52 protein-coding genes and 1 riboswitch (2 of these 53 only partly in view) are annotated in these 57,671 nt (G+C 41.8%); of the genes, 6 read left to right on the top strand and 46 right to left on the bottom strand.

What is annotated here, in order from left to right; translation table 11 throughout:
• The 12 genes from alaS to AC3E8G_RS02135 form a co-directional block, all read right to left on the bottom strand.
• Positions 1-1,799 carry the 5' portion of an alanine--tRNA ligase gene (gene alaS, locus AC3E8G_RS02190; RefSeq protein WP_414286145.1) on the bottom strand. It extends 820 nt beyond the left edge of the window, so 1,799 of the gene's 2,619 nt are visible here — the first part of the coding sequence; it begins with the start codon at positions 1,797-1,799; its stop codon lies off the left edge, out of view.
• A gap of 36 nt (positions 1,800-1,835) precedes the next feature.
• A complete protein-coding gene (locus AC3E8G_RS02185) occupies positions 1,836-2,456 on the bottom strand; it encodes an LURP-one-related/scramblase family protein (protein WP_414286146.1) in 621 nt (206 codons plus the stop codon).
• Positions 2,457-2,609: 153 nt separating this feature from the next.
• Positions 2,610-3,551: a peptidylprolyl isomerase gene (locus AC3E8G_RS02180; protein WP_414286147.1), complete on the bottom strand. Its 942-nt coding sequence runs from the start codon at positions 3,549-3,551 to the stop codon at positions 2,610-2,612.
• 77 nt (positions 3,552-3,628) lie between these two features.
• The gene (locus AC3E8G_RS02175; RefSeq protein WP_414286148.1) at positions 3,629-4,342 is read right to left on the bottom strand and encodes an O-methyltransferase; all 714 of its coding nucleotides are present in this window, start codon (positions 4,340-4,342) and stop codon (positions 3,629-3,631) included.
• A gap of 1 nt (position 4,343) precedes the next feature.
• A complete protein-coding gene (pepF, locus tag AC3E8G_RS02170) occupies positions 4,344-6,146 on the bottom strand; it encodes an oligoendopeptidase F (protein WP_414286149.1) in 1,803 nt (600 codons plus the stop codon).
• 79 nt (positions 6,147-6,225) lie between these two features.
• The gene (locus tag AC3E8G_RS02165) at positions 6,226-7,167 is read right to left on the bottom strand and encodes a competence protein CoiA (RefSeq protein ID WP_490676914.1); all 942 of its coding nucleotides are present in this window, start codon (positions 7,165-7,167) and stop codon (positions 6,226-6,228) included.
• Between the two features lie 424 nt (positions 7,168-7,591).
• Positions 7,592-8,146, bottom strand: a complete 555-nt coding sequence (locus AC3E8G_RS02160) for a hypothetical protein (RefSeq protein ID WP_490676913.1) — start codon at positions 8,144-8,146, stop codon at positions 7,592-7,594.
• A 362-nt stretch (positions 8,147-8,508) separates the two neighbouring features.
• Positions 8,509-9,060, bottom strand: coding sequence for a hypothetical protein (locus tag AC3E8G_RS02155; RefSeq protein WP_490676912.1), 552 nt, complete (start codon positions 9,058-9,060; stop codon positions 8,509-8,511).
• 473 nt (positions 9,061-9,533) lie between these two features.
• Entirely contained in the window at positions 9,534-10,823 is a 1,290-nt protein-coding gene (locus AC3E8G_RS02150; RefSeq protein ID WP_490676911.1) for a DUF1958 domain-containing protein, read from the bottom strand.
• Between the two features lie 83 nt (positions 10,824-10,906).
• The gene (locus tag AC3E8G_RS02145; RefSeq protein ID WP_490676910.1) at positions 10,907-12,070 is read right to left on the bottom strand and encodes an MFS transporter; all 1,164 of its coding nucleotides are present in this window, start codon (positions 12,068-12,070) and stop codon (positions 10,907-10,909) included.
• 72 nt (positions 12,071-12,142) lie between these two features.
• The gene (locus tag AC3E8G_RS02140; RefSeq protein WP_490676909.1) at positions 12,143-13,477 is read right to left on the bottom strand and encodes a DUF1958 domain-containing protein; all 1,335 of its coding nucleotides are present in this window, start codon (positions 13,475-13,477) and stop codon (positions 12,143-12,145) included.
• A 107-nt stretch (positions 13,478-13,584) separates the two neighbouring features.
• Positions 13,585-14,286, bottom strand: coding sequence for a glucosamine-6-phosphate deaminase (locus AC3E8G_RS02135; protein WP_154858540.1), 702 nt, complete (start codon positions 14,284-14,286; stop codon positions 13,585-13,587).
• Between the two features lie 203 nt (positions 14,287-14,489).
• Between AC3E8G_RS02135 and queA the strand changes: the two genes are divergently transcribed.
• Positions 14,490-15,518, top strand: coding sequence for a tRNA preQ1(34) S-adenosylmethionine ribosyltransferase-isomerase QueA (gene queA, locus AC3E8G_RS02130; RefSeq protein ID WP_154858542.1), 1,029 nt, complete (start codon positions 14,490-14,492; stop codon positions 15,516-15,518).
• Positions 15,519-15,530: 12 nt separating this feature from the next.
• Positions 15,531-16,001, top strand: a complete 471-nt coding sequence (locus AC3E8G_RS02125; protein WP_048689219.1) for an arginine repressor — start codon at positions 15,531-15,533, stop codon at positions 15,999-16,001.
• A gap of 197 nt (positions 16,002-16,198) precedes the next feature.
• Here the strand turns inward: AC3E8G_RS02125 and AC3E8G_RS02120 are convergent, their stop codons facing one another.
• From AC3E8G_RS02120 to AC3E8G_RS02055, 14 genes are all read right to left on the bottom strand, one after another.
• Entirely contained in the window at positions 16,199-17,539 is a 1,341-nt protein-coding gene (locus AC3E8G_RS02120) for a dipeptidase (RefSeq protein WP_154858544.1), read from the bottom strand.
• Between the two features lie 19 nt (positions 17,540-17,558).
• Positions 17,559-19,073, bottom strand: coding sequence for a YfcC family protein (locus tag AC3E8G_RS02115; RefSeq protein ID WP_154858546.1), 1,515 nt, complete (start codon positions 19,071-19,073; stop codon positions 17,559-17,561).
• Between the two features lie 204 nt (positions 19,074-19,277).
• Positions 19,278-20,222, bottom strand: a complete 945-nt coding sequence (gene arcC, locus AC3E8G_RS02110; RefSeq protein WP_048789627.1) for a carbamate kinase — start codon at positions 20,220-20,222, stop codon at positions 19,278-19,280.
• 85 nt (positions 20,223-20,307) lie between these two features.
• Positions 20,308-21,324 carry an ornithine carbamoyltransferase gene (gene argF / locus AC3E8G_RS02105; protein ID WP_023022690.1) on the bottom strand — a complete coding sequence of 339 codons (1,017 nt, stop codon included), beginning with the start codon at positions 21,322-21,324 and terminating at the stop codon, positions 20,308-20,310.
• 95 nt (positions 21,325-21,419) lie between these two features.
• Complete coding sequence (gene arcA / locus AC3E8G_RS02100) at positions 21,420-22,649, bottom strand: arginine deiminase (protein ID WP_009732527.1); 1,230 nt, start codon at positions 22,647-22,649, stop codon at positions 21,420-21,422.
• Between the two features lie 540 nt (positions 22,650-23,189).
• Positions 23,190-23,876, bottom strand: a complete 687-nt coding sequence (locus tag AC3E8G_RS02095) for a Crp/Fnr family transcriptional regulator (RefSeq protein ID WP_061563760.1) — start codon at positions 23,874-23,876, stop codon at positions 23,190-23,192.
• Between the two features lie 144 nt (positions 23,877-24,020).
• Positions 24,021-25,073 (bottom strand): serine hydrolase, encoded by a 1,053-nt coding sequence (locus AC3E8G_RS02090; protein WP_154858548.1) that lies wholly within the window; start codon positions 25,071-25,073, stop codon positions 24,021-24,023.
• Positions 25,074-25,215: 142 nt separating this feature from the next.
• On the bottom strand, positions 25,216-26,688 hold the full coding sequence (locus tag AC3E8G_RS02085) for a helicase HerA-like domain-containing protein (RefSeq protein WP_154858551.1): 1,473 nt from the start codon (positions 26,686-26,688) through the stop codon (positions 25,216-25,218).
• A 253-nt stretch (positions 26,689-26,941) separates the two neighbouring features.
• Positions 26,942-27,547 (bottom strand): superoxide dismutase SodA, encoded by a 606-nt coding sequence (gene sodA / locus AC3E8G_RS02080; protein ID WP_490676906.1) that lies wholly within the window; start codon positions 27,545-27,547, stop codon positions 26,942-26,944.
• Between the two features lie 71 nt (positions 27,548-27,618).
• Entirely contained in the window at positions 27,619-28,656 is a 1,038-nt protein-coding gene (gene holA, locus AC3E8G_RS02075) for a DNA polymerase III subunit delta (RefSeq protein ID WP_154858554.1), read from the bottom strand.
• Entirely contained in the window at positions 28,634-29,299 is a 666-nt protein-coding gene (locus AC3E8G_RS02070; protein WP_154858556.1) for a DUF805 domain-containing protein, read from the bottom strand. Before AC3E8G_RS02070 ends, holA begins: the two co-directional genes overlap by 23 nt.
• Positions 29,300-29,361: 62 nt before the next feature.
• Complete coding sequence (locus tag AC3E8G_RS02065) at positions 29,362-31,602, bottom strand: DNA internalization-related competence protein ComEC/Rec2 (RefSeq protein ID WP_490676905.1); 2,241 nt, start codon at positions 31,600-31,602, stop codon at positions 29,362-29,364.
• Positions 31,586-32,263, bottom strand: coding sequence for a helix-hairpin-helix domain-containing protein (locus AC3E8G_RS02060; protein ID WP_490676904.1), 678 nt, complete (start codon positions 32,261-32,263; stop codon positions 31,586-31,588). Before AC3E8G_RS02060 ends, AC3E8G_RS02065 begins: the two co-directional genes overlap by 17 nt.
• A gap of 102 nt (positions 32,264-32,365) precedes the next feature.
• On the bottom strand, positions 32,366-33,109 hold the full coding sequence (locus tag AC3E8G_RS02055; RefSeq protein ID WP_154858562.1) for a lysophospholipid acyltransferase family protein: 744 nt from the start codon (positions 33,107-33,109) through the stop codon (positions 32,366-32,368).
• Positions 33,110-33,246: 137 nt separating this feature from the next.
• Between AC3E8G_RS02055 and AC3E8G_RS02050 the strand changes: the two genes are divergently transcribed.
• From AC3E8G_RS02050 to AC3E8G_RS02040, 3 genes are all read left to right on the top strand, one after another.
• Positions 33,247-35,586, top strand: a complete 2,340-nt coding sequence (locus AC3E8G_RS02050; RefSeq protein ID WP_154858564.1) for a cation-translocating P-type ATPase — start codon at positions 33,247-33,249, stop codon at positions 35,584-35,586.
• A gap of 251 nt (positions 35,587-35,837) precedes the next feature.
• Positions 35,838-36,584 (top strand): tRNA1(Val) (adenine(37)-N6)-methyltransferase, encoded by a 747-nt coding sequence (locus AC3E8G_RS02045; RefSeq protein WP_048689404.1) that lies wholly within the window; start codon positions 35,838-35,840, stop codon positions 36,582-36,584.
• Complete coding sequence (locus AC3E8G_RS02040) at positions 36,574-36,858, top strand: GIY-YIG nuclease family protein (protein WP_048717147.1); 285 nt, start codon at positions 36,574-36,576, stop codon at positions 36,856-36,858. The genes AC3E8G_RS02045 and AC3E8G_RS02040 overlap by 11 nt, the downstream gene beginning before the upstream one ends.
• 64 nt (positions 36,859-36,922) lie before the next feature.
• Here the strand turns inward: AC3E8G_RS02040 and AC3E8G_RS02035 are convergent, their stop codons facing one another.
• The 13 genes from AC3E8G_RS02035 to AC3E8G_RS01975 all read right to left on the bottom strand — a co-directional run bounded on the left by AC3E8G_RS02035 (position 36,923) and on the right by AC3E8G_RS01975 (position 49,070).
• Positions 36,923-37,561, bottom strand: coding sequence for a GNAT family N-acetyltransferase (locus AC3E8G_RS02035; protein WP_048717145.1), 639 nt, complete (start codon positions 37,559-37,561; stop codon positions 36,923-36,925).
• A 250-nt stretch (positions 37,562-37,811) separates the two neighbouring features.
• A complete protein-coding gene (lacD, locus tag AC3E8G_RS02030) occupies positions 37,812-38,792 on the bottom strand; it encodes a tagatose-bisphosphate aldolase (protein WP_048717143.1) in 981 nt (326 codons plus the stop codon).
• 1 nt (position 38,793) lies between these two features.
• Entirely contained in the window at positions 38,794-39,723 is a 930-nt protein-coding gene (locus tag AC3E8G_RS02025) for a tagatose-6-phosphate kinase (protein ID WP_490676903.1), read from the bottom strand.
• Positions 39,724-39,734: 11 nt separating this feature from the next.
• Positions 39,735-40,250 (bottom strand): galactose-6-phosphate isomerase subunit LacB, encoded by a 516-nt coding sequence (gene lacB / locus AC3E8G_RS02020; RefSeq protein WP_023026585.1) that lies wholly within the window; start codon positions 40,248-40,250, stop codon positions 39,735-39,737.
• A gap of 16 nt (positions 40,251-40,266) precedes the next feature.
• Complete coding sequence (gene lacA, locus AC3E8G_RS02015; protein WP_023026584.1) at positions 40,267-40,692, bottom strand: galactose-6-phosphate isomerase subunit LacA; 426 nt, start codon at positions 40,690-40,692, stop codon at positions 40,267-40,269.
• A gap of 69 nt (positions 40,693-40,761) precedes the next feature.
• Positions 40,762-41,646: an aldose 1-epimerase family protein gene (locus AC3E8G_RS02010; RefSeq protein WP_154858574.1), complete on the bottom strand. Its 885-nt coding sequence runs from the start codon at positions 41,644-41,646 to the stop codon at positions 40,762-40,764.
• A 103-nt stretch (positions 41,647-41,749) separates the two neighbouring features.
• Positions 41,750-43,225: a PTS galactitol transporter subunit IIC gene (locus tag AC3E8G_RS02005; protein WP_048715587.1), complete on the bottom strand. Its 1,476-nt coding sequence runs from the start codon at positions 43,223-43,225 to the stop codon at positions 41,750-41,752.
• Between the two features lie 96 nt (positions 43,226-43,321).
• Positions 43,322-43,627, bottom strand: coding sequence for a PTS sugar transporter subunit IIB (locus tag AC3E8G_RS02000; RefSeq protein ID WP_006148587.1), 306 nt, complete (start codon positions 43,625-43,627; stop codon positions 43,322-43,324).
• A 39-nt stretch (positions 43,628-43,666) separates the two neighbouring features.
• Positions 43,667-44,143 carry a PTS sugar transporter subunit IIA gene (locus AC3E8G_RS01995; protein WP_270288801.1) on the bottom strand — a complete coding sequence of 159 codons (477 nt, stop codon included), beginning with the start codon at positions 44,141-44,143 and terminating at the stop codon, positions 43,667-43,669.
• Positions 44,144-44,351: 208 nt separating this feature from the next.
• On the bottom strand, positions 44,352-45,098 hold the full coding sequence (locus tag AC3E8G_RS01990) for a DeoR/GlpR family DNA-binding transcription regulator (RefSeq protein ID WP_154858578.1): 747 nt from the start codon (positions 45,096-45,098) through the stop codon (positions 44,352-44,354).
• Between the two features lie 325 nt (positions 45,099-45,423).
• On the bottom strand, positions 45,424-46,998 hold the full coding sequence (gene cshA / locus AC3E8G_RS01985) for a degradosome RNA helicase CshA (RefSeq protein ID WP_490676900.1): 1,575 nt from the start codon (positions 46,996-46,998) through the stop codon (positions 45,424-45,426).
• Positions 46,999-47,699: 701 nt separating this feature from the next.
• Positions 47,700-48,608, bottom strand: a complete 909-nt coding sequence (locus tag AC3E8G_RS01980; RefSeq protein WP_048789690.1) for a magnesium transporter CorA family protein — start codon at positions 48,606-48,608, stop codon at positions 47,700-47,702.
• Positions 48,609-48,689: 81 nt separating this feature from the next.
• Positions 48,690-49,070, bottom strand: coding sequence for a PH domain-containing protein (locus AC3E8G_RS01975; RefSeq protein WP_490676898.1), 381 nt, complete (start codon positions 49,068-49,070; stop codon positions 48,690-48,692).
• A 101-nt stretch (positions 49,071-49,171) separates the two neighbouring features.
• A riboswitch (TPP riboswitch) is annotated at positions 49,172-49,297 on the top strand.
• Positions 49,298-49,378: 81 nt separating this feature from the next.
• Between AC3E8G_RS01975 and thiT the strand changes: the two genes are divergently transcribed.
• A complete protein-coding gene (gene thiT, locus AC3E8G_RS01970) occupies positions 49,379-49,954 on the top strand; it encodes an energy-coupled thiamine transporter ThiT (RefSeq protein WP_048789691.1) in 576 nt (191 codons plus the stop codon).
• Positions 49,955-50,421: 467 nt separating this feature from the next.
• Here the strand turns inward: thiT and AC3E8G_RS01965 are convergent, their stop codons facing one another.
• The 7 genes from AC3E8G_RS01965 to AC3E8G_RS01935 all read right to left on the bottom strand — a co-directional run.
• Entirely contained in the window at positions 50,422-51,966 is a 1,545-nt protein-coding gene (locus AC3E8G_RS01965; protein ID WP_490676897.1) for a peptide chain release factor 3, read from the bottom strand.
• 202 nt (positions 51,967-52,168) lie between these two features.
• Complete coding sequence (locus AC3E8G_RS01960) at positions 52,169-54,094, bottom strand: DUF2207 family protein (RefSeq protein ID WP_490676896.1); 1,926 nt, start codon at positions 54,092-54,094, stop codon at positions 52,169-52,171.
• A gap of 60 nt (positions 54,095-54,154) precedes the next feature.
• Positions 54,155-54,835, bottom strand: a complete 681-nt coding sequence (locus AC3E8G_RS01955; protein WP_414283844.1) for a YwaF family protein — start codon at positions 54,833-54,835, stop codon at positions 54,155-54,157.
• Between the two features lie 12 nt (positions 54,836-54,847).
• Positions 54,848-55,537, bottom strand: a complete 690-nt coding sequence (locus tag AC3E8G_RS01950) for a YwaF family protein (protein ID WP_414286172.1) — start codon at positions 55,535-55,537, stop codon at positions 54,848-54,850.
• 28 nt (positions 55,538-55,565) lie between these two features.
• Positions 55,566-56,267: a YwaF family protein gene (locus AC3E8G_RS01945; protein ID WP_223356176.1), complete on the bottom strand. Its 702-nt coding sequence runs from the start codon at positions 56,265-56,267 to the stop codon at positions 55,566-55,568.
• Between the two features lie 30 nt (positions 56,268-56,297).
• The gene (locus tag AC3E8G_RS01940) at positions 56,298-56,909 is read right to left on the bottom strand and encodes an NUDIX hydrolase (RefSeq protein WP_048715568.1); all 612 of its coding nucleotides are present in this window, start codon (positions 56,907-56,909) and stop codon (positions 56,298-56,300) included.
• On the bottom strand, positions 56,899-57,671 hold the 3' portion of the coding sequence (locus AC3E8G_RS01935; protein WP_414286173.1) for a UDP-N-acetylmuramoyl-tripeptide--D-alanyl-D-alanine ligase. The gene runs 598 nt beyond the window's last position; 773 of the gene's 1,371 nt are visible here — the last part of the coding sequence; its start codon lies off the right edge, out of view — the gene reads right to left on this strand; it ends in the stop codon at positions 56,899-56,901. Before AC3E8G_RS01935 ends, AC3E8G_RS01940 begins: the two co-directional genes overlap by 11 nt.

The raw sequence follows: 57,671 nt of genomic DNA, 5'->3' as shown, positions 1-57,671 counted from the left end.
TCAAAGCGGAGGAATTCGACTTCGTTGAGTGAGCCTGCTTGAGTAGCATGGTGGCCAAGGATATTGTGAAGGGCCGCATGGAGCAAGTGAGTGGCTGTGTGGTTCTTCATGACACGGTGACGACGATTGCTATCGATGACCAAAGTGTATTCTTGGTTCAAAGCAAGCGGTGCAAGGACTTCAACAGTATGAAGTGGTTGTCCGTTTGGTGCTTTCTGTACATCTGTTACTGTCGCTACGACGTTTCCTTGAGCATCCAAGATTTGACCGTGGTCAGCCACCTGTCCACCCATTTCAGCGTAGAATGGAGTTTCTGCAAAAATCAGTGATGCAGTTCCTTCTGAAACAGCTTCTACTTCAGCATTGTCCGCTACGATAGCCACTAATTTTGAAGGTAATTGGCTGGCATTGTAGTTGAAGACACTCTCAACAGTAATGTTTTGAAGGGTTTCGTTTTGCATACCCATGGATCCGCCTTTGACGGCTGACGCACGCGCACGTTCTTGTTGTTCCTTCATAGCCGCTTCAAAGCCTTCACGATCGACCGTCATGCCAGCTTCTTCAGCGATTTCTTCTGTCAACTCTACTGGGAATCCGTATGTATCATAAAGTTTGAAGACGTCTTGACCAGCAATAACCGTTTGGCCTTTTTCTTTCAAGTCTGCTACGATACCTTGGGCAAAGTGTTGACCTGAGTGAAGGGTACGAGCAAATGACTCTTCTTCGCTCTTGACGATCTTTTCAATAAAGCCACGTTTTTCAAGCACTTCTGGGTAGTAGCTTTCCATGATTTTTCCAACAGTTGGAACCAGTTTGTAAAGGAAAGGCTCGTTGATGCCCAATTTTTGACCATGCATAGAGGCACGACGGAGGAGACGACGAAGGACATAACCACGACCTTCATTTCCAGGAAGGGCACCATCACCGATAGCAAATGACAATGAACGGATGTGGTCCGCGATGACCTTAAAGCTCATGTTGTCGCCATCTTGGTCGTAGACCTTACCAGATAACTTCTCAACTTCGCGAATGATTGGCATGAAGAGGTCTGTTTCAAAGTTGGTCTTAGCACCTTGGATAACAGCTACCAAACGCTCCAAACCAGCGCCCGTATCAATATTCTTGTGTGGCAATTCCTTGTATTCGCTACGAGGTACAGCTGGGTCTGCGTTAAATTGTGACAAGACGATGTTCCAGATTTCGATGTAACGGTCGTTTTCGATATCTTCTGCGAGAAGGCGAATACCGATATTTTCTGGGTCAAAAGCTTCCCCACGGTCAAAGAAGATTTCTGTATCTGGTCCAGAAGGTCCCGCACCGATTTCCCAGAAGTTGTCCTCGATTGGAATCAAGTGACTTGGATCCACGCCCACTTCAATCCAGCGGTTGTATGAATCTGTGTCATCTGGATAGTAGGTCATGTAAAGTTTGTCTTTAGGAAAGTCAAACCATTCAGGACTTGTCAAGAGTTCATAAGCCCAGGTAATGGCTTCATCACGGAAGTAATCCCCGATGGAGAAGTTCCCCAACATTTCAAACATGGTATGGTGACGCGCCGTCTTCCCTACGTTTTCAATATCGTTGGTACGAATGGCTTTTTGCGCATTGGTAATCCGTGGGTTTTCAGGAATGATGGTTCCATCAAAGTATTTTTTAAGAGTAGCAACCCCTGAGTTGATCCACAAAAGGGTTGGGTCATTTACTGGAACTAAGCTAACAGATGGTTCTACTGAGTGACCTTTGGTCGCCCAGAAATCAAGCCACATTTGGCGGACTTGTGCACTAGATAATTGTTTCATGTTTTCTCCTCTATTTATTGTTTTCTATTGATCGGCTTAGGAGCCATTCTCCATCATTTCTACATAGTCAATGGCAAGACACAAGGAAATCACAAGATTAGCATATTCCTCTTCATAGACGGACACTTGATAAGTCGACGTCAAGGTAAAGACTTGTTTGCTAATCTCTGCAACCAGCTGGTCGCGATCATCCAATAACTTGAAATCCAAATCCCAGATATTGCCTTCGATACGTAGTCCTAAATTAGAAATATCGTACTTATCACGGAGTAAAGTTAGTTTTTTACGGATGAAAAAACTGGAGCCATCCGCTAATTCTACAGTGAATTGGGGTAAGAGGCTAAAAGGCTTCTTCGTGATATGGCTGACCTTCTGGCCTTCCACATCAAATACAGTAAAGGTTTTAGGAATCTTCAAAAATGAACCTTCTACCTGGTATTCTACCATACCTAGATCATTTTTGATGTCAAAGCGTTCCCCTCCAAGTCGAAACTTTTGTTTGACCAGATACGTTTTCATCAGTTTCCTCCTGCAAATCCATAGGAAGACCTTTCTCTTTTTAGAAAGGATCTCCGGTAGAAGATGCTGAAAAAAAGACAAGCTCACTAACGAAGGGCGAAAAACCGCGGTACCACCTTCATTCAATGAACTTGTCATTCTTCATTCGATTATGTAATTGTTCCATTGAGTAGCAAAATCATTCCTCTTCCATGGCTCGCACCCCCGCCACTTCTCTGAATCTGATTCTAAATGATTTATTCTCAACTATCTCATTATACAGATAAATACAATGCTCGTCAACTAATATCCTTATTTAGAAGATGAGCTATCTTCTGTTGTTGCACCAATATTTTGCATGTATTGGTTGAAGGTTGCCTTGAAGGCATCATCTTTCACCTTGATATTGGCATTAGACATTGCTTTGGCAATGATGCTACGGATAAAGTTGGCATCATTTTTACGTTCTGCCGTCAGAATTTCTTTCAAGCGTTTTTCGTATTTCTTCCAATCTGATCCTTTTTCTTCCTTCTTAGTTACTTTAACGATATAGTAGGCACCAGCGTTGTTTTGACTAGCAGGAACAATGACAACATCAGAAATACCATTTACATCAAGCTTAGATGCTGCTTCCTTAACACGGGTTGGAACAGTTGTTGTTCCAGAGTCAAATTTGATTTCTCCACCCTTGTCTTTGGTGCTAGCATCTGTAGAATTTTCTTTGGCAATTTGTGCAAAGTCTGCACCTTCAGCTTTTACACTTGCAAGAACTTCATTCGCTTTTTCTTCTGAATCCAATTTAATCACATTTGCAGTGATTTCTGGTGTATAGGTTTCAAAGGCTTTTTTATAAGCTTCGTCTGTCAATTCTTTTGAAATAGCTTGGTCAACCGCATACTCTAACAAAAGATTGCTACGGATTTGTTGTTTGTTGGTTTCTTCTGTCAAACCTTGTTGAGTGAGGTAGCTATTGAAGGCTTCACCCAATTGTTTCTTCTGCTCATCAACTTTTTTCTCAACATCTTTGTCTGAGACTTTTGAGCCATATTCTTTTTCAAAGACTTTGTTAATTGTCATTTGGAAAAGGTATTGTTGTGCACCTTGGTTGTGTTTGATTTCATCATAGAAATCACCAACAGTGATGGTATCCCCCTTCATTGTGACGATATCCTTGTCACTGCCACTTTTTGCACAAGCTGCTAGCGCTACAACGGATAAAAGGGTCACCGCTCCAGCTACAAATTTTTTCTTCATGTTTATTTCTCCATTCTAAAATTCACTGCTACTATTTTACCACAAATTCAACAGGATAACTTAAATAAGTCTAAAAGCTACTCTTCTGTCGGCAAGGAAATCTCTTCCTGATTTTTACGAATCATGAGAATGCCATCACCGAGCGGAATCAGACTGGCCGTCAAGCCAGGATGGTCCAAAGTGGCATCAAAGAGACGTTGCAAACCTCGATAGATGGTGCGTTGTCCACGACGAACTTCCATAATATCACGCGCCACATCTCCTCCTTGGAAGATATCGTCCAAAATGACTACACCTCCAACTTCCAACCGTTTGAGAACTTCTGGGAGAAAGACGATGTACTTAGACTTAGCCGAATCCATAAAAATCAAGTCAAAGCGTTGCTCAATATGCTCCAGTAGGTCCACCGCATCACCCTCTAAAAGGGTGATTTGCTTGCGCTGGTCAAAACGAGCAAAGTTTTCCTTGGCAAAACCAATCATTTCCTCGTTGCGATCAATGGTCATAATCTTTGCATCCGGCACTTGCTCCGCCATCAAGAGGGCCGAAAAGCCGATTGCTGTCCCAATTTCTAAAATAGACTTGGGCTGCATGGTCTGCAAAAAGAGACGAAAGAAAGCGACCGTTTCATGAGGGATGATAGGAATATTTTCCCGCCGAGCAAATTCTTCGAGCTCCTTTAAAGCATCCGTTACCGGCGCTTGGCGCTCCCGCATAAAGGAGACAATTTCCTCCTTGACAACCGGTCTACGCATATTGTGGTTGGCATTTTTACTGTAAGACTCTACCATCTTAGGCCAATCCTAATTTTTCAACGAGAGCCTCAAATTCATTGAGACGACGTTCAAAGACTTCAAAGGCTGCATGGAGGTAGTCTTCTTTTTCCATATCAACACCCGCCTTGCGGATGACATTTAGTGGATAATCTGAATTTCCGGCTTTCAAATACTCTAGGTATTTGTCCTTATCTTCCTGTGTTCCATGAACGATTTTCTCAGCTAAGGCAGAGGCTGCTGCAAAACCAGTCGAATATTGGAAAACATAGTAGTTATAGTAGAAATGAGGAATACGAGCCCATTCGTATTGGATTTCTGGATTGTCTTCTTTTGAAAGACCATAGTATTTCTCGTTCAAGTCCGCATACAGCTCATTCAAGAATTCACTGGTCAAGACTTGTCCTTCTTGGTCGGCCTTGTGAATCGCATGTTCAAACTCAGCAAACTGGGTTTGACGGAAGACTGTACCACGGAAGCCATCCAAGAAGTGGTTGAGAATAGCAAAACGGGTTTCATCATCTTCGACTTCTGCTAACAGTTGCTCGGTCAAGATATTTTCATTGGTTGTGGAAGCTATCTCAGCAAGGAAGATAGAATAATCTCCATAGACATAAGGTTGGGTTTCACGGGTATAGCTGGAGTGCATACTGTGGCCTGTCTCATGCACCAAGGTGAAGAGATTGTCCAATGTATCTTGCCAGTTCAACAACATAAAGGCATTAGTATCGTACGATCCACCTGAATAAGCCCCTGAGCGTTTTCCTTGGTTGACATGGACATCGATCCAACGTTCAGTGAAGGCGCGCTTCACGCGGGATAGGTAGTCCTCACCAAGCACTGCCAAAGCTTGCTCAGACTTGGCAAGGGCTTCTTCATAGGTGAACTTGTAATCGGTAGAAGATAATGGTGTGTAGACATCATACATCTTCAAATCTTCAATTCCCAAGATTTTTGAGCGGAGTTTCACGTAGCGTTGCAAGAGTGGCAAGTGCTTGTTGACCGCTTCTACCAAGCTATCATAGACGCTCTCTGGGATAAAGTTAGCAGAAAGAGCTGCCTCACGCGCGCTTGAGAATTTGCGAACCTTGGCATTGTAATTATGGACCTTGACGTTGGTCTGAAGGGTCTTAGCATAGGTATGTTGATACTGTTCGTAGACACCATACAAGGCTTGGTAAGCTTCCTTACGGACTTGGCGGTCCTTCGACTCAACCAAAGAAATATAGTTTCCATGGGTCAACTGAACTTCTTGGCCTTGGTCATCCTTCACCATTGGGAAGACGATATCTGCATTGTCCAAGATCTCAAAAGTTTCACCCGCTGCAGCAAAGATTTCACCCGCTCCTGCTAACAATTCTTCTTCTTTTTGAGAAAGGACATGCTCTTTGGTTTTGAGCAATTTGTCAAAGTAATGAGCATAAGCTTCTAAAGCAGGGACTTCTTTCAAGAAGTTAGCATATTGCTCTTCGGTGATTTCCATAAATTCTGGTTCGTAGAAAGCAAAAGTCTCCCCTAAAAGGCTGTAAAGGGACATCGCTTTTGATTGGAATTCTTGGTATTTGGCTACGCGTGTGTCCTGGTCATTCTTCATATGGGCGTAGACATAGACCTTCTCCAAACGACGGCTCAAGTCCAAATAAACTTCTGTGGTTTCTAATAGGTTGGCCGGAGAAGAAAGTAAAGAGCCTGCAAAATGGGCAGCATCTTTAATCGCTGCAGCTAAAGCAGTTGCTTCTTCTTCCCATGCTTGGTCTGTCGCAAAAATGGTCGACAAATCCCATTGGTATTTTTCATCAATTTCATTTCGTTGTTTTACCATTACAAAAATCCTCCAATGTTTCTATTTTATCACATATATTAGCATTTGGGGGTATTTGATTCACGGAAATTTAAGCTTTCTAGTTCTGATAAAAACGTGGGGAATAGAGAGTCTGCGTCGCTTTCATTCCGGTTTGGAGATAATAGGTCATAAAGTTCTGGTAATAGCTTCGCCAGTCTCCCCTAATCTGGATAAAATTCCTAGACTTCAGTGGCCGACAAAGGGGATAAAAGGCTTCCAAGTCTAACTCCAGGAGATGCTTTCCTTTCAGATAGAGCTGTTCCTGAAGGGCCATCCACTTAGGATGCCGGTAATACAACTGTTGACGAAGATAGTCTTTAAACTGTCGGTCTAGAGGGACCGTCATTCGTTGCAAGGCTTGTTTGGCATAGGGGGTCCGCAAAACTTCTAACAGATTCCCTCCATAAAAAGGAAAATGTTGAGTCCGATAATGAAGACGCCCTCGCAAGTCTTGATGAAGCAGATAGTGGAGACGAACTTCCTGCTTCTCTAGGTCCAACTCCCAGAGATGAAAGCCTCTATTTTGGCTAAAATAGACAAAACATTCTTGCAGAGCCGACAGACTTTTCTTGAGCCATAAGTTTTTCCCTAACAACCAATAGACCTGATAACCATGCTTGCGATAGGCATCGCTCCGTTCTTTTAAACGCTCCATAGACAAGGAACTACATTGCACTTCTAAGGCAATCTTTTGATCCGGAAGGAGAACATCCGCAATCTGTTGGAAAGCCTGCAGAGGACTTTCCACTTCAGCATTAGAGTTTTGCTTGGCCCATTGATAAATCCCCAATTTCAACTCCAAATGTTCTGGACTCTCCGTCTCATGATGAAAGGGACAATCCTCTAGGGTAATGTGAGCAAAATGAGGACGCATCACGGGCCCTTTCTTTAAGCGGACTTCCTTTCCACACAGGAGACAGAAAAAAGGACCTTCCTTTTTCATCGGGATCTTCTCCAAACAATTCCAACGCTGTTGCTTTGCATCTGTCGCAATAAACATGTCATCACCTCCACTTATATAATTCGTAACCGAAGACGCTTATATATAGGAGAAAGAAAAAAAGGAGCCCAGCTCCTTGTTGAATGCAGACAAACTATTATTTTTTTTATAAAACAGCTGGATGATTTTCAAAACATGACTTTCATTTTTTAGTCATTAAGAAGATGAAAAACTTTCCGCCGTGAGAAAAGTGCCTGAAACAACTGTGTTTCAGGCACTCGAGAGTTTTGAGACCTTAGGCTCAAAACTAAGTCATGGAACTTCGTAGAAGTTCGCTGACGTCCGTACTCACCTAAGGAAAGTTTCTAAAATTACTTTATCTTCAATCTGAAAGGAGCCCAGCTCCTTGTTTAGATATAATCGTTCTTACATGTAAAGCAACTACTCATCCATCCTAGACGAGACGTTAAAAAACGTCCCTCGCTTATTGACCTGGCTCACTCGTTTTCTCGCCTGATGCCGGATTTGGAGTTTCCGATGATGGAGCAGTCCCATTTTCAGATGCTTCAGCTTGTTTTCGAGCCGTTTCGAATTTTTCAACAATAGTTGCACGAGTAGCTTCGGGGACTTCGGTGTCTTCGGCCCCTATCGTATCCATGGATTCATTGAAGCGGGCCTTGCTCGTTTCCATTTTCTCTTTCAAGTCTTTCAGATAGGTCTCATAGGTCTCTTTAGCTGAGCCCGTCAGTGATGCTCCTGCTTCCTCTGAATGAGCAACGGTTCGGTCCATCATCAAAGCATAGAGCGCTTTAAAGTCTCCAACAGTTCTAGCAGTTTCAAGTTCCTCATCTGTATACAAGACAAAAGGAGACTCTGAGGATCCTTTTAAGCTAGTCACTTTCTTGCCCTGAGAGGAGGTTGTAGACTTGCCTATCCCCTGAACTGACTTTTCACTGGACGAGGTCCCTTCTTGATTCGAGCAGGCTACTAGCCCCATCACTCCCAGTAAAGCAACTATCGATAACAATATTTTTTTCATTCAATCTCTCCTTTTTAACCTTCCACTACCATTTTAGCATCAAGCTAGGTTACCGTCAATTCATGTATTCTCCCTGAGACTTTCTAAAAAAAGACCAGAGATCAGTCTATCTCCGGTCTATCGATTAATTTGGACGAAGCGCACTTCTCCCTTATCTCCAGATACTTAAAGGTTCATCCACTGTCAGAATCCCAGAAAATATAGGCATCACGTGGACAAGTTCTCCTATCTCCACAACTTTTCCAACATGAGATATAAGAGAGGACACTCTATGGGAAGAGGGAGATTCTTGCAAGTAGAAAATCCCTCCACTCTTCGCCTTCTTTTGGCTTTTAACCAAAAAGTCCAATGTAACAATCTATTTATTCATCTGAATCAGAATCATCATCGTCTGAATCTTGGTCTACTGGTGACTCTGCTGAGTCTTTAGCAGAGTCGCGAGCATCTTTCAACTGTTCAATAAAGGTTTCACGAAACTCTTTTGGAACTTCCGTATTATCATCTCCATATTTCTCAACCGCTTTGTTAAATGCTTCCTTAGATTTTGCAAGAGTCTCCTTAAGGGCATCTGCCGTTTGAGCAAATGTCTCTTTGGCACTTTCAGGAAGAGATTCCATTGATTCAGTCATCAGGCGATTGGATTCTTCCACGATTTTTGCGTAACACTTTTTAAAATCACCAACTGTTTTTAAGTTTTCAAACTCTTCGTCTGATGGTAATTCATCATTGGTTGTTTGAGAGCTAGTATTAGAAGAAGTCTTTTCTGCCTTAGATGAGCTAGAAGATTTGCTTGTTACCTTTTCTGTCTTCTCAGTAGATGAAGAAGCTTCGGTTTTTGCTTCTTGCTTACCTGAACAAGCTGCAAGCGAAGCAGCTGCCAACAAGGCTGTAGTAGATAAAATCAATTTTTTCATTTGATTACTCCTTTAATATTGATTCGAAACCATTGTATCATCAAATAATTTGACAGTCAAATCAATCACTAACTGATGATAGATTGTGAAAAAACATCCGAAAATGTAGGAGAACAACTGCTCTAGCACTGCTTCTCTCCTCCCAGAAAGTAGCTGTTCCTTTGCTTCACTACAAAAAAAGATTTCCGTATTTGGAAATCTCAAATTAAAAAAATAGTATTCCTAGAAACTTTCCTTAGGTGAGTACGGACGTCAGCGAACTTCAAAGAAGTTCCATGACTTAGTTTTGGATCTAAGGCTCCAAAACTCCCGAGTGCTAGAAATATCCTGTTTCTAGCACTTTTCTCACAGCGGAAAGTTTTTGATCTTCTTAAATGACTAAAAAATATAAGTCATTCCTTGGTAATCATCCGACTATCTTAAGTAAAAAATAGTTTGTCTATATTCGAAGATTTCCAAATCTGGAAATCTTTTTATTTTCTCTTATATCTTATGTTAAAGAAAACTCTTAAGAAAATGAAGGGAAGGAAGCAAAAGAGCCACATTGGATTCCAGCCTTTTTGACGACCACTCGTGGACTTCTGATGGGTCGCTTCTACTGCGCTTACAGCCTGCGTTTGCTGAATGGACGGAGAAACAGTTTGCAAGCCATTGGCGATTTGTAGTTGGCCATTTTGAACACTAATCTCTGGATTGGTCCCTCTTTTCACTGTAGCATAGAAGGGTTTGTCTAAGTGATAGGTTTGGCCCTGAATCGTGTGATCCCCCGCAGGCAGCACCTCTTTGTATTCATAATCCTGATATAGTCTTTCAATCAGGGCATTCCCAATGACGTGGCGAAGACTTTCTGCAATCTCTACATCATAGTTACCGACTCCCATAATGACTTGAACAAATCGCTGATTTCCACGATTAACCGTCAAGGTGTAATTATAATCTGCTGTCGGACTGGAGCCGGTTTTTAGGCCATCTGCTCCCTTTAAAGAATATCTTCCACCTTCCAAGGAATAATTATAATTTTCATGGGTTTCTTCATAATCTGTACCTTGGAAGAGGGTTATCTTGGCATTTTTAGTATAGTTGAGAATTTCAGGGAACTCGTTAACTATGTGATAGGCCAAAATAGACATATCTCTTGCGGTTGTTTGGTTAATGGCATTTTGATCATAGCGGGTCGGATTATAGTAGCCATCTAAGACTGCAGTTGGGGCACCATTAGGATTGTTCCATTTGGTATTGGTCATTCCAATTTCCTGGGCCCGCTGGTTCATCAAATCCAAGAATTTATCTGGATCTCCTCCAGACACCTTATTGGCAATCATGATGGTAGCCGCACTGGATGAAGGAACGAAAATCATATTTAGGAGGGTCGATACCTTGTATTGAGCCCCCGCAACAATGGGACTATTGCTCAACTTCTGATTTTGCGAAATGATCACATCCGTATCTGTCGCAGTAATCATGGTATCATAATCCAGCTGCCCTTCTTTAATAGCTCTCAGAAGAACATAGACGGACATCAATTTGGCCATACTACCGGAGTCACGAGGAGCATCAATATTATCGCCATAAAGAATAGCTCCTGTATGAGCATCAACGACAATATCAGCCTTGGGACGGAAAAATTCATCCACCGAAGCCCCTGATTTTTCTGTGATTGACATGATATCTTCTTGTTGGTAAATATCATCCGCCTTTGCTTGCATTGGGAAACATAGGCAACTAAGGGAAAGTGTCGCAAATAAGGCACGTTTAAACTTCATTCTCTCTCATTTCTTTCATAAACATCATCGTTCTCCATTATAGCATAAGTCCTTCTATTCACAAACTCTATTTCCTAAACTTTTTACTCCTTCGTGTTCCCAAAGAGACCTGGAGATTTTCCTTTTGGCATCTTTAAAAAGAGACTTAGTAGAAGGACGAGGACCAGGACAGCCACCAAGAAGGAACTCATCATTGAAAATCCACCGTGATCCACAAAGAAAGCTGCTAGCGGTTGCAAGAGAATGGTACCAAGATAGCGGACTCCTTGCACAAGAGCCATGGCTAAGACTAGATCTTTTTTATCCACCTGTTGGGAGATAAAACGCAAGGAGACCATGATCAAGACCATCCCTGTCGTATGCTTAGCCAAGAGGGTGACCAGCACTTTTAAGAAGACAGGAGTCGGAAGAGCATAAATGAAATACTGGAGCAAGAGAATCCCCACAGGAAGCAAAATCAGGAGACGCAAGGGCCAATGGTCCATAAAACGGTCTGAAAAAAAGATGAGAGGCGCTTCTACAACGACAGATATGGCCACAACTGTAGAAGCTATCTGAACAGGGAGGCCACTATCCATTAAAAGAGCTGGAATATAGGTATGGCCGATATTGCCCACACCTGACACCAACCCCATCAATAGTAAGAAAAAGAGATAGGGTCCATTATGGAGCAAAGGACGGATCGAGACAGCTTCTTTCTGTACCCGATTGGTCTTGTCAATACGGATAGCCCCTAAAGTGAAGAAACTAAGAAGGATCGTGACCAATACACAATAGTATACAGACTGGGGGCTAAGATGAGCATAGAGCCAACCAGCTAGGTGGGCTCCAGCCGCATACCCTAGCGTCCCCCAAACGCGGATTTTTCCAAAAGCATAGGGACTCTGGGTAGCTAAAATCTCCATCATGGGCGCCGTCCCATTTAGACACAGTAATACCAAGCCATAAAAAATCGTCAACCAAAAGAAGTTAGGGGCCCAGATAAAGCCACCCACTCCTGCCATGAGGACTCCTAAGCTCAAGGTCGTGATTTTAACAATACCAAACCGTTCATTGATATAACCAAATAAGGGCTGGGTAAGCATGGATAGGAAAAAGGCAGTCGATACCAAATTAGAGACCTGACTGGCTGAATACTGCTGGCCTATCAGATAGACAGAGATCAAAGTCGTAAAGAGGGCAGTCGACATGAAGTAAAAACTATATAAAAATAAATAAGAAGGATAGGAATTTCGAAATGCTTTCATAAGTTTCCTTTCAATTTGAGAAATAAAAGGCAATGACAAAACCCAACTGGATTTCAGTTGAGTTTTGATCAGTTATTTTTTGTAGCGATCCTGAGCCTTGCGCGCACGTCCTTTGCGACGGGCTCTTTCTATATACAGAATCATCGCAAGAATGAAAATTGGAATCAGAATGACCAGGCTTTCAAGAGGAAAATGGAAGGATTTCTCTCTTGCTGGGGCCACAGTACTTTGGGAATCCGATTGATTCACTGCTCCTTCTTTGACTGGAAGTCCATCAGAAATCTTTTCTGATAGGGTCATCAAGCCTGAATCCGCCTCAACCTGTCCATCTTTGACAACGAGTTTTGGATCCTCTTCTCCCTTTTTGACCGTAGCAAAGAAAGGCTGATCTAGGGTGTAGGTCTTTCCATCGATCGTCTGAACACCCTTGTCCAACAACTTCTTATAATTATAATCTGCAAAAGCCTTTTCAATCAAGGCATTACCAAATGGATGTCGATAGTATTCACCATCCTGGTCGGACCAATCACCAACACCCATGACTACGGAGATAATTCGTTGTTCCCCCCGTTTAGCGGTTGCGATATAGTTAAAGGCACCACGTGGACTCGAACCTGTCTTCAGACCATCTACTCCTTCAAGAGCATATCTAGCTCCTGGCAAGGAATAGTTATAGGTATCAAAAGTCTCCTCATAAGGCGTTCCTTGTTTCACGGTCACCTTAGCCTGATTGGTATAACTAAGGATCTCTGGATATTCTTTCACGAAATGATAGACGAGAATCGCCAAATCTCTTGCAGTTGTCTGGTTGGCCGCATCATTTGGATAGTTATAACTGGTATACAAACCTCGGAAGGTTGAAATGGCCGCTCCACTAGGATTGTTCCAAATGGTATTGGTCATCCCCAACTCCTTGGACTTTTCGTTCATCCGCTGAATAAAAGCGTCAGAATCGTGGTTAGAAAGGAGATTGGCCAACATAATCGTAGCCACATTGGAGGATGGAACAGCCGTCATGGTAATCAATTCAGAGACTGTATAATCCACTCCTGCAACAATGTTATTGTTGGAAATCTCATAGATTTTTGACATGGATTGATCCGCAGCCGTTGCAGTGACAACCGTATCTTTGGTAATTTTTCCCTCTTTCATGGTTTCGAAAAGCAGATACAGGGTCATGAGCTTACTCATACTTGCTGGATCCCGCACTTCATCAATATTGTCTCTCCACAAAACATCCCCGGTATTCGCATCGATGACGAGAGAAGATCTTGGTCGGTTATAGGCCTGCACATGATCATTGGGATACATTTTTTGCGCCATATCCACTAGCTCATCCGCCGCGATCGATAGCGGGCGGAGTAGAGATAGAATGACGATTCCTAAAACGAGCAACTTCTTTTTCAAAATATATTTTCCTCAAATATAGAATTTTATCTTATTGTACCATACTTCAATCTATAAAAAAACCTATCTTTTAGGATATTTCAGATAGGTCTCTCTGTTTCAACTGGTTACAGTAGGCTCAAGGCTGCTTGGTCTGCAATAATCACGACATCTGGATGACCTTGAAGGGCACTCGCTGGTAAACTCTCTGTTTTTGGACCATTAACCGTTCCTGCGATTGCTTGCGCCTTTGATTCTCCATATGCAAAGAGAATGATGGATTTAGCAGCGAGAATGTTTGCAATCCCCATGGAGATGGCTTGAGTTGGCACATCTTCAATTTTTTCAAAGAAACGAGAGTTGGCTTCAATCGTTGATTGATCCAAATGGACCAAATGCGTTTGGCTGTCAAATGGTGTACCTGGTTCGTTAAAACCAATGTGGCCGTTGCGACCGATCCCTAGAATTTGCAGATCTACTGGATGTTGGGCCAAAATTTCATTGTAACGCGCTGTTTCTTCTTCTGCAGTATCTTCGTTTCCTTTTGGAAGATAGCTAACTTTAAACGACTTCTCATTGAATAAATTTTCCTGCATAAAGTAACGATAGGATTGAGGATCTTCTCCCGTCAAGCCGACATACTCATCCAAGTTGACACTGACCATGTCTGAGAAATCCAAATCACTCTCCCGAATCAATTTATAAAACTCAAGTGGACTGCTTCCAGTCGCAAGCCCCAGAGTTTTGGCACCCTGCTCTAACTTTTCTATTAGCAGGTCAAAAGCAACCTGTCCCCCTTCGATTTGATTGGCTACTTCAATAACTTTCATGATAAATCCTCCGTTTATTTCTTATATTCATTATATGGTATAGACCAATTTTTGTCAAGCGCTTTCTTGATGTTAGGAAAGGATTTTTTACCTTTATCCCTTTAAAATTCAGCTAGTGATTTCCTTTGTTTCACTCTTATTTCATGATATAATGGGGAAGGTTAAATGTAAGAAATAGAAGAATTTAGATACAAGGAGAGAACATGAACACGAATGACTTTGATTTCCACCTCCCCGAGGAGTTAATTGCGCAAACTCCACTAGAGAAGCGCGATGCCTCAAAACTACTAATCCTCAATCGACAAACAGGTCAGATGGAAGACCAGCATTTTGACGCCATTATCAATGAATTAGAACCAGGGGATGCTTTGGTCATGAACAATACCCGTGTCCTTCCGGCTCGTCTCCATGGGGTCAAACCGGATACAGGAGGGCATGTGGAGCTTCTTCTCTTAAAAAATATTGAGGGCGATCAATGGGAGGTTCTTGCTAAACCTGCCAAACGTCTCAAAGAGGGAGGGGGCGTCAGCTTTGGCGATGGACGTCTTCAAGCGACCCTAATCAAAAAGCTGGAACACGGAGGATGTATCGTAGAGTTTTCTTACCAAGGAATTTTCCTTGAAGTCTTGGAAAGTCTAGGAGAAATGCCCCTACCACCTTACATCCATGAAAAATTGGAAGATCAGGAACGTTACCAGACAGTCTATGCCAAAGAAAATGGATCTGCCGCAGCTCCTACTGCTGGCCTCCATTTCACACCTGAGCTCTTACAAAAGATCGAAGACAAAGGGGTTCACTTGGTTTATCTCACCCTTCATGTCGGACTAGGTACCTTCCGTCCTGTATCCGTCGATGATCTCGACCAACATGAAATGCATTCCGAATTTTATCAACTCTCAGAAGAAGCCGCCCAAACCCTTCGACAAGTCAAAGCAAGTGGACACCGCATCGTTGCCGTTGGAACTACTTCTATCCGAACATTAGAAACAATTGGCAACAAGTTTAATGGAGAGTTGCAAGCCGACTCTGGTTGGACCAATATCTTTATCAAACCAGGCTATCAGTGGCAGGTTGTCGACGCCTTTTCAACCAACTTCCACTTACCAAAATCAACCTTAGTCATGCTCGTTTCTGCCTTCGCAGGTCGAGAACTCACTCTGGATGCTTATCAGCACGCTATCGACCAAGGCTACCGTTTCTTTAGCTTTGGAGATGCTATGTTTATCAAATAAGGAGAGCCCCTTATGAATAAGATTGAAAGTCGCCACCGCCTGATCCGGTCTATTATTTCAGAAAAGAAAATTCGAACCCAACAAGAATTGCAGGACAGCCTGGAAGCGAACGGCATCATCGTGACCCAGTCAACCCTCTCAAGAGATGTCAAATCCTTGAATCTGGTAAAAATTAACGAAGGGGATAGCTCTTATTATGCCATCAATAGCATTGCCCCATCTCGCTGGGAAAACCGACTGCGTTTTTATATGGAGGATGCCCTCGTCATGCTTCGTCCCGTCCAAAACCAAGTAGTCGTCAAAACCCTACCTGGTCTAGCCCAGTCCTTCGGAGCCATCTTAGATGCCCTTGAATTGCCGCAAATTGTCGCAACTGTCTGTGGGGATGACGTCTGCCTCATCATTTGTGAAGACAATCAGGGAGCTTTGGACTGCTTTGAAAAATTAAAAGAATTCACTCCTCCCTTCTTCTTTAGCAAATAAAAGAAAGAGAGTGGGACAGAAATCGGTAATTCGTTAGAATTCGATTCCGTCGTCCCACCTCCGCACAGTTGAGTAGGGCTGTAAAAGCTGATGAAATCAGCGTAGTAGAGCCCGCTCAACCACTGCGTTTTGCTCGATAATCCAAAGACAATTGAGAGGCTAGGACTTTTGTCCCAGCCTCTTTTTTCTAATCTCTATTAAGCTTCCTTGGCTGCTAATCGTCGAATGGTCTCTGCATAGATTTCCATTGCACGATATAAATCATCCAGTTTAGCTCGTTCATTCGCCTGGTGCTCTGTTTGGAGAGCATCAGGAAAGAGGGCCCCATAAGCCACACAATTTTCCATGGTTCGCGCAAAGGTCGCTCCCCCTGAGGACATAGCTGGGGTCTGATCCCCTGTTTCCTCTTGGTAGACCGCCATCAGAGTACTCACCAATGGACTGTCTAATGGAACGTATAGTGGAGCTACATAATCAAACTCTTCATACTGAAGTTGATAGCTAGCTGCCACCTCACTTAAACGTTTTACCAAGGCCTCCTTATCCGCTAAGACAGGGATCCGAATATCAATCCCGATTTCAGATTGCTGTTCATCAATGGAGAGGGTTGCAATATTGAAGGAAAGAGTACCACTTGGTTCATCTTTAACTTCACCAAAGAGAGCTGCTCCTGTCGCATCTTCCCCAACGGCATCTGCGATAAAGAGAAGGGCTGGATGAGGCTGGATCAAGGAAAGACTTTCAGCTAAGCCTACAATGGCATTGACACCCTCAGCCGCATCCTTAGAGTGTTTAGACAGACCAAGAACGGTTACTGCTCCTGCTTCTTCTGTATACTTCACACCACTTTGCTCGATGACTGGTAAGAGTTCCTCTAAGCGGTCACCCTTATAAGTTGCCTTATCTGGCACCACATTAAGGGCACGACCAGCTTGTAAGGGATGATCCTCCCAGCCTGGTCCATGGAGCTTCACTTGAAGCAAGCCTTTTTCAGCATAGGTTAATGGGAAGGACGAATCTGGAGCAAAGCCAAGATCTGCTTTTTCTTCTATCTGATTGTATCGGTTCATACAGCGCCAGAGAGTTTCCTCGTCTGTACCAAATATAAAGCGAATCCGTTTGGTAAATTCAACTCCTTGGTCGAGTAGGCTCTTAACTGCGTAAAGCGCCGCAAGGGATGGCCCCTTGTCATCCTGTACTCCACGTCCAATCAACCATCCATCTTTCAGAGTCGCCTCAAAAGGTGGCGTCTGCCAATCTTCTAAATCACCGGCTGGAACAACATCCAAGTGACAAAGAACGGCCAGGAGTTCTTCCCCCTGACCGATCTCTGCATATCCATAGTATCCTTCAGGATCTAGATAGGTTTGAAAGCCCATTTCTTGAGCAATTTCTAACGTTTTCTCAAGGACATCTTGGATAGCTTGTCCAAACGGTGTTCCATTTTCGCCTTCGTTTAAAACCGAAGGATAAGAAATCAGAGTCTTTAATGAAGCTAGAAAGTCATCTTTGACTTGATTTGTAATCTCAATTTTCATGGAATCACCTCTTTACTTCTTATAGGAATGGAACGAAAGTTCCGAGAAGAAGGAGGGCAATGGTGATCACAATAACGGCAACAACAAGTTTTGCCATGAATTTCCACCAAGTCGCAATGTTGATACGTCCAAGAGCAAGAGCTCCCATTACGATACCAGAAGTTGGTGCAATCAAGTTCAAGACACCAGATGCAGATTGGTAGGCAGTGATAATCAAGCTAGGACGTACATTGACGAATTCTCCCAATGGAGCCATGATACCCATTGTCGCACTGGCAAGACCAGATGAAGATGGGATCAAGAATGACATTGGCAAGTAGAAGATATAAGTCAAGACGATGAAGACTTGAGAAGATAGACCACTGAGTCCTTGTTTACCCCAGTTAAGGATCGTATCTGTAATCATACCGTTGTTCATGATAACTTGGATACCACGTGCGATCGCTACGATCAAGGCTACGCTGAGCAAGTCAGCTGCACCAGTCATGAATGAAGAAATGATTTGTTCTTCTTTCAATCCGTAGACAATACCAATCAAGATACCCATAAAGGCGAAGAGCATTGCTCCTTCAGGGAAGTACCAAGTACCAAGAGCTGCAGTTGAGCCACCAACAATCTTACCAACTACTGGAAGACTAGTTAACCAAGTGTTAAAGTCTTTAAAGAAGGAAATACCTAAGTCACCCCATGGGATGAAACTCAAGACCATCAAAACAAAGGTCAATACAAAGAGTACAAAGACTTGTTTTTGTTTCTTTGAAAGAGTTGAATTAACATTTTCTTCATCTTCACCAACATTGAAGAATTTCATATCTTCTTCACGAGTTGCATAAGTGAGGGATTTAGTTGGATCTTTTTGAATCTTATCTGCATACTTGTATACAAACCAAGTGCTAAGACCAGTCAAGACAACCCAGAAGATCAAACGAAGGATGATCCCTTCACCAAGACCAACACCTGCAGTTGAAGATGCGATACCGGTTGCAAATGGGTTCAAGGTAGATGCCAAACATCCAATCTGTGAACCAAGCAAGATAATGGCTACCCCAGTCAAGCTATCAAATCCAACGGCCATCATAACTGGCACAAGGAGAGGATAGAAGGCCATGGTTTCTTCACCCATACCATAAGTTGTACCACCAAGGGCAAACAAAGGCATAAGCACCAAAATCAACATTTTTTCGCGACCCTTGTATTTCTTCACGATAGAAGCAATACCAGTGTCTAGCATACCAGTTTCATTGACTACACCAAGGAAACCACCAACCATCAAGATGAAGAAGGCTACGTCGATCGCTGCACTAGTTCCTTTAATCAAAGATCCTTCTTCAGGAGTCGTTCCTAGCATAGCACGAATCGGTGCCATCAATACATCCCAGATACCTTGAGGGTTTTGAGGTTGTGATTTATAAACACCATCGACAAAAGCCCCTGCTGGGATAATCCAAGTCATCACTGCCATAAACGCAATGATGATTAACAATACGGTATAAGATGAAGGCATCTTAAACCCTTTTTTCGCTTTTTCACTCATTTGTTTATCCTCCTAACGCAACAAAGTTTGAGTGAGTCTTTCAAAAGGTTTAACTTTTAGAAAGCGCTTACCTATATGTTTATTTTATCATATTTAAGATTAAAAAACTAGTTTTTCCTAATCTTTTTTAGAAAAAACAAGGGGAGATACTTTGTACAAACTCCTGTAAACATGGGGTTCACTCCCCTCACTCATGTATATGAATTAGTCTTTTACGATAATCGTTCCACTTTCAGACTCAATCAAAGCGCCAAGATTTTCAAGTGAAGTGATGACTGCTTTTCCTTCTGGACGACCATTTACAAAGGCGATGGCAGCTTCTACTTTAGGAAGCATGCTTCCTGGTGCAAATTGATCTTGTTTGATGTACTCTTCCAATTGAGCAACGTTGACATGTTCCAATTTTTCTTGGTCTGGTTTGTTGTAGTTTACAAAGACATAGTCCACACCTGTTAAAACGATGAAGAGGTCTGCTTCTACTAATTCAGCCAAACGTTGAGATGCAAAGTCTTTGTCGATAACGGCTTCAACACCAGTCAAGCTACCATTTGCTTCTTTCACAACTGGGATACCGCCACCACCAGCAGCAACCACGACTTGACCGTCGTTCAATAAGGTACGGATAGTATTGATTTCTTTGATATCCACTGGTTTTGGTGAAGCAACAACTTTACGCCAGCCACGACCAGCATCTTCTTTGAAGGTTGCTCCTGATTTTTCAGCTTCTGCTTTTGCTTCTTCTTCTGAGTAGAATGGACCGATTGGTTTGCTCAAGTTAACGAAAGCTGGGTCGTTCTTATCTACAACGACTTGTGTTACAACGGAAGCAACGTCTTTTTCAATTCCTTCTTCAAGAAGAGCATTTTGAAGAGCGTTTTGAAGCCAGTAGCCAATGCTTCCTTCAGTCATTGCAACCAATGAATCCAACGGGAAAGCTGGGTTCTTTTCAGAATCTGCTGCCAAGTGTTGGAGCAAAAGGTTTCCTACTTGAGGACCATTTCCGTGAGTGATGATCAAGTCATCCCCATTTTTGATTAATTTTACTAAGTGTTTTGCTGTTTCTACAAGTGCTTCTTGTTGAGCTTTTGCAGAAGGATCAGATGAAAGGATAGCGTTTCCTCCCAAAGCAACGACGATTTTTCTTGACATAGATTTTCCCTTTCTATAAAAAATAGGGGCAGGACTAAAGCTAGCAGTCCAGCCCCTATAGCTGTTGGTATACGGTTATAAAGTCTTAAACTTTTGGAATGTACAAGTTACCAAGAGTAGCTGCCATCACCGCTTTAATGGTGTGCATACGGTTTTCAGCTTGGTCAAAGTGACGAGCATATTTGCTGCGGAACACTTCGTCAGTAACTTCCATTTCTTCTACGCCGAATTTTTCAGCAACATCTTTACCATAAACAGTGTTTGTGTCGTGGAAAGCTGGCAAGCAGTGCAAGAAGATCAAGTCTTCGTTATCAGCTTTCTTAACCAATTCCATGTTTACTTGGTAAGGTTTCAAAAGGGCAACGCGTTCTGCAAATTTGTCTTCTTCACCCATAGATACCCAAACGTCAGTGTAAAGTACATCTGCACCTTTTACAGCTTCGTCAGCATCTTCAGTGATCAAGATATGAGCACCACTTTCTTTTGCAAATCCTTCTGCCAATTCAACAATTTCTTGTTCTGGGAAGAGTTCTTTTGGTGAGAAGATGTGTACGTTCACACCAAGGATAGCACCTGTTACAAGAAGGCTGTTTGCAACGTTGTTACGTCCGTCACCACAGTACACAAGTGTCAAACCTTCAAGGCGTCCAAAGTTTTCTTGAACAGTCAAGTAGTCTGCAAGCATTTGAGTTGGGTGCCATTCGTCAGTCAAACCATTCCATACTGGAACACCTGAGAATTCAGCCAATTCTTCAACCATACGTTGGCTGAAACCACGGAATTCAATACCGTCAAACATACGTCCAAGAACTTTAGCAGTATCTTCTGTAGATTCTTTTTTACCAAGTTGGATGTCGTTTGCACCAAGGTATTCTGGGTGAGCACCAAGGTCGATGGCTGCAGTAGTGAAGGCAGCACGAGTACGAGTTGAAGTTTTTTCAAACAAAAGCGCAATGTTTTTACCAGCTAGGTAATGGTGTTGGATGTTGCGTTTTTTAAGATCTTTCAAGTGAGCTGAAAGTCCGATAAGGTATTCTAACTCTGCACGTGTAAAGTCTTTTTCTGCTAAAAAGCTACGTCCTTGGAATACTGAAGTTGTCATTAATTATCTCCTTTTATTATGCATGATCGAATCCTGTCATTCAGTTTAGAGGGCTCAGTTTAGACACTGAGCCCGTCTAACCTGTAGAAGGATGATTAGATTTCTTCACGTTCGAATGGCATTGACATACAACGAGGTCCACCACGACCGCGAACCAATTCACTTCCGCGGATCTTGATCAAACGAAGTCCGTATTCTTCTAATTTCTTGTTGGTAACAGTGTTACGGTCGTATACGACTACCACACCAGGTGCGATTGTAAGAGTATTTGATCCGTCGTTCCATTGTTCACGCGCAGCAGCAACGATGTTGCCATCTCCACATGGAATCAAAGTAACTTTTTCTACACCAAGGTTTTCAGCAAGCAATTCAGCCAAATCACCTTTTTCTTCAACGATCTTCAATTGTTCATTTTCGTAAGTTACAGAGAAGACGCGAAGGTTGCCTTGGATTTCTGGGTGGATTGTAAATTTATCGTAGTCCACCATTGTGAATACTGTATCCAAGTGCATGAATTTACGGTTGTTAGCAAATTCGAAGGCCAATACTTTCTTGAAGCCAACGTTCTTCTTGAAGATGTTTACCAACAATTTTTCGATTGATGCAGCATCTGTACGTTGTGAGATACCAACTGCCAATACATCTTTAGAAAGTACCAACTCATCTCCACCTTCGATACGGGTATCTTCTTCTCGGTTGTAGACAAGTTCAACTTTTCCACCGTAAACTGGGTGGTATTTGAAGATGTATTTACCATACAAAGTTTCACGGTTACGTGTATCAGCGTACATGTGGTTCAATGATACTGCATTACCAATTGTAGCAAATGGGTCACGTGTGAAGTACAAGTTTGGCATTGGGTCGATTGCAAATGGATAGTCAGATTCAACAAGGTCTGTCAATCCTTTTGCTTCTTCAGGAATTTCTGGAAGTTCAGCTTTTTGAACCCCTGCCATTGTTTTTTCAACCAATTCTTGGTTATCTTCAATGCTATGAAGCAATTCACGGATCGCAACTTTTGTTTGGCGTCCACGAATGTTTGCTTCTTCAAGGTATTCTTCGATGAACTGATCGCGAATTTCTGGAGAAGTCAATGACTCAGCAGCCAACTGTTCAAGATAAAGTACTTCGATTCCTTCGTTACGAAGTGCTTCAGCAAATGCGTCGTGTTCTTTTTGAGCATCTTCCAAGAATGGAATATCATCAAAAAGAAGACGTTCAAGATAGTCAGGCATCAAGTTTTCCAACTCTTTACCTGGACGGTGCAAACAAACTTTTTTCAGTTTTCCAATTTCTGAGAAAACATGAATTGGGTGTGTAGACATCTATAGTCCTCCTTTTTTCTTGCGGTTTAGCTTAGCTAATCCCGTTTACATGTTTTATTTTATCACCAACTGGTACCGCTTTCACAACCAATCTTCCATTACGAATGCCAAGAATTTGACGTTTTTTTAAATATTACCCTCGTTTTATGAAAAATGAACCGCTTTCTTTGGATATTTTGCTAAATATATTCTTTTTGTGAGTAAATATTTTTTATTTGATTTTTGAAACTTTTTAACGTTTTTGACAGAAAATAAAAGAAGCCCTACTAGGCTTCTTCTTGAATGTATACAAAGTTTATTTTACATAAAACACCTAGATGATTTTCAAAAAATGACTTTTATTATTTTGTCATTTAAGAAGTTTAAAAACTTTCCGCCGTGAGAAAAGTGCTTGAAACATGATTATTTCAAGCACTCGGGAGTTTTGAAACCTTAGGTTCAAAACTAAGTCATGGAACTTCGTAGAAGTTCGCTGACGTCCGTACTCACCTAAGGAAAGTTTTTCAGAAGCCTTTATCTTCAATCCAAAAGAAGCCCTTATTAGGCTTCTTCAAAACTATCTAAAAAGAATGGAAGATCAAGAAAAGTTAATTTCTTATGTTTGTACTCGATTCGCTCCTCTTCTAGGAGCTTCTTTAACACTTGATTGACGGTTTCCCTCGTCGTCGCAGCTAATCTGGCTAACTCCTTCATGCTCATTGGAAAAGGAATGGTTGGACCAAACTTTTGATAATCCTTACAGAGTAGAGCTAAGGATTGGATCACACGATCACTGGCACTGGCTGCGACCACATTACGAAGTCGCAACTCTTGAAATTCTAATATTTTTGAAAGTTTTCTCGTAATGAAGAGAACTTGTTCCATACTGGACTGGACAATTTCCTCATAAAGCTGAACAGGAATACTGAAGTATTTTACGGTTGTCATGGAAGTGGCTGTATAGTGATAAGTTGAATCTGTAAACATACCACCGTATGGGAAGACAGCTCCTTCTTTAATGTAATCCATATACGAGAAGGTGTCTGAAGAATCAAACTCCTCAATACGGACATAGCCTTCTACCACTAAAAATATCCGATCGCGCTTATCACCAGCAAAAAATAGGATTTGTCCCTTTGGAATTTCTCTATAATGGATTTCTACAGCTAATTTATCAAATTTTTCAACTGGAATTTCAGAGAAAGCTGGATGGGATCGAATCAACTGATAATCTTCTTTTGTAATCATTTCTATTCTTTCTTTAGGTTCTTTAGTTATTATATCATATTTATTCACTGACCTCAAAGAATGTCACCAAGATTTTAACCATGAAACTATATTTTTGTATACAAAAAACCTTCCCAAAACTATCTTGGGAAAGGTTCTAATTTCTTAATTGACATTTACACGGTGCCATTCATTGATCACATAGCAGAGTTGACCAAGTAAATGAAGACCGTAGCCACTGATCTCCGTACTTTCTGGAGTTGTTCCCCCTAGACCAGCTGTAAAAATCGAGATGAGGTAGGGAGTTTGTTCGTAAACGATGGCTTCGACATTGAGTGCTTCTGCTACATAACCAGGTTTTTGCTGAATGACTAAATCTGGTAAATACCGTTTGTAGTATTCATTCGGGAAGGACTCACCGATTAATTCTAGCAAGGTCGCATATTTTTCTTTATGATTCCAAAGATAGTCCAAGACTTGAATATAGTAATCAGAAGTCGTTTTGTTTTCAGGACTAATGGTTTTTATTTCTGCACGGGATTTCCCATATTTTTCATACTTACTGTAGACATTATCCATACCACCAAAGCGGTCGGCCAAGGCATATGCTGGAGTATTTTCTGAATAGACAAGAGAATAACGCTGCATATCTGGAATCGTCATAGCGCCACCAAAGGCAGCTACATAATTATCGTGCTCTCCAAGGTACTCGTAGTAAGTATTGGTAATATCAAATTCATCCGTTAAGTTTAACTTCCCTGCATCGACTTCATCCACGACTAACATATTGAGGGGTAGTTTATAGGTACTTCCAGCTGTCATCGGCTGCAACTCATTCATTGAAAACTGTTGGCCGGTCGCAGGATTTTTGTAGGTAAAGGTAATTTGGGAAGGATCAATACCATATTCAGCCATGTAGTCTTGTACAACTTCTACCAAGCCTTTATTGGCATAATCATAGACAAGACCCAAATTCTCCATGGTTTCACGATCTTGATCTATGACAGCTTGTTTTTCTTCAGGAGTTTTGACACGAGGAGGTTGGAGGGGCTGCATCTCTTCCTTGGACTCAACTGGTTGAGCTGTCGTTTCCTCTTGAGCAAGCGGTGAGGCAGGAGCCTGATAAAGATGGAGGTAAGTTAACGCTCCAACTCCTCCTATACATAGTAAAATTCCCAACACAATCATGATCGATCGAACATTAAATATTTTTTTCATATGAAGTTAATTATAAAAGATTCTCTTTAAAATAACAAGGTGTTTCCGGATCAGAAAACGATTTCTTCTAGAAGAAATTTTTTAGCGATTTCCAGGTCAATCCTTCCTCATTTTCCTAATAGTCCATCCCCTTTTGACTGTCTTATTTCCGCTTAAAGGATCCCATGATCAGTTTTGCCACTTCACGCGCAATGGTACGGAACAAGGAACTGATAAAGGAATCTTTGGCCTTTTCTAAACTAGATTTCCGCGGACGACCCGGACTCCTTTTTTGACTGGCCTTCTCTTCTGCAACTCTGGTCTTTTCTTCCTCTTCCCGCTCCTTTTCCTTCTCTTCTCTAGCAGACTTTTCAGTCAACTTTTCATAAGCTGATTCGTTGTCTACCCGAACAGCATATTTTTGATGGAAAGGAGAGCTGGTCATCAAGGCCAACTGTTCACTCTCGTTTAACAAATCAAAGCTCGATTGTGGAGACAAAATATAAGAGCGTTCTACCACACTTGGTTGTCCCTTTTCATTTAGGAAGGAAATGAGAGCTTCCCCTGTTCCCAACTCCGTCAAGACAGCTTCCGTATCAAATTCTGGGTTTGGTCGGAAGCTTTGAGCAGCAACTTTAATAGCTTTCATTTCTTTTGGTGTATAGGCGCGCAAGGCATGTTGGACACGATTCCCAAGCTGGGCCAATACGGACTCAGGGAGATCTTGAGGATTTTGTGTAATAAAGTAGATCCCTACTCCTTTAGACCGGATAAGGCGAACGACTTGCTCAACTTTTTCAAGGAAGAGCTTGCTCGCATCATTAAACAAGAGGTGGGCTTCATCAAAGAAGAAGACAAATTTTGGTTTTTCTAGATCTCCAACTTCTGGTAAGGTTTCGAACAAACGAGACAACATCCAGATCAGGAAGGTTGAATAAAGCTTAGGGGAGTTGAAAAGACGAGTCGCTGATAGAATGTTGATGTAGCCTCGTCCACTGCTGTCCAATTGCATAAAATCTTGAAGATCCAAGGCAGGCTCTCCGAAGAATTGATCTGCCCCCTCTTGCTCTAGCACTAACAAGCTTCGTTGAATAGCTCCCACTGATTGTTTACTGATATTCCCGTATTGAGCGGAATAATCTGAGGCATGGTCATATACTTCCTTCAAAAGACTCTGCAAATCCTTCAAATCAATCAAAGGCCAATTTTTTTCTTTGGCCAATTTAAAGACGATGGCCAAAATCCCTGTTTGTGTTTCGTTGAGGTCCAACAAGCGCGCTAGCAAAAGAGAGCCCATTCCTTCAATCGTTGCACGGACCGGATGTCCTGCTTGACCAAAGACATCCCATAAGCGAACTGGAAAAGCTTGCGGTTCAAAAGGATCTGTAATACCAAGTAGTTTATAGCGCTCTTCCATCTTTGGAGTCCATTGTCCTGCTTTTGCAAGACCGGAAAGATCTCCCTTGATATCTGCTAGAAACACCGGAATCCCTTGCTGACTTAATTTTTCAGTTATGACTTTTAGGGTCACGGTTTTCCCTGTACCAGTAGCTCCTGCAATTAACCCGTGGCGGTTGAGCATTTTTAGATAAAGTGGCGTATCCACTGCTCCTTTTGTAATCGTAATACTTGTCATTTTCATTCTCCCTTTTGTTGAGGTACAGTTTTTTTCAGAAAAAGTGACACGGCTTCTTTCTTATGTAGGAAGCCTTTCTCCTCACTTTTACATACCCTTCTAGTGTATCATTTTCAGGTATAAACGCAAGAAATATCCCTCCCAAAACAGGAGAATCATTTTACTCTACTTTGATCAATTCGAAAAATAAAAAGCCTGAATCGAGGGCTTCTTTAAGTGACCTCTTGATTCAAACTTTTTTTATTATGAAAGCTTATTTAGCTGCTGCGTATAGCTCGTCTACTTTGTTCCAGTTAATCACTGAGAAGAAAGCTTTGATGTAGTCAGGACGAACGTTGCGGTATTTCACGTAGTATGCATGTTCCCAAACGTCCAATCCCAAGATTGGTTTCTTCCCTTCTGAGATTTGTGTGTCTTGGTTTGCTGTTGAAGTGACTTCAAGCTTCCCTTCTTTGTTCACAACCAACCATGCCCATCCAGAACCGAAACGAGTAGTTGCTGCTGCAGTGAAAGCTGCTTGGAATTCTTCGAATGAACCGAAGGCTTCATCGATTGCTGCTGCAAGTTCTGCTGAAGGAGCTGTCTTTTCAGGAGTCATCAATTCCCAGAAAAGAGTGTGGTTCAAGTGTCCACCACCGTTGTTGATAAGCGCTTGGCGGATATCAGCTGGGATAGATTCTACATCTGCCAACAAAGCTTCAAGGTCTTCACCAATTTCAGGGTGTTTTTCAAGAGCTGCATTTGCATTGTTTACGTAAGTTTGATGGTGTTTATCATGGTGCAAGTGCATTGTTTCAGCATCAATGTATGGTTCCAATGCATCGTATGCGTACGGAAGATCTGGTAAAATAATTGCCATGGAAAATACCTCTATTTCTTTATGTATATAAAAATGATAACGCAATCATCTAATTTATTCAACTATTCTGCTTACACAGATGGATTAGCTAGCTTTAGTACAGCCAAATCAAATAGATAGTCTTTCTCATAAGTTCCCGATTTCATTTGGAAATCGGTATCAATCAAAAGACAAATCGCCTGCTCCAAATAAGCTAGAGAAATCCCTCTACTATCTCTTAGAGCAAATTTGACTTGGTAGGGATTTACTTTTCGACCGGTCAACTCTGATAGGTCTGAAACGATTTGGGATTCTGTCCGTCCCTCTTGCTTCAACAGCTTGACCTGTGTGTAGATGCGGAACTGACTCAATAAAATGGCCAAAAGCTTGATTTCATCCTCTCCTTGCAGCCGAAGATCCTTGACCAAACTACGGGCAGGATCAATTTGTTTCTTTAGGATCATTTGGATCAGATCAAACAGATTATCCTGGAGTGTCTTTGGAATAGCCTCTTCAATATCTGAGATGGTAATGCTTGAGGATCCCTTATAGTTTTTAAGAAACTCCAAGTTTTTCTGAATCTCACTAAAATCAAAGCCAGATTTGATCAAAAGTTGGTCGAAGGCTTGTGAATCAATCGCTAGTCCCAGAGACTTGATCTCTTCCGTGAAATGAGCACGCAACTCCTGCTCTTTTAATTCACTCGCTTCCAGTAACTGGGCATCCCGTTTTAAGAGCTTGACAATTCTTCGCTTGCTATCCAGTTTTCCTTCCGCAATGACAATCAAGCGAGTCGTTTCTAAAGGTGCCGATAAGTATCCTTCAAAGGACTGCAATTCATCATCTGTCAGGTATCTTTTTTTTGCGGTCGTCACATCGACAAAATGATCCAAAATCACTATTTTTTCATCCGCAAAAAATGGAAGGCTGACCAAGTCAAGCTCGACCTCTGAATAAGCTGTTTCCTTCATGTCAAAATAGGAGTAATTCAAATCAGATGAATCGTAGCCTACTTTCTTAAAAAGTTGCTCTTTCATCCACTCAAACTGACCGATGTCATCTCCTGATAGAACCAGGATTGGAGGAAGGTTCTCAGCACTGATTTTTTTAATTGTTTGTAAAGCCTGCATGTTCTGAAGGTACCTCATTCCACTCTCTAAACTGATGCTGGGTCTGTTCCGATTCCATTTTCTTTTCAAGCGGTGCTTTCTCTAGTGGAGTTGGTGGAGCCAAAACAATCTGGGGAATAGCTGAAAAACTGTTGGGATCCATCAAATGGGATGGCATACTTGGTGAAGGGACCACGGGACTCGTCGAAGCAAATACTGGAGAAGCAATCTGGTCCGGTTGTGCAAGTCTAGCACTTGGAAGGACCAAGAGACATGCTAAACAAAGCAAACCAGCAAGAGCTAAGACTAGAAAAATAGAAATAGGAGATAAAAGGTAGAGCAAGATAGGACCTAGAAATAGGAAAACCAAAGACCAATGAAGACCTGCATCTCTCAATCGCCGAACGACTACTGCTTGCTGGGGAACAAAAATAAGATAGAGATAAAGGAGAAAAAAGATGCTGAACCAAGCCGAAACGTCCATCCCGGTCAAGGGAATCACCTCTTCCTCTGATTTCGAATTTGAAAAGAGTAAGACCAATTGGTAAATCCAAAATGGACTTGTAAATAGTAAATGCCAGGCTTGGCTGATCCAAAATTCTTTTCTATCTGATCTTCTTGAAAAATCAGCATATTGCGTCCAAAACAACTGTAATGATTTCATACTTGTAACCTCATTTCCTTGACTTTATCATAGCAATTTTCAAGCTAGAAATCAAACAGCTCCTATCGAACGGTTTCAATCTTCCACTGATTCCAACCTCTAAAACGAATCGCTCCTTGCTGGTCTGTACGAAAAACAGTCATTTGTAACTCTTTGAAACGCTCCAAGGTTTCCTGATGAGGGTGCTGGTAACGATTTTTTTCACCCGCAGATATCAAGGCAATTTTTGCTTGGATTTTCTCTAAGAAGGCAGGGTGAGAAGATCCCTTAGAACCATGGTGGCCTGCTTTTAGCACATCTACGCGCAGTTGAGGATAACGGGCTAACAAGGTCTTTTCCCCTTCTTCTTCTAAATCTCCTGTAAAAAGGAAGGACCACCCATAAAAGCGGCCATAAAGAACAATGGAATCGTTATTACTCCCATCTCCTACTTCTACCGGATAGAGGACTTCTGCACTCCCATCAAAGATCGACAATTGATCACCAGCCTCCAACGTTTTTACCGGTAAGTTCAACCGTTTGAGCAAACGGACAAAAGAGTCTTTTTTTAAGCTCCCCTTGGAAATGTTGATTTCCTTTATCCTAACCTTAGTCGCGAGCACTTCCAAATCTCCCATGTGATCTGTGTCAGTATGCGTGAGAATCATATGATCAATCTGGTCAATCCCCCTGCTCTTGAGATAGGGAAGCAGGGTCCGTTCTGCATTGCTAGTAGACCTTCGCTTCTTCCATGCCTCCTTTTGGCCAAAGTCCACTTTTCCTCCTGTATCAATTAGGATGGTTTTCCCACGCCAATCACGTAGCAAAATACTATCACCTTGACCAATATCAATGATGGTAATCTCATTTTCTAAAGGATGCTTCACAAGGGCAAATACAGAGCATACTAAGAGTAGGAACAGGTATCTCCATTTCTTAACCTTGCGCATCTCATAGAGACAAGCTAGCAAGCACAAGAGCAAGATGAAATAATAAATGCTTGGCTGCCCGAAAACCAAGGATTGACTAGTGAAGCTCGCTAGATACTCCATACTTTTTTCCATCCAGACAAAGAAAGGATTCCAGAAGGTCAAGGGATACAGAAAAGAGAGGAGAAAGACGACACTCAGTCCTGGCAACAACAGAAGGTCAAACAAGAGAGAAAAAATAAAGGTTAGAGGAAGGGACCAGGGTTGGTATTCTCCAAAGAAAAAAATGAGAAAAGGAAGAACCCCTAGCGTTAACACTAGACTCTCCTTGATGACTTTTCGGATTCCCTCCTTCTCCTCTTCGGAAGAGGTTAGCGTCAATATAAAGGCGTAGGCGCAGGATAAGAGACCTCCAGCAGTCAACAAGGAGGACGGTAAAAGAAGGAGTAATAAAAGGAGAGTGACTCCCATATTTTCCATTCCTTTGAGCCCATCCTGGGCCAGGAGTTTCTGTAAGAGGCTTCGAACGACCGAAACCGAAAAGCCTGTCATTCCAGCATATAGAAGCGAAAATGGATAGAGGAGGTAGGCAACCTTTTCCTGCTCCAGTCCCAAGCGGAGAAAGAAGCGCCGAAAGGCATCTAGGAAGAAGGCAACCTGCATGCCCGACAAGGCAAACAGATGAATAATCCCCAAGTTCGAATATAACTGGCTCATTTCTTCAAACTCTACATCTAAAAAACCAAAAAGCAAGCCCGTCATGTAGTGACTCATGGGCTGGGGGAAATGCTGGTGAACCCATACAAGGGCCTTTCGCCTCCAACTAGACAGCAGTCCTATGAAATCTCTAGGCTCAGCAGGTCTCTTTTCAAGGATGTGACTGATTTTCAAAAGGTGATAAATACCTTGTGTTTTCAGATAAGCCTGGTAATCAAAGCCCATAAAATTACGCTGTTTTGTCGGTGTTTCCAATTCGCCTTTGATCCGTAATTCTAGCCCCTGATTCAGGTGTTTAAAATAGGCTTGTTCTTCCTCTGACCGAAGCTGGTAGAAAACTTGAAAAGTACGGCTACCTGACTTGGCACGAAAGGATAAAGCATCTCCATTCACCTTGATGGTATCCGGTAAAAGCTGAATGACCCTTGGGACCCTATGATCTCTTGACTCTTGTTTTCCCTGTTCAATCCGGAAAGCAAAACAAAGAGCAAAGAGGGAAAGAAACCCTATGAGGCACAGAAATCGTTTGCCATCGTAACGTCTCCTAAACAAGATGAAGAAGGCCAGAAGGAAGGTTGAAGCGAGCCAGTGTCCCGTGTACATCCAATAATAGAGAGCTAAGACTGGCAGGGTGAGATGAAATGGATGAATGTCGAGGCTTCTAATCCACTGTAACATGCTCTTTTAACTTTTCTAGCGTCTTTTGGCCAATCCCAGAAACATTTTTCAGTTCATCAACAGACTGAAATTTTCCTTTTTCCTCTCGATAAGCAATGATATCTTGGGCTCGCTTTTGACCTATCCCAGAAATCGTCTGTAGTTCTGCTTCTGTTGCCGTATTGAGATTGACCTTTCCATCTTTTGACTGCTTTTCGCCACCGGTCGCCCCAGCAGATGCGGACGCAACAGGCGCTAGCTCCTCTCCATTCTTAGCAACATAGACGATGGACTCATCCTCCAATTTTTGCGCTAAGTTGACGGATTGGCTGTTGGCTTCGTCTGTCATCCCTCCTGCTTTTTGGACAGCATCATAGACCCGGCTCCCCACTGGCAGTTCGTAGACCCCTGCTTGTCTGACAGCACCCTTCACATCCACCATGATTTTCTCTTGAGAGGAATCCGTCTTTTCCTCACTCCTCTGTTGAGAGCTAGAAGGGAGGCTGGTGTCTTCCTTAGGAGAAGCCTCCTGATCCACCATTTCTAACTGGGAAATGACAGTTTCCAGTGCTTGTGGAGGTTGCTTAGGCCAAAAGAGAAATACTCCTCCCATTACTAGCCCCACAGCAGCCAAACCTAAAAACAGTTTATATTCCTTGAGCTTCTCAATCCACGTCTCCATAAATACCCCTTTTATTTTTATTATTCGTAAAAAATCGAAGAAATAAAAAAAGAATGTCAAAAATCACATGATTTTTGACATTCTTTTTATCTAGAGTACTGCTTAGTCTTTCCGATGCTTGTCCGGATCCCATACAAAACTAGCGATATAACTAAACAAGAGGGTCAATAGAGCAACAACCAAAACAAATGGCAACAGTAAAAACTTCAACAAACGGATGAGGATAAAAGGTTTCCGGTCATTGCGGAGTGCCTGAGATTCTGCATCTAAACGATCAAACTCAGCCTGGATTCGTCTTGCAACTTCTTCCACTCCCTCATCATTCATTTTTGCAATATCAGAGATATCAATAGGGTGCCCAAAGTTCATGTCAACCCGTTCACAGCTCGCTAATCCTTTCAAAGTCATTGGACCCGTATAAGTGACAGGCATAATACGTACCTTGGCCATCTTGGCAATCACGGCAACTCCACCCTTAACATCCTGAGAATGACGACTTCCACTTGGAAACATAATCAAGGAACGCTTGCTTTTTTTGAGCATATTCACTGGGTATTTAATCGCTGCTGCACCTGGATTTTCACGGTCAATTGGGAAAGCCCCACACATGCGAATCCACCATCCAAAAATCCGATTGGTAAAGAGTTCTTTCTTAGCCATAAAGATAAATTGCTTGGGTTTGGTCGCAAAGGCCATGTAGACAGGATCCCACCAAGTTCGATGAGGAGCTACGAGAATGTAATTTTCCTCTTGACTCGGAATCAGTTCCTTATGATGGTAATGAGCATTTCCATTCAGAACCCATAAAATAAAGGTCACTAAGCCACGTAAATAGGTATAAAACATGCTTTCTCCTTTGATAATTCTCTTGTTTATCCATTATACCTTATCCTTCTCTTCCCCGCAAATCTTTTCAAAAACTGGATGACTCAACAAACCGACTGCATCTAGTCTTTTTCTTAAAAAAATGATATGATGTTTTTATGGAAATGAATGAATTAAAGGGATTAACCCACGAAGAGGTCCGCAAAAAAATACAGCGTGGCCAAACCAACGAATTTAAAGCGAATACCAGTACCAGTACCTGGCAAATCATCAAGCGCAATGTCTTCACCTTGTTTAATGCTTTGAACTTTGTGATCGCACTCGCTTTGGTTGCGGTACAAGCCTGGAGCAACTTGGTCTTTTTTGCAGTCATCTGCTTTAATGCCTTATCCGGAATTGCCACAGAGCTCCGCGCTAAACGGATGATTGACAAATTGAATTTGATGAGTAAGGAGCTCGTCACTGTCATCCGAGCCGGGGAAGAAGAAACCATTGATCCAGAAGAGATTGTCCTTGGTGACCTGATTAAATTATCTGCTGGAGACCAAATTCCAAGTGATGCCATCGTTCAAAAGGGGGTTGCTGAAGCCAACGAAGCCATGCTGACGGGAGAAAGTGACTTGGTTCTCAAGGAAGAGGGAGATGAACTTCTATCCGGTAGCTTCTTAGCGAGTGGTCAGGTCTACGCTCGTGTCCATCGTGTGGGGGCTAATAACTATGCTAATAAATTGATGGTAGAGGCGAAAACTCTCAAACCCATCAACTCCCGCATCCTCTATAATCTCGCAAAAATCTCTAGTTTTACTGGAAAGATTATTATCCCATTTGGAATCGCCCTCTTCTGTGAAGCCTTTTTGATTAAACTGCTTCCAATGAAAGATTCTGTGATTACCTCTTCCACTGCCCTCCTGGGCATGTTGCCAAAAGGGATTGCCCTTCTGACCGTGACCTCTCTCTTGACAGCCGTGATCAAGTTAGGGATGCGCAAGGTCTTGGTCCAAGAGATGTACTCTGTAGAGACTTTGGCTCGGGTCGATACTCTTTGTTTGGATAAGACTGGGACCATCACCCAAGGAAAAATGACCGTCAAAGGCATTCATTCCCTGTCTGAACACTTTTCTGAAGAAACTATCGAAGTCATTCTCGCTGCCTATATGCAAAATTCGGAGGATAACAACCCAACTGCCCAAGCTATCCGCAAAGCATATGGCGAGTTAGAACACGCTTATACAGCCGAATCAATCATTCCATTTTCAAGTGATCGAAAATGGGGTGCCATGACTCTAACCAACTTGGGAACCGTTTATTTAGGGGCCCCAGAAATGCTCCTCAAAGAAAATCCTCCAGCGGTATTGGAAGCCCAAGCCCATGGATCACGGGTCTTGATCTTAGCTCGCAGTGTGGAAGCCATCGATATGCATGATTTGACTTTGTCAAGTGATGTAGAAGCGATCGCCGTCATTGAAATCCTCGATCCAATCCGTGAAGGGGCTGCCGAAACCTTAGATTATCTTCGCTCCCAGGATGTGGATCTCAAAATCATCTCCGGTGATAATCCAGTCACTGTTTCTTACATTGCTAAGGAAGCTGGTTTTGAAAGCTATGAAAATTATATTGACTGTTCTAAGATTGAAGACGATGAGTTGGTGGACCTAGCTGAAAGTACAGCCATTTTTGGACGGGTTTCTCCTCATCAAAAGAAACTCTTGATTCAAACCCTCAAGGCTGCCGGTCGAACCACTGCCATGACAGGGGACGGGGTCAATGATATCCTAGCCTTACGAGAAGCTGACTGCTCCATCGTGATGGCCGAAGGCGATCCTGCAACTCGTCAAATTGCCAATCTCGTCTTGTTAAACTCAGACTTCAATGATGTTCCAGAAATTCTCTTTGAAGGTCGTCGGGTCGTCAACAACATTGGACGAATTGCTCCTATCTTCTTTATTAAGACGATCTACTCCTTCATTCTGGCGATTATCTGTATCGCAAGCGCCCTTTTGTTTGACATCAACTACTTGTTGATCTTCCCATTTATTCCGATTCAGATTACACTGATTGACCAGTTTGTCGAAGGATTCCCTCCATTTGTCTTGACCTTTGAACGAAACATTAAGCCAGTGGAAAAACACTTCCTCAAACGCTCCTTGCATCTGGCCTTACCAAATGCCTTGATGGTTGTCTTTAGCGTCTTATTTGTTCGTTTATGGGGAGCTCATCATGGCTGGTCTAGCCTGGACATGTCTACCCTTTCCTACTACTTGTTGGGATCTATTGGCTTCTTGTCCGTTATTCGGGCTTGCTTGCCACTTAATATCTGGCGAGGTCTCTTAATTATCTTCTCTGTCTGCGGTTTCTACCTTTCTGCCTTTTACTTGAAAGGTCTGATTGAAATCGGAACATTGACAGCTGTGACCTTCCCAGTCTACCTTGCCTTGATGGCTCTCTTTACGGGAATCTTCATCTTGGCGACTATTTATCAAAAATATGAATTTGATTAAATAACTCTTGGATAAGAGAGTGGGACAGAAATCGGTAATTCGTTAGAATTCGATTTCGTCGTCCCACCTCCGCACAGTTGAGTAGAGCTGTAAAAGCTGATGAAATCAGCGTAGTAGAGCCCACTCAACCACTGCGCCTTGCTTAACAATCCAAAAATAATTGAGAGGCTAGGACTTTTGTCCCAGCCTCTTATTTTTTCTTATCCCTTTCTACGCTTTTCCCCGCCCTCTTTTCATGCTATAATAGAGCCATGAACGATATCGAATTAAAAGACGGCGAACGCGTCAACCAACTATTTTCAAGCGATGTGAAAATCATTCAAAACAGAGAAGTTTTTAGCTATTCTATTGATAGTGTCCTTTTGTCACGTTTTCCCAAGTTGCCCAACCGTGGTCTGATTGTTGATCTTTGTGCTGGCAATGGCGCTGTCGGACTCTTTGCTAGCACGCGCACCAAAGCAACCATCGTTGGAGTAGAGATACAGGAAAGACTAGCGGACATGGCAGAGCGTTCCATCCAATTGAATGGCCTCTCCGACCGCATGTCCATGATTACCGATGATTTAAAAAATTTGCCCCACCATTTCCCTGGTAGTAAAATCGACCTTATTCTCTGTAATCCTCCCTACTTTAAAGTAGACGAGCACTCCAATTTAAATGAGAGCCCTCATTATTTGCTAGCCCGTCATGAGATCACCACCAATTTGGACCAAATTTGTCAAGTGGCCCAACGGACTCTCAAGTCCAATGGCCGACTCGTCATGGTCCATCGTCCGGATCGCTTTTTAGATATCATCGAAACCATGAAACGCTTCAATCTGGCTCCCAAACGGATTCAATTTGTCTATCCCAAGGTCCATAAAGATGCCAACATGCTTCTCATTGAAGCCATTAAAGATGGATCACGGGATGGTCTAAAAATTCTTCCTCCACTGTTCATCCATGAAGAAGATGGAAGCTATACGCCGGAGATTCATGAGATTTACTATGGAAACTAAAGCTTATATGTATGTAGTCCAGTGTGCGGATGGGACCCTCTATACTGGCTACACCACCGATATCGAGCGCCGTATCAAAACCCACAATGCTGGCAAAGGCGCCAAATATACACGTCCCAGACTTCCTGTGACTTTGATCTACCAGGAGTCTTTCCCCGACAAAAGAGCTGCTATGTCAGCCGAGGCACTCTTTAAACGGAAGAGCCGAGAGGAAAAACTGACCTATATCAAGCATCAACAATCCAAGATAGATCCCGAACAAAAAAACACCTAGATGGTGTAACAATCATCTGTTTGCATGCTAAAAGGAGCCCCAAGAGCTCCTTTTTTTAATCAATCTAGGATTCGTCATCAAGGGTCTTCAAAAAAGCCCAATTTCCAACACTTTGTTTACCATAGTCTAGCACCATAGAATCTAATAGGACAAATTCATTTTTTTCATAGAAAAAGACATTTTGCTGGGTACTGGTAATCAAGCCTAGACGCTTACAACCTTTGGCTTTGACATAAGGTTCAATCCCGTTTTGGAGGAAATGACTACCAACCCCTTGTCCCTGAACAGTCGGGCTCACAGCAAACATCATCAAATACCAGTCGAAGTTTCCAGATTTTTTCAAATGTTGCTCCGAACGCTCCACCAGGTCCAGATATTTCATCAACTTCCAAGGGCTAATGTAACGGAATAACTTGAAAATTCCATTTACTAAATAAGAAACCATCGAGAAATCTTTTTGTTGCAAGAGTCCTACAGCTATAATTTCTCCATCTCGTTCAGCAACTAAGCAAGTTTCCCCTTTGATGTAGAGCTTGACTAACAAGGTATGCAGTAGCTCAATAAAGGCCGGAAAGTATTCAGGCTTTTTTAAATCTTCTTTAATGACGGTTAAAAACGGATAATTCATAAAAGCATCAGAACAGACTTTTCCAATTAGCTTGTACTCATCTAGCCTTGCTTCTCTATATACGATCCTTTCCATACGCCAACTCCTTCATTCTAATAAGTCCATTATACTGTAAAATACTCTTTTTTTCGATTGCAATGTGAAATTATCACATAAATTCTTACAAATCAGAAGCCATTTGAATAGTGAATGAAAGCTTAATCAGATTTATGAACACTGAGAACCAATTTTTGATGAATGACGGAACTACTCCTGCATAGAAACAAAAAAATAGTCCTTCTAGATTTTTCTAGAAAGACTATTTGATACGTTAGGAACTAAGGAATTAAATACGCTCTTTCCAAGAAGTTGCGACTTGGTCTAAGACTTGGTTGAGCTCTTCAATGTTGCGACGACCTTCTGTACTGAGCCATTCACGAGCTGCTGCTTCGCCATTCTTGATGTAGGCTTCTACAGATCCAGCCCAAGTTGCACGGCCACAGAGAACCCCGTTGAAGTTCGCTCCTGCTTCATGCGCAAAGACTAAAGTTTCTTGGAAGAGTTTGGCAGAAACACCTGCACTCAAGTAGATGTATGGAAGGTTGGTTGCTTCTTCTTGTTCTTTAAAGAAGGCTGCAGCTTCTTCACGGCTATGAACGATTTCACCATCGCCAAAACCTTCTACGTATTTGACATTGACTGGAACTTCTACCTTCAAGACATCGATGTTAAAGCGTGGGTCTGAGAAGACTTTCATAGCTTCGATGACCTTGCGAGGTTTTACTTTCGCATATTCTACAGATCCGGCATCCGCGATTTTTTCATCATAAGCCAAGATTTCAAGGAAGAATGGAATTTCTTCTGCAGCACATTCTGAACCGATGCGTTCGATGTAAGCTTGTTTTTCTTGGTTGAGTTCTTCTGCACTATCCACATCATAGTAGAGCAAGAATTTCACTGCATCTGCACCCTGTTCTTTGATGCGTTTAGCTGACCAAAGGTTGAGGCAGTCTGGCAAACGCTTGGTGCTAGAAGTGTCGTAGCCTGTTTTTTCATAAGCCAACAAGAGACCTGCTTCTGCATCCAAGACCTTAGTCGCTGGAAGGCCATACTCAGGGTCCAAGAGCATAGAAGATGCGAATGGTGTCAATTCTTCAGCCACCAAGACCTTCAATTCTTCCATTTGAGCTACTGTTGGTTCTGTGTCTTGATATTGAGCCATGAGGCGTTTCAAGGCACCACGTTGGTCAAAGGCCAAGGCTGAGATCACACCCTCTTTGGTGCTCAATTTTTCTAAATAGTTGCGTTTTTGTTCTGTTAATACCATCTTATACCTCTTTTACAATTATATTCTGATACAAATCATCGTAGTGGGCCATATTGACATGCCCTGTCATCTTTTCTTGGGCATTTAGCATCCCTAGGACCATAGCATGGGTCAAGAGGGCCACGTCATCTTTTCCGCTACTGAGGGCAGCAGAGATCCCAGCCACGGTTGAATCTCCAGATCCCACTGGATTGACCACTTCAATTTTTGGAATATCGACCTTATAGAAGCTGTCTCCGTGTTTGGCAAAGGCACCATCTCCACCTAAGGAGACGATAATCCATTCGATTCCTTCAAACAGTGGGTCTTTCAAAACTTCTTTTAAGTCCTCAAAATCAGCTGAAACATCCCGTCCTAAGAGTTGAGATAATTCTTCGCGATTGGGTTTAATCACCGTTGGTTTGAATGGTGAGTGAAGGACCGCTTCTAAAGATTTGCCTGATGAATCAAGTACAACCTTGCGTCCTGCTTCTCTTGCAATCTCAATTAGGCTCGCATAATAGTCCACTGGGAGTCCTGTCGGAAGACTCCCTGAAATAGCAATCACATCCGCTGTCGGCATGAGGAGTTTGAAATGATGAAGGAATCCTAAAGCTTCCGTCCGGATAATTTCTGGACCCGCTTCTAAGATTTCTGTTTGATTTCCTTCATGCAAGATGGCGATACAGTTCCGCGTATCTCCCAGGATATCATAGAAGAAGGATTGGACATCTCGTGGAAGATGGGTCTTGATGAATTGACCATTGGTCCCCCCAACAAAACCTGTTGCTCCAACTGTTTCACCGCTCTCAGCTAGGACACGGGTGACATTTAACCCTTTACCACCAGCCGTCTTAGAAACTTCCGACACACGATTCACAGTATCCAACTTTAATTCTTCCAAGGGATAAGAAATATCAATGGAAGGATTCAAGGTGACAGTTAAGATCATAAGCTCACCTCTTAGTCGTGGTATTCACCACGATCCCATTTTTCAAGAAATTCTGTAAAGAAGTCTGCATCCTCTTGGTGATCATTATGGGTTTCCAAATGTTGAATCTTGGCAATCAATTTTTTATTTTCTTCACTTGGTTTGTATTCTGCATGGATGAAAGCTTCAATGATATCACACATGAGCAACTCACCAGTTACTTTTCCACCAAAACCAATGACATTAGCATTAAGTTCTTCTTTTGCATAAAGAGCTGTTGTCATGTCGCGTACCAAGGCTGAACGAATTCCAGGAACCTTGTTAACCGCGTTGTTAATTCCAACGCCAGTTCCACAGATACATACTCCAAGATCAGCTTGACCACTAGCGACTGCTTCTCCGACTTTTTTCCCAAAAATTGGGTAGTGGGTACGCGCATGGTCATAGGTTCCGAAGTCAAGGACTTCATAACCTTTTGATTTCAAAAATTCAGAGACAGCCATTTTTTCATTTGTGACAATATGGTCACATCCAATTGCAATTTTCATTCGTTTACTCCTCCCCTTAGCACATCTTGTTGAGCATATCGACACGGATTTGGTGACGACCGCCATCGTACTTACCGTTTACAAATCCTTTGGCAATATTTTTGGCCAATTGGTCACCCACGATTTGAGCACCCATGGTGATCATGCGAGAATTGTTGTGGCCACGAGTCATATAAGCAGAACGCTCATCTGAAACTTCTGCCGCAACCATTCCTTTAATTTTAGTAGCGACCATGAATGGACCAGCACCATAGGCATCAATGACGATACCAAGATTGTCTTCTGCTTGTTTGACTTCCTTAGCAACAGCCAAGGTCACATCCACAAAGTCTTGCCCTTCTTCTGTCACATCCACTACTTGGAAACCTTCTGCTTCCAAATATTCTTTGACTACTTCTTTTAAGCGGATACCTGCTGCATCCGCACCAATAATAACTGACATATTATGCTCCTTCTTTTAATTCATTTTTCAATCAAATACAGAAACTTCTATATTCAACAACATTATTATCTATAAAATTTCGATTTCAAAACTTAGTTCAGCTGTTTGACCTGCTGGCAAGAGACGAACCTGCTTTTTATATTCCAAATAATCACTCTCTTCAAGGGAAGTGGATAAACCAGACCAAGGTTCTAATGCGATAAATGGCCCTTTATTTGGCGTTGTCCAGATGATCAAGTTTGAAAAATCTGGAAAATGAAGGCTTACTCCTTTTTCGTGCTTTTTAGAGCGGAGGGTCACACTTCTTGATTGTAAACAATCTAAGGTGATGGCATCCTTTTGGAAGAGATCGTAATCGAGTTTTAGGAATTTCTCTTGCTGTAAGAAAGGTGTCCGATCAAAGACATTTAGCAAGCCTGTCTCTGGATAGGATTTAGGAATACTACAGGTCTCTTCTTGTTCGAATTCCAGGTAGTAATCTTCAAACCCTTCATCCTCCAGTAACGGACAATTAAATCCTGGATGGCCACCAACGAAAAAGGGCATGACTCCTTCCTCACCAAGATGGTGAACCCGATAGGTTACTTGAATCTTCTTACCAAGTAATTGATAGGAAATTTCTAATCTGAAATGATAGGGATATTGCTGATACATTTCTTCCGTATCTTCTATCCCAAAAGTCACCCGATCTTCTGTTTGCTCTACCAGCTCAAAGTTTTTCTTGCGAACCAGCCCATGGCGAGGGATCTTCCCAACACCTTGAGGGCGATACAAGGTCGTATCATTTCGAACCGAACCACAGATAGGAAAGAGAACTGGGGCTTGACCACTCCAATACTGTGCATCACCCTGCCAAAGATATTCGATACCATCCTGATCTTTGATAGAGGCCAGCTCACCACCTAACTCCTTGAAACAAACTTCCAGATCATTATTTTTTATAGCTATCCTCATATTACACTCCTTAGCATGTTATTTTAGAGAAAAAACTAGGCTACCCCTCCATGTCTGGAAAATTGATACCCTAGTTTTATCAAGTTACATATTTAGGAGCGGATTATTTTGCATTTGCTGCGTATTCTTCGTTACGTTTGATCATTTGTTTTCTGTACCATGCAAAGATTCCAACGTAGAATGCTAAGAAGGCAACAACACCAATAATCAATTTAATATCACCAGTTGTTGCATTACCGATTGTCCAACCAAGCAATTTTTCAACAGGTCCTTCAAGAGTTGAGTGAGTGATCAATTGAGCTTTGTCAACTCCTTCTGGAAAGGCTTTTACACTTTTCGCCAATTCAGTAGCGAATGGTGCGATAAGAGTACCTGAAAGAAGGAAGAGTGGCAACAAGAGTGTTCCAAACACGATCATACGGATCAATTTACCACGTGTTACAACCAACAAAGCTGGAGTCACACCCATAGCGATGATCCCTGCAAGTGGCAAGATACCATTTCCGACTTTAGAAAGAAGCACTGCTTCGATCAACATGATTGGTGCAAGTACGTTTGCACAAGCCCAGATTTCTGCACGACCAGCGATAAATGGCCAGTCCAAACCGATATTGAATTTACGTCCTTGAAGACGTTTAGTAGCAACGTTTGTAATACCTTGTGACAATGGTTCTACCGCTGCGATGAACCAAGAACCGATCAATGAGAACAATTCCAAGCAGACACCGGCAGTCAAACCAAGGCTGATCCAACCTTTAATAACCAATTCCCAAGTTTTAGCATCAGCTACATCAGCAACTGGATGTGGAGTACCCATGATACCGATGACGATACCAAGAAGGAAACCGATGAAGAATTTAGATCCCCAGAAACCAATTTTCTTGTTCAATTTAGCTGCGTCAAAGTCGTATTTGTCAAGACCTGGGAAGAATTTGTCAAAGATTTTATCCAAAACCATGATGATTGGGTTCATCATGTAGTTCATGTGAGTTGAAGTCATAGGTGATGAACTTGGTGCATTCAACAAATCGTCAAATGTTGGTTTCATCAAGTCTGAGTTGATGATTTTCATAATCCCTACAAGAACAACTGCAAGAGTGGCAACTAAGAGGGAAACTCCTGCGCTAACTCCATTTTTATCCGCATACCATTTAATCAAAAGACCTGTGATAGACAAGTGCCAGATATCAAAGATATCGACATCAAGTGTATCTGTTTTCTTCATTGCAAGCATGACAATGTTGACAACCAACATAACTAGCAAGAAGTAAAGTGTCCAGGCAGACCCCCAAGTGATGGTCGCAAGTGGTGCCCAACCAACGTCTGTGATATTCAATTGAATACCAGTGTTCTCAACGAATTTTGCAAGAGACGCTGAGAAAGCTCCATTCAACATACCGATGATTGCACCGATACCTGTAAGGGCGATGGCAAGTTTAATACCACCTTCAAGCGCTTTGGAGAATTTCACTCCAAACAAAAGTGCCAATAGAGTTAGGACGATCAACATGATGATCGGTGCACCCATATCTAGAATGGGTTTGAAAAACTTATTGGCAAAATCGATAATGCCATTCATAATAAATCCTCCCGATTTATATTTTTATATTTTACAAAATTAAGAATGTCAGCAATTCCAGGCATAGGAACCGCTTACAAAATACAGATAAACGAATTAGCTTAAACCGTGTTCTTTGATGGCTGCTTCGATATTGTCATATACCGGAGCGCTCATAGCTGGAATACGGAATAAGATTGGACCAGCTTCAACTACTGGAATACCAGGATCAAAGCCTAAATCTGTTGCAGCGATTGGTGTAAAGATATCATAACCTTTAATCAAATCTTCATTCACATCTTTTACCATTACCGCATCACATTGTACATCATATCCACGGTTTGAAAGCTCTTCTTCTAGAGCGCTTTTGATTTGGTGGCTTGAGTTAACCCCTGCACCACAGGCAGCTAAAATTTTAATCATTTGAATGACCTCCATTATAAATATTTTTAATTTTTACTATTAAGCAATCGCTTCTGTGATATAGCGATATAAGTCTTCTTCAGTTTCCAATTTCGACATGTTTTCAAGATTTCCATTTGTCGTAAAGAAATCCATCAAATGCGCCAAAATGTTTGTTTGGCTGGAACTAGAATTGTTAATGATGAAGAATAAAAGCGAAACTTCTACTTCCTTATCAGGCGCGATCATATTGTGGAAGGTTACCGGATTTTTTAATCGAACAACTACAATATTCTCTGTCAGGTTATGGATGATATCCGTGTGAGGAATGGCCACATTTGGCAAATCCTTTCCTAGAAATTCCATATCTAAGCCTGTAGGGAACGATTTCTCTCTTTCTTTTAATGCAACTCGATAAGAATCTGTCACAATCTGACGTTCTTCCAATAAAGTTGCAACCTGTTCAAACAATTCTTCTTGATTCGCAACATCTAGGCAAAAGACTAATTCCCGATTAAACAGTTGATTTAATCCCATCTTTTCACCCCTTCCACTTTTTAAATATCTTTTAATTACATAATAAGTATATCACTATATGAATGCGCTGTCAATTACAATATGTAATTTTTTGTTCTTTTTTGTTTATTTTTTATAGATTTATTTGTAGTCCCCCCTCTATTAAAGGATAGAAAAAAGACCAGAATCTGCTTGAATCCTGGCCGTTTAGCTGTTTCTTTTCTAATTATTACAAAATTTTTGTATAAGAATTGTATTTATCTCGCACTTTTTTAGAGATAGAATGATCGGTAATCACCGCATCTAAATCATCTAGACGGTAAAAAGCATAGAAAGAATAGCTATCAAACTTACTGTTATCTGCTACTACATACTTTTCAATGGCATTGTTAAGAATAATTTTATTGCCATTTCCTTCTTCTTCGTTTGCAGTCATTGCTGTATGGCCGTCGATTCCATTTACTCCGATAAAGGCTTTCGAAACCTTAATTTCCTTTAAGAGCTTATTTGCAAACTGTCCTACAAAGGTCTGTGTCTTGACCCTGTATCGACCTCCCACTAAAATGATATCATAATTGGGTTGGTCTTTTAATTTTTCAAAAATAGGTAGGGAATTGGTGACAATACTGACATGTTTCCCTTCAAGATAATCCCCAATAAAATCTGTTGTGGTCCCTGCTCCAATAAAAATTGTATCGCCTTCATCGATCAAAGCCGCACATTTTTGAGCAATCTCCCTTTTCTCTTCCACGTTCAACATGTTCTTTTCTGTATGGGAGACTTCTGTCAGACTATCCTTGATTTTTCGATGAGCCCCTCCATGAACACGAACCAACAATCCTTGCTCCTCTAAGTCCATTAAATCCCGTCGAATTGTCATATCCGTTACACCCAAGAGATCACTTAGATCCTTAACAGAGACCACTTCGTTTTTGTCCAACTCTTGTAAGATTGCTACATGTCTACTCTCTTTCATATGACGTCCTACTTTCCTATTACTGCTTTCATTATACTATAATAGTGAACATTTTCAATAAGAAACAAACATTTTGACGATTTTTTTCTATATTAACCACTTATTTTGTTGATCGTTTTTGTGAATTGATCATTTTTTTGTTCACTTTTTTAAAAAAAGTAGATTTTTTTTAGCAAATCTGTTGACAGGACTTATAAAAAGTTGTATTCTTAATATGTTAACAGAATTGATAGCGCTACCACATAGTGATAGCAAACGTTTTGTTTACGAATTTCGGTCTCCTTATAAATATACAAGGGTAAACAACTGTTTACCCTTGTATTTTTTATTTATCTCCTTTGTTACGAATCACAAAGCCTGTTTTCTTCTCGCTTGAAGTATTACGAGGTTTTTTATGATCCTTACGGTAACGCTTCTCTTTGTCAAAACGATCATTGGAACGACCACCCTTTCGGTAGTCATCACGACGACCATTGCCACGACGATCACGATCTCGACGGTCATCACCACGACGTCCACCGCGACCAGACTTGCCTTTTCCGCTAAATCCACCACCAGATGGTTTGAATGGTAATGGTTTTTCACGCGCAATTTCAACTTCTGGAAGACTATCTGGATCCTGAACCGTCAAGCTAAGGATGTACATGGCCAATTCTTCTGGGCTGAATTCTGCAGCCAATTTACGAGCATCCTTTGCAAATTTGTCGAAGTTACCTCGAATAGCTTCATCCGCAAAGTCACGTTCAATTTTCTTGAGTGCAACCTGTTTCTTAGCTTGGAAGGCTTCTTCTGCTGTCGCAGGTTTCAAGCCCTTCATGCGTTTCTTGGTCAAGTTTTCGATGATTTGGAGGTAACCCATCTCATTTGGTGCTACGAAAGTAATCGATTGACCTGACTTCCCAGCACGACCTGTACGGCCAATACGGTGAACATAGCTCTCAGGGTCTTGTGGGATATCATAGTTGTAGACATGGGTTACACCTGAGATATCCAATCCACGAGCCGCTACGTCTGTTGCTACGAGGACATCCAGATTGCCATTTTTGAAATCACGGAGGACACGAAGACGTTTGTTTTGATCAAGGTCTCCATGAATCCCTTCTGCACGGAAACCACGGATCTTCAGACCACGAGTCAATTCATCCACACGGCGTTTGGTACGACCAAATACGATCGCCAGTTCTGGTTGTTCTACGTCCATGAGACGAGTCATGGTGTCAAATTTTTCTTGTTCTTTAACTCGGATATAGTACTGGTCAACCAATTCTGTTGTCAACTCTTTAGCCGCAATCTTCACATGCTCAGGTTCTTTCATAAATTGAACCCCAATGCGTTTAATAGCTTCAGGCATAGTTGCTGAAAAGAGTAAGGTTTGACGATTTTCTGGGACACGAGAGATAATGGCTTCAATATCCTCAAGGAAGCCCATGTTGAGCATCTCATCTGCTTCGTCAAGGATGAGGGTTTCAATATCTTGCAGCTTCAAGGCTTTGCGTTTGATCAAGTCTAGAAGGCGACCTGGTGTTCCGACTACGATGTGAGCACCTGACTTAAGCGCCTTGATTTGTTTTTCAATACTTGAGCCACCGTATACTGAACGGACTTTTACTCCCTTGCTCCGACCAAAGCGGAAGAGTTCTTCCTGACTTTGCACAGCTAGTTCACGAGTTGGTGCGATGACCAAAGCTTGAATGGTCTGATCTTCTGTATGGATCTTCTCAAGGGTTGGCAAGCCAAAAGCTGCAGTTTTCCCTGTACCAGTCTGAGCTTGACCGATAACATCTTTTCCTTCAAGAGCCAAGGGAATAGTTTGTTCTTGAATAGGACTTGCTTCTACAAATCCTGCTTTATCAACTTCTGCTAACAATTCAGCAGATAAGTTCAATTCATTAAATTTCATGTTTTTCTTCTTTCTAAAGATGGTGCGAAGCCATCCTATAGCGCTTAGTTTATACTTTTCTTGTCATGACGTACTTTCAGTTTTCATGAAAGACCGTGTTGCTTCTTTTCCACTAAAGAAAAGTACTGCTTTTTTGCAACCTATCTAGTATACCATAGACCAGGGTTAAAAGATAGTAAAACGAAACAGGTTGAAAAGTTTTTATTGGGTAACCCCTTACAAAGATTCTCTTTCCACCTTCGAATGATTTTTGCGTCCCTTTCCAATTTCTTTTTTAAATTTGCAATAATAAAAAGGACTAAAAAGTCTCTTCTTTCATTTGAAGCACCTCACAAAAACAGCGTTACCATAGGCTTTCTAAAAATTTTTACTCACAAAAAATCCCCTTTTATTTTGGGATTATTTCCTTGATTTTTAAAATAAAAATATGTATAATGAATTTAGTATCTAGGATATTTCAGTATAATTAAAATGCTTCATTCATTTGACTGATTCAACGATTCAATCCAATTATAAATTGTTTATAATCCACTCAGTACTTTTAAATCTACTCCTACTATTTCCAAGAAGATTTTGTACAGTCGATCACTTGTATCAAAACTGCCTCTTCTTCTTAGGGGAGGCAGAGTTAAAAATGAAGGTTTTTCTGAAATAGCCAAGATACGAAAGAGGTAAGGAATTTCTTCCCTACCTCTCTTTTTTTATCGTTTATGAGCAATCCAGCGCAAGATTCGTGATAAAATCAACCACAAGACGAAGCTAGCGATCGAAATATAAATCCAGGCATTGGGATCGTTTGTAAATGGCAATGGAACGTTCATTCCAAAGAAACCAGTGACAACTGCTAAGACCGCTAAGAGTGCTTCTAAGATAGTCAAGGTTGTCAAATTATCATTCAGATTGTTATTCAGGATATTATTGTAGGAGCTAGACAATTGCTGCAAGACCTGAGAGTTTAACTCTGTCATGGAGGCCAACTGCCGGGCTTCAATCATGGCATCATCAAACTGTTCTTTTTCCACATCATCTAATTGACGATAGATCAGGTGAGCCTTGATATGTTCGAGCAACATGCGATTTTGCTTGGCCGCAGATACCAGATAGACCATACCCGTTTCCAAGTCAGAAAGAGCATAAAGGTTCTTACTGGTCGTGGTTTTTCGCAAGAGACGATTGATTTCGTCCTTATGTTTATCCAGACGCTCAATAATCGGATAATAAGCATTGCTGATCATCTCGAGGCCAGCAAATAAAAGTTTAAAGGTAGATAAGCTTTCATGAGCATCGACATAGCGCTCCATTTTTTCGATAACATAGGCATTATCCCGGTTACTGATGGTGACTAGTCGAGGCCCTTGAATAATAAAGGTCATGGGAATAGTTTCGTAATATTCCTTTTCCTTTTCCATGTCCAATACATTATAGATAAAAGTCACGGTTCCATTTTCACGATTATAATCCATGTGGGCACGTTCATTTTTATCCAGTGCATATTCAATGGTTTCTTGATCAATATCATACTTTTGATACAACTGGGAGGTTTCCGCAATTAAGTCAGAATCAATATTAATCCAACTCCGGCCATCTCCTAACTTTCTTTCGACGAACATTTCGTTTCCTCTTTACCTTATCTGCCAGTGCTCCTACCGATCATTCAAAATCACTTTACGAGTCCTGTTCTCATTCACTTATCAACGCAATACAGCTGCTGCCAAGGCCTGCTGGATTTCGATGACACTATTGTCGCTCTTAAATTGGAGTGTTTCTGATGGTTCTACAGCTGATGAAACCCAAATTTTTAATTCAGCATCCAAATCAAAATGACCAGATGTTTCTACTGAAAAACGCGAAATAGAACGATAAGGAAGGGATTTATAGGATGTTTTCTTCCCTGTCATCCCTTGTTTGTCCACCAAAATGAGACGGTACTCCGTAAAGACAATCAAGTCACGAATCAAACTAAAAGCTAAGGTTACTTGCTCTCCTGGAACCAGAATGTCTCTTAAATCCTTTTCAACCTTGTCGACATCTTTTTGAGAAGCATTGCCCATCAAACCTGCAAAAATACCCATGATTATTTCCTCCACAACTTGTGCATTTTCTATCTTTATAACTATACCATATTTTTTGCGAGTTAAAAAGTTGCAGGAAGTTTTTTTAGATAGTATAATGTAAGAGTCACAAGAGGAGCAATTGCTGAGATTGGCTGGGCTAAATACTCTAGGTATTCACGCTCTCGCCTAAACTCTTACCACCTGATCAGGTTAGGACCTGCGTAGGGATGTGTCTCAAAACAGAAAGAAATAGAGAACTTCTATGACAACGTTTTGATGTGGCAACAAATGAGCCAATCAAAACGATTGGTATAGGAGGTTTTTTTATGTCGAAAACTACGGTTCGACCAATGATTGAGGTCGCTCTCTTAGCGACCATTGCTTATATTTTGGATTTGGTTACTCAACCCATGTCCTTAGGTCCTTGGATTTCTCTATCCTTTAAAATGGTTCCTATCTTTCTCCTTAGTTTCCGCTGGGGCGTCAAGGCTGGTGCCATGGGGGGATTCATCTGGGGACTCTTGCAAGTCGTAACGGGGGAAGCAGCTGGTGGTTGGTTGACTCCAATCCAAGGTTTCTTAGAATACTTTGTAGCCTTCAGCTTGATTGGTCTGAGTGGAATTGTCAAACCTTCCCTTGATAAGGCTATCAGAGATAAAAAACGAGTTCAGACACTCACATATATTACTGCCGGAGTCGTCTTGGGTGGTTTTGCACGCTACCTCATTCACTACATTGCAGGGGTCATCTTCTGGGGAAGCTATGCTCCAGCTGGCCAAAGTGCCTACATTTATTCTCTTGTTGTGAATAGCTCGTCCTTCTTAGGGGAAACCATTGCTAGCCTCATTGTCTTCTTTATCTTACAAGAATTTTTAGGAAGACTCCTTATTACAGAACAATAATAGGTATTCTTATAAACTTTCCTTATGTGAGAACGGACGTCATGGAACTTCTACGAAGTTCCATGACTTAGTTTTGAACCTAAGGTTTCAAAACTCCCGAGTTCTAGAAACACTCTTGTTTCTAGAACTTTTTTCACAGCGGAAAGTTTCAGTCCTTGCTTTAAAAACACAAAAAATATAGAATTATTTTTATTTATTGAACAACCACTTGGTTTTTATGGAAAAAGAAAATTTGTCGATATTCTAAAACCAGCTCGCTTGAGCTGGCTTTTTAATTTATATATACTATTCACCAAAGTGATTCGAGAGACTAGTTAGCTAGGCCGCTTTCTTACTGTTAGATTACGACACTGAGTTTTACAAATCGATTTCATTTGTAAAACTCAGTTAGTGAGGCAGTTGGGCAAGTCTTATAGGGCTTGCCGTAGTCTACTTAGATTGCTTTGCAATCAAGTAGACTTACTGAATCACATCTTTTCCTCTAACTCGACATCTGGATACTTGTCCGCAAACCAACGGAGGGCAAAGTCGTTTTCAAAGAGGAAGACAGGCTGGTCAAAGCGGTCTTTGGCCAAGATGTTCCGGCTTGAAGACATGCGTTCGTCTAAGTCTTCTGGTTTGATCCAGCGAACGGTCTTTTTACCCATTGGGGTCATGACCACTTCTGCATTGTATTCATTTTCCATGCGGTGCTTAAAGACTTCAAACTGGAGTTGCCCGACAGCACCTAACATGTATTCACCTGTTTGGTAGTTGGTATAGAGCTGAATGGCCCCTTCTTGCACCAATTGCTCAATCCCCTTGTGGAAGGATTTTTGCTTCATAACGTTCTTAGCAGATACCTTCATGAAGATTTCAGGCGTAAAGGTTGGCAGTGGTTCAAATTCGAACTTGTTTTTTCCAACAGTCAGCGTATCCCCAACCTGATAAGTACCAGTATCGTAAACCCCGATGATATCTCCCGCTACGGCATTGGTCACATTTTCACGGCTTTCGGCCATAAACTGAGTGACATTTGATAGCTTAGCGCCCTTACCAGTACGAGGGAGGTTAACACTCATCCCACGCTCAAATTCACCCGATACGATCCGGACAAAGGCGATGCGGTCACGGTGACGAGGGTCCATGTTGGCTTGGATTTTAAAGACAAATCCTGAGAAATCCTTGTCATAAGGATCGACCATTTCTCCATCGGTCTTCATGTGGCCGTGTGGTTCTGGAGCAAACTTGAGGAAAGTTTCTAAGAAAGTCTGTACTCCAAAGTTCGTCAAAGCTGATCCGAAGAAGACTGGTGTTAATTCACCCGCAAGGATGGCTTCTTCTGAGAATTCATTTCCTGCTTCTTGCAAGAGTTCGATGTCGTCTTTCACTTGCTCGTAGAAAGGATTGTTAGCAAAAAGCTTGTCCCCGTCTTCTAGACTGGCAAAGCGTTCGTCTCCTTTATAGAGTTCCAAACGTTGGTTATAAAGGTCATAGAGTCCCTCAAAGGCTTTCCCCATCCCAATCGGCCAGTTCATCGGGTAACTTGCGATGCCCAAGACTTCTTCCAATTCTTGCAAGAGATCTAGTGGCTCACGTCCGTCACGGTCCAGCTTATTCATAAAAGTAAAGACTGGAATCCCACGGTGTTTGACAACCTCAAACAATTTCTTGGTTTGGGCCTCGATACCCTTGGCAGAGTCCACCACCATGACCGCAGCATCTACTGCCATCAAGGTCCGATAAGTATCTTCTGAGAAGTCCTCGTGCCCTGGGGTATCAAGGATGTTGACGCGTTTGCCATCATAGTCAAACTGCATGACAGATGAGGTTACTGAAATCCCACGTTGTTTCTCGATATCCATCCAGTCAGACTTGGCAAAGTTTCCTGTTTTCTTTCCTTTAACAGTACCAGCTTCCCGAATCTCTCCCCCAAAGTAGAGCAACTGCTCTGTAATCGTCGTTTTACCAGCATCCGGGTGGGAGATGATGGCAAAGGTACGGCGTTTTTTAATTTCGTCAGTTATTGTCATTCTTTCTTCCTCAGTTATTTTTTTAAAACGTATTTTTTAGTAGGTAGGATCCTTCTACATTGGTTCTCTCCTTTTACCTTAACTAACCTATTATAGCGGAAATAGAGCCTTTTTTCAATCATCAGTGTATTTACAAATTAAAAAGCCCGAGTGAGAACTACAATGGTTCTACATCCTAGACTTCATTAAATAACAAGTACTATTAGAAGGCGCCAAATCCTCCTCCTCCACCACCTCCAGAGAAACCACCGCCGTCAAAGCCACCACTGCCATCTGAAGAGTTAATAGAGAAGTTTGAAACACTATAGGAATTATCTGCATAGGCCATTAAAGTAGAGCCATCTAGAAAGGTATTTGAAGAGGATGTTAGCCAAACAAGAGCATCCCAGTCTTCATATGGTAAGGAAATCTGATGATTTTGGAGTACCTGACTCACTTTTTTAGCTTGACCATACAAGGTCGCGTACACCAAAATACGATTCCATAGGACCACACTCTCAAGTTCTGCTTGGTTGAAATTTGGAATACTTTCGATCATATTTCTAAAAGCCATCCATTGGAATTGCGAATCCAAGTTCTCTAAGGATTGTAGATGATCTTCACGGATTTTCACAACAATATAAAATGGAATGAATAACAGAACCAAAAGTAAAATGATCCAAAAATAGAATGAAGATAGGTGTGAACCAAATCCAAATGTTAAGAAACACATGCTCACAAATAAGATCAGTAAGAGCCAAAAGTGTAAGGCACAGCCTGTTTTTGAAAAAGCTTCTTCTTTCTCAGTTAAGTCTCTAAAATAAGAGGGCAATCCTAATTTCGCAATCTCCTTGTCAACACCTTTTGACAATTGCTGGGCATCTTTTTTTAAAAGCGATTGAACATCACTTCCGACCTTTCGAATGCGATCTCGTTGCGCCTCTGTTTTAGCAGCCCGAAAATCTTTTTTTAGAGCTACTTGATTAATTTTATATTTTGAGAATACCTCGCTGATATTGATTTCCGTTTCTTGATCAAAGATCATGTCAATAAACTTCAATTCAAAATCAGCCAAGCCTTCATGGTGAAGACAGGTCAACCTTTCCCCGTTTTCATTCCTAGTCAAACGAAGATTTCCTCGGTCAATGAGGTCTAACATTGTTGCTTGAATGAGATGGTTAAATTTTAATTGACCTTTCTCTCTAAATATCACCATTTGTTCAAAATCAAGTTGATACAGCGCCTTAGCTAGAACTAATGGTGGTAAATTCTGCGGTGGTTCGTATAATCTTACTCCTTTTGCAATCCGACGATTTCTGGTACTGATCATATAGCGAATCCATGGAATAAAAGCTAGGACAAATAAAAGAATCGATACAATTGGCACGACTCTGAGAAACAGTGTCTTGTAGATGAATGTTTTTTGTTGAATGGATCTCTCTTTTTTTAGGAATTTATCTTTTCTATTTTCTTTTTTTATCTTATTAGATTGGCCTCGACGCAGAGCTTCTGTCATGGGCCAGTATGCGTGGAGTTCCAATTTTCCATTCTTTGGGAAGTTCCGTAACTGAATGTGATAGCCAGTCGCAGTCCGGTCAATCTGGGCTGGTGGGTTAAAATAACCGGTATGAGCATACAATTCTCCCTGCTTGGCATCCAAACCATCCACATAAAAATCTAATTTCGCGATATCCTCATCCCCATCTGAAAGAGGGAACCAATTGAGCTCCGCTATATCGGAATACAGGTCTAGAATATGATCAATCTTCCATACAACCTTGATGGTAACTTTGCCTCCAACAATCCTCGAATTGTAGATTTTTAATAGACGACCATCTCCGAGATCCGATTCTTCTACACGGATCTCTCGTTTTTCCCCGTCCACATAAGCTTCAACTTGAGGATTTTCATGGATTTTAAATCCTTTAGGAAGGGGATCTGCACTCCCTAAAGTTACATACTGACCATTGTAGCCCGTATGAAAATCATAGGTAATCTCTTGAGTGAATGTTGCCTGGCTATCTTCCTGCAAATGGAGGTGTCCTACATAAGACTCGATCGAATACCGGACGTCATCATCTGCCTGAACCGGACTAACTGTACAAAATAAGCCACACAAGATACCAATGACTAGTAAAAACCTCTTCATTTCAAACTCCTATTAACTAAAAGAAGGTTGAGACTGATTGTCTCAACCTCCTTCAACTTTTTATCGACTGACTCTTTTTCTAACAGGTCTGCGACTGAAAAATACATTAAAGAGAAGCAAGGCTGCTGCTAGGATGCTGGAAACCACGACATAATTCACCAAGAGACTATCCCCTTTGATAATTGGTGGTCGCGCCATGAGTCCATAATTGCCTCCAGTGACTTGGTTGACTCCCACAAGGAATAAATCCAAGACGAAAGTATAAAGAACAATCTCTCGATTTTTTAAGAGACTCGAATCATAGCATCTCAAGAGATAAATCAAGGAATTAACCAAGAGACAGTAATGCCCTAAGAGAAAAGAAAAGCTCGTAATATGAGGGAAGGTATAGGGATCAAAGACCGGATAACCCAAGGCAAAGATCGCCCCACTGACTCCCATCAAGGCAAAGAACTGCTTGCTCTTCCATCTGTCTGGCAAGAGCAAGACAGCAAACATGGCCAAACGGCAATGGTACAAGGGTAAACTATTGGACCAGGGAAGTTGAAAAGCAAAATACCAGATATATAGACAGATCAATTGAAATATTTGTAAGTTTCGAAAGATCTTCCGAAATTGTTCATTTTGATAGTAACGTAATGAAGCCCAAACTGCCATTAGGATTAAAAGAACCATGACCCCATACCAGAGGAGCGGTATAACAGGTGGTGCAGTGGATTCAGTTGTAAAAAAATGATGCATAGGATCTCCTTATTAAACGGATTCAGATGTTCTTTTTCTTTTCTTACTGGACTTAACGATTGCATTGATCAGGATAAGGGTCCCTGTCATCAGGATCGTCACAATCAAATAATTGAACACAAGTCCATGATCACCAAGTACAGGAGGACGACGCATAAAGCCGTAATTTCCACCTGTTACAAGATTCGCAAGCTGAATAAAAGCATTAACCCCAAAAGTCATCTGACAGATTTTCCAGGCATCCCTTTCTTCCACCTGGTAGGATTGGACCAGATAGATCAAGCAATTGGCCAAGAGGGCCCAGTGACCAAAGACATTGTTGATCGAAGATACGTGAGGAAAAGGATAGGGATAAAAGACGGGATGAACCAAGGCCATGATAGAACCAAAGACACCAACAAGTGCAAAATATTGCTTGAAGCTTCCCTTAGGAGCTAAGAGAATGATCCACATGGCCATCCGGCTATGATAGAAGGGCAGGCTCTCCGAAACAGGCAAACGAGCTGCAATATACCAAGCATTGATAATGAGCAACTGGATCAATTGCCCCCAATACCAAAAGTTTTGATAGCCTTTGGAATAAGCAAATCGAATAGACAGAAGCCCCACCACTACCAATGAGGTCGGCAGCAAGAAATACCAAGCCCCCAATTGAGGAGGAGCCGTTGGTTGACTGGTGAAAAATAAATCCCAAAGAGTCATGTCTTCCTTTCCTCAGCTCATCTATTTTCTATTCTGAACGCGAACCAACAGTCTCTTCAACCATCTTGTATTTGTACTTATAACGTTGGTTGACTAAGAAAATTCCAGCTACCATCACAAAGCTAACCAAGAGGTAGTTTAAGAGAGCACCGTGGTCCCCAATGATTGGTGGACGCCGTAAGAAGCCATAATCTCCTTTCGTCAAAAGGTTGACTAAGAAAATCAAGGCATTCATGCCAAAAGTGATCTTGAAAATTCTCAAGCTGTCTTGTTTTTCAGATTGATAATGATCCTGTAGGTAAATCAAACTATTGGCAAGCAAGGCCCAGTGACTAAAAATCAGATTCAACACAGTGATATGAGGGAATGGGAAGGGATCAAAGGCTGGATAAACCAGGGCCGCAATCGATCCCAAAACTCCCAAGAGAGCAAAATATTGCTTGATATAGGTCCCTTTAGGGGCAAAGAGAATCACCAGCATAGCCAAACGGCAATGATAAAAAGGCAAATTATCCGTCAAAGGCATGTGGGCAAGAATATACCAAGCATTGATGGTCAAGACTTGGATCAACTGTGCCCAATACCAAAAGCGTTGGTAGCTTTTAGACTGCGCATATCTGATGGAAAAGTAACCAACCACCAACAAAGAAGCTGGCAGAATGAAATACCAGAGCCCAAACTCAGGCGGGGCTGATTTTTGGTTCGTAAACAATAAATCCCAAAGTGTCATGTTCATATTCCTTTAATTTATAGATCGTTTTTAATCACAATACAAATCTCGTTTCCCATCATAAACCTCCCAAAGGAAGTTCAATTGTTCTTCTGTATTGCGCTTGGTAGAAAGAGCAGGCATTTTCTCTCTCTCAAAAAATGCAAGATCGGAAATTTCCTGATTCTGTTGAAAACTTCCATCCAGCAATTCACATTCAAATACCAATTTCACATATTGGCGGCTTTGCAATTGGTAGCGATTGGTATCAAATACTGCCAACAAGCGATTGACACGTGCTAAATAGCCCGTTTCTTCTTGGATTTCCTTTAAAATATTTTCTTTAGGAGAATAGCCAACCTCACCAAAACCACCCGGCAAAGCCCAGGTCTCTTCTCCCTGACCTTTCACTAAACAAAGTTTGTCATCTTTGACAATCCAGGCCCTAACATCAATCAAGGGAGTGTCGTAATGGTCTGTCGGGCGAAACAAATCCGATAATTCTTGTGGATTCAAATCAGTCGCTTCTCTGACAAGATCCTGTAAAATGGCACGAATATCCTGATAGCGCTCTTGATCAAATGGATCTTTTGAGAACGCTAAGCCTGTATTGGTGATTGAAATCAAGCGCTGAATGTTCTTTAGTACATTATTACTCGCCATTCTCCAACTCCTCTACCAATTTGGCTAGATTCATAGAATTGCTTCCCTTGATGAGGATTTGATCCTGCTCTTTTAGACTTTCCTTGACTTGTTTGACCAAGTCCTCAAACTGGTCTTCCTCAGCGGTCTTTTTGAAATAATAGACATGTCCGAGTGGGAACATCTGGCTCGCTAATTGAGCCAAGCCCGCAATGTCTTGACCGTAGAAAATCACCGTATCCAAGACATCCGGCGACAGGCTGAGAATCATTTGGTTGTGCAGATCAATGGATTGCTCCCCTAGTTCTTTCATATCTGCCAAGACCGCTAGCTTGCGACCATTTGGATTGGCAGGAATGGTCGAGAAGGTTTCTAAAATCAGGCGCATGGCCGTTGGGTTGGCATTGTAGACATCAGATAAAATATCCGCTCCGTTACTTGCTTTCTTCCATTCTGTACGGTTCTTAGTAAGCTCTAAGCCTTTAAAGCTTGCACGGATGGCCTCTTCACTGACTCCTTCTTTCAAGGCAACATAGGCCGCAATCATGGCATTGGTCGCATTGTATTTGCCTGTGACAGGTAAGTCAATAGCATCTGATAAGAAATTCGCTTCAAAAGTCAGGCTATCCTTGCGTTCGTCCAACTTGGTAAGGCTGATGTCTGCTCCTTCACCAAAGCGCACAAGCTCTTGTTGACTCGGCAAAAATTCCTCAACAATGGGATCAGCCGGCACTAGAAGCAAGCCACCAGCTGGCATCCCGTCCGCAATTTGCAATTTCCCTT

This window comes from Streptococcus sp. SCPM-O-B-15294 (M123), assembly GCF_058200455.1.
Note: the sequence above shows the minus strand (reverse complement) of the source record. Positions and strands in the feature narration are given on the sequence as shown.

What these genes read in the sequence shown, in the direction of transcription:
- AC3E8G_RS02185 (WP_414286146.1), bottom strand. Translation starts at nt 2,456, where the DNA reads ATGACAAGTTCATTGAATGAAGGTGGTACCGCGGTTTTTCGCCCTTCG.
- AC3E8G_RS02180 (WP_414286147.1), bottom strand. Translation starts at nt 3,551, where the DNA reads ATGAAGAAAAAATTTGTAGCTGGAGCGGTGACCCTTTTATCCGTTGTA.
- AC3E8G_RS02175 (WP_414286148.1), bottom strand. Translation starts at nt 4,342, where the DNA reads ATGGTAGAGTCTTACAGTAAAAATGCCAACCACAATATGCGTAGACCG.
- pepF (WP_414286149.1), bottom strand. Translation starts at nt 6,146, where the DNA reads ATGGTAAAACAACGAAATGAAATTGATGAAAAATACCAATGGGATTTG.
- AC3E8G_RS02165 (WP_490676914.1), bottom strand. Translation starts at nt 7,167, where the DNA reads ATGTTTATTGCGACAGATGCAAAGCAACAGCGTTGGAATTGTTTGGAG.
- AC3E8G_RS02160 (WP_490676913.1), bottom strand. Translation starts at nt 8,146, where the DNA reads ATGAAAAAAATATTGTTATCGATAGTTGCTTTACTGGGAGTGATGGGG.
- AC3E8G_RS02155 (WP_490676912.1), bottom strand. Translation starts at nt 9,060, where the DNA reads ATGAAAAAATTGATTTTATCTACTACAGCCTTGTTGGCAGCTGCTTCG.
- AC3E8G_RS02150 (WP_490676911.1), bottom strand. Translation starts at nt 10,823, where the DNA reads ATGAAGTTTAAACGTGCCTTATTTGCGACACTTTCCCTTAGTTGCCTA.
- AC3E8G_RS02145 (WP_490676910.1), bottom strand. Translation starts at nt 12,070, where the DNA reads ATGAAAGCATTTCGAAATTCCTATCCTTCTTATTTATTTTTATATAGT.
- AC3E8G_RS02135 (WP_154858540.1), bottom strand. Translation starts at nt 14,286, where the DNA reads ATGAAAGTTATTGAAGTAGCCAATCAAATCGAAGGGGGACAGGTTGCT.
- queA (WP_154858542.1), top strand. Translation starts at nt 14,490, where the DNA reads ATGAACACGAATGACTTTGATTTCCACCTCCCCGAGGAGTTAATTGCG.
- AC3E8G_RS02125 (WP_048689219.1), top strand. Translation starts at nt 15,531, where the DNA reads ATGAATAAGATTGAAAGTCGCCACCGCCTGATCCGGTCTATTATTTCA.
- AC3E8G_RS02120 (WP_154858544.1), bottom strand. Translation starts at nt 17,539, where the DNA reads ATGAAAATTGAGATTACAAATCAAGTCAAAGATGACTTTCTAGCTTCA.
- AC3E8G_RS02115 (WP_154858546.1), bottom strand. Translation starts at nt 19,073, where the DNA reads ATGAGTGAAAAAGCGAAAAAAGGGTTTAAGATGCCTTCATCTTATACC.
- arcC (WP_048789627.1), bottom strand. Translation starts at nt 20,222, where the DNA reads ATGTCAAGAAAAATCGTCGTTGCTTTGGGAGGAAACGCTATCCTTTCA.
- argF (WP_023022690.1), bottom strand. Translation starts at nt 21,324, where the DNA reads ATGACAACTTCAGTATTCCAAGGACGTAGCTTTTTAGCAGAAAAAGAC.
- arcA (WP_009732527.1), bottom strand. Translation starts at nt 22,649, where the DNA reads ATGTCTACACACCCAATTCATGTTTTCTCAGAAATTGGAAAACTGAAA.
- AC3E8G_RS02095 (WP_061563760.1), bottom strand. Translation starts at nt 23,876, where the DNA reads ATGATTACAAAAGAAGATTATCAGTTGATTCGATCCCATCCAGCTTTC.
- AC3E8G_RS02090 (WP_154858548.1), bottom strand. Translation starts at nt 25,073, where the DNA reads ATGAAAAAAATATTTAATGTTCGATCGATCATGATTGTGTTGGGAATT.
- AC3E8G_RS02085 (WP_154858551.1), bottom strand. Translation starts at nt 26,688, where the DNA reads ATGACAAGTATTACGATTACAAAAGGAGCAGTGGATACGCCACTTTAT.
- sodA (WP_490676906.1), bottom strand. Translation starts at nt 27,547, where the DNA reads ATGGCAATTATTTTACCAGATCTTCCGTACGCATACGATGCATTGGAA.
- holA (WP_154858554.1), bottom strand. Translation starts at nt 28,656, where the DNA reads ATGCAGGCTTTACAAACAATTAAAAAAATCAGTGCTGAGAACCTTCCT.
- AC3E8G_RS02070 (WP_154858556.1), bottom strand. Translation starts at nt 29,299, where the DNA reads ATGAAATCATTACAGTTGTTTTGGACGCAATATGCTGATTTTTCAAGA.
- AC3E8G_RS02065 (WP_490676905.1), bottom strand. Translation starts at nt 31,602, where the DNA reads ATGTTACAGTGGATTAGAAGCCTCGACATTCATCCATTTCATCTCACC.
- AC3E8G_RS02060 (WP_490676904.1), bottom strand. Translation starts at nt 32,263, where the DNA reads ATGGAGACGTGGATTGAGAAGCTCAAGGAATATAAACTGTTTTTAGGT.
- AC3E8G_RS02055 (WP_154858562.1), bottom strand. Translation starts at nt 33,109, where the DNA reads ATGTTTTATACCTATTTACGTGGCTTAGTGACCTTTATTTTATGGGTT.
- AC3E8G_RS02050 (WP_154858564.1), top strand. Translation starts at nt 33,247, where the DNA reads ATGGAAATGAATGAATTAAAGGGATTAACCCACGAAGAGGTCCGCAAA.
- AC3E8G_RS02045 (WP_048689404.1), top strand. Translation starts at nt 35,838, where the DNA reads ATGAACGATATCGAATTAAAAGACGGCGAACGCGTCAACCAACTATTT.
- AC3E8G_RS02040 (WP_048717147.1), top strand. Translation starts at nt 36,574, where the DNA reads ATGGAAACTAAAGCTTATATGTATGTAGTCCAGTGTGCGGATGGGACC.
- AC3E8G_RS02035 (WP_048717145.1), bottom strand. Translation starts at nt 37,561, where the DNA reads ATGGAAAGGATCGTATATAGAGAAGCAAGGCTAGATGAGTACAAGCTA.
- lacD (WP_048717143.1), bottom strand. Translation starts at nt 38,792, where the DNA reads ATGGTATTAACAGAACAAAAACGCAACTATTTAGAAAAATTGAGCACC.
- AC3E8G_RS02025 (WP_490676903.1), bottom strand. Translation starts at nt 39,723, where the DNA reads ATGATCTTAACTGTCACCTTGAATCCTTCCATTGATATTTCTTATCCC.
- lacB (WP_023026585.1), bottom strand. Translation starts at nt 40,250, where the DNA reads ATGAAAATTGCAATTGGATGTGACCATATTGTCACAAATGAAAAAATG.
- lacA (WP_023026584.1), bottom strand. Translation starts at nt 40,692, where the DNA reads ATGTCAGTTATTATTGGTGCGGATGCAGCAGGTATCCGCTTAAAAGAA.
- AC3E8G_RS02010 (WP_154858574.1), bottom strand. Translation starts at nt 41,646, where the DNA reads ATGAGGATAGCTATAAAAAATAATGATCTGGAAGTTTGTTTCAAGGAG.
- AC3E8G_RS02005 (WP_048715587.1), bottom strand. Translation starts at nt 43,225, where the DNA reads ATGAATGGCATTATCGATTTTGCCAATAAGTTTTTCAAACCCATTCTA.
- AC3E8G_RS02000 (WP_006148587.1), bottom strand. Translation starts at nt 43,627, where the DNA reads ATGATTAAAATTTTAGCTGCCTGTGGTGCAGGGGTTAACTCAAGCCAC.
- AC3E8G_RS01995 (WP_270288801.1), bottom strand. Translation starts at nt 44,143, where the DNA reads ATGGGATTAAATCAACTGTTTAATCGGGAATTAGTCTTTTGCCTAGAT.
- AC3E8G_RS01990 (WP_154858578.1), bottom strand. Translation starts at nt 45,098, where the DNA reads ATGAAAGAGAGTAGACATGTAGCAATCTTACAAGAGTTGGACAAAAAC.
- cshA (WP_490676900.1), bottom strand. Translation starts at nt 46,998, where the DNA reads ATGAAATTTAATGAATTGAACTTATCTGCTGAATTGTTAGCAGAAGTT.
- AC3E8G_RS01980 (WP_048789690.1), bottom strand. Translation starts at nt 48,608, where the DNA reads ATGTTCGTCGAAAGAAAGTTAGGAGATGGCCGGAGTTGGATTAATATT.
- AC3E8G_RS01975 (WP_490676898.1), bottom strand. Translation starts at nt 49,070, where the DNA reads ATGGGTATTTTTGCAGGTTTGATGGGCAATGCTTCTCAAAAAGATGTC.
- thiT (WP_048789691.1), top strand. Translation starts at nt 49,379, where the DNA reads ATGTCGAAAACTACGGTTCGACCAATGATTGAGGTCGCTCTCTTAGCG.
- AC3E8G_RS01965 (WP_490676897.1), bottom strand. Translation starts at nt 51,966, where the DNA reads ATGACAATAACTGACGAAATTAAAAAACGCCGTACCTTTGCCATCATC.
- AC3E8G_RS01960 (WP_490676896.1), bottom strand. Translation starts at nt 54,094, where the DNA reads ATGAAGAGGTTTTTACTAGTCATTGGTATCTTGTGTGGCTTATTTTGT.
- AC3E8G_RS01955 (WP_414283844.1), bottom strand. Translation starts at nt 54,835, where the DNA reads ATGCATCATTTTTTTACAACTGAATCCACTGCACCACCTGTTATACCG.
- AC3E8G_RS01950 (WP_414286172.1), bottom strand. Translation starts at nt 55,537, where the DNA reads ATGACTCTTTGGGATTTATTTTTCACCAGTCAACCAACGGCTCCTCCT.
- AC3E8G_RS01945 (WP_223356176.1), bottom strand. Translation starts at nt 56,267, where the DNA reads ATGACACTTTGGGATTTATTGTTTACGAACCAAAAATCAGCCCCGCCT.
- AC3E8G_RS01940 (WP_048715568.1), bottom strand. Translation starts at nt 56,909, where the DNA reads ATGGCGAGTAATAATGTACTAAAGAACATTCAGCGCTTGATTTCAATC.